Source organism: Proteus sp. HMSC14B05, from assembly GCF_001808035.1.
In the GTDB taxonomy this organism is placed as follows: Bacteria; Pseudomonadota; Gammaproteobacteria; order Enterobacterales; family Enterobacteriaceae; genus Proteus; species Proteus mirabilis.
This window is the reverse complement of sequence record NZ_KV791980.1, coordinates 1-46,814: the sequence shown is the minus strand read 5'-3', so window position 1 is coordinate 46,814 and position 46,814 is coordinate 1. Positions and strand designations below refer to the sequence as shown.

Annotated in this window: 35 protein-coding genes and 3 pseudogenes; 23 read left to right on the top strand and 15 right to left on the bottom strand. The window is 39.8% G+C overall.

Annotation, left to right across the window (positions count from 1 at the left end; all coding sequences use genetic code 11):
• Nucleotides 1-123: 123 nt before the first annotated feature.
• Nucleotides 124-783 (bottom strand): GntR family transcriptional regulator, encoded by a 660-nt coding sequence (locus HMPREF3129_RS05115; RefSeq protein ID WP_020945108.1) that lies wholly within the window; start codon nucleotides 781-783, stop codon nucleotides 124-126.
• 472 nt (nucleotides 784-1,255) lie between these two features.
• Between HMPREF3129_RS05115 and HMPREF3129_RS05110 the strand changes: the two genes are divergently transcribed.
• The 6 genes from HMPREF3129_RS05110 (at nucleotide 1,256) to HMPREF3129_RS05085 (ending at nucleotide 8,014) form a co-directional block, all read left to right on the top strand.
• Nucleotides 1,256-2,506, top strand: a complete 1,251-nt coding sequence (locus tag HMPREF3129_RS05110) for an NRAMP family divalent metal transporter (RefSeq protein ID WP_004245440.1) — start codon at nucleotides 1,256-1,258, stop codon at nucleotides 2,504-2,506.
• A gap of 13 nt (nucleotides 2,507-2,519) precedes the next feature.
• On the top strand, nucleotides 2,520-3,305 hold the full coding sequence (locus HMPREF3129_RS05105) for a LamB/YcsF family protein (RefSeq protein ID WP_004248853.1): 786 nt from the start codon (nucleotides 2,520-2,522) through the stop codon (nucleotides 3,303-3,305).
• 81 nt (nucleotides 3,306-3,386) lie between these two features.
• A complete protein-coding gene (locus HMPREF3129_RS05100; protein WP_004252802.1) occupies nucleotides 3,387-4,964 on the top strand; it encodes a 5-oxoprolinase subunit B/C family protein in 1,578 nt (525 codons plus the stop codon).
• Between the two features lie 16 nt (nucleotides 4,965-4,980).
• Complete coding sequence (locus HMPREF3129_RS05095; protein WP_036908428.1) at nucleotides 4,981-6,726, top strand: acetyl/propionyl/methylcrotonyl-CoA carboxylase subunit alpha; 1,746 nt, start codon at nucleotides 4,981-4,983, stop codon at nucleotides 6,724-6,726.
• Nucleotides 6,727-6,885: 159 nt separating this feature from the next.
• Nucleotides 6,886-7,683 carry a sulfite exporter TauE/SafE family protein gene (locus HMPREF3129_RS05090; protein WP_036894122.1) on the top strand — a complete coding sequence of 266 codons (798 nt, stop codon included), beginning with the start codon at nucleotides 6,886-6,888 and terminating at the stop codon, nucleotides 7,681-7,683.
• 100 nt (nucleotides 7,684-7,783) lie between these two features.
• Nucleotides 7,784-8,014 carry a hypothetical protein gene (locus HMPREF3129_RS05085; RefSeq protein WP_004245434.1) on the top strand — a complete coding sequence of 77 codons (231 nt, stop codon included), beginning with the start codon at nucleotides 7,784-7,786 and terminating at the stop codon, nucleotides 8,012-8,014.
• A 31-nt stretch (nucleotides 8,015-8,045) separates the two neighbouring features.
• Here the strand turns inward: HMPREF3129_RS05085 and HMPREF3129_RS05080 are convergent, their stop codons facing one another.
• Nucleotides 8,046-8,486: a PACE efflux transporter gene (locus HMPREF3129_RS05080; protein ID WP_004245432.1), complete on the bottom strand. Its 441-nt coding sequence runs from the start codon at nucleotides 8,484-8,486 to the stop codon at nucleotides 8,046-8,048.
• Between the two features lie 110 nt (nucleotides 8,487-8,596).
• Here HMPREF3129_RS05080 and HMPREF3129_RS05075 point away from each other — a divergent pair, with 110 nt between their 5' ends.
• Nucleotides 8,597-9,499, top strand: coding sequence for a LysR family transcriptional regulator (locus HMPREF3129_RS05075; protein ID WP_004245431.1), 903 nt, complete (start codon nucleotides 8,597-8,599; stop codon nucleotides 9,497-9,499).
• Here HMPREF3129_RS05075 and narL read toward each other — a convergent pair.
• Both narL and narX read right to left on the bottom strand, forming a co-directional pair.
• Nucleotides 9,496-10,149, bottom strand: a complete 654-nt coding sequence (narL, locus tag HMPREF3129_RS05070) for a two-component system response regulator NarL (RefSeq protein WP_369744359.1) — start codon at nucleotides 10,147-10,149, stop codon at nucleotides 9,496-9,498. The two genes, HMPREF3129_RS05075 and narL, sit on opposite strands and share 4 nt — an antisense overlap.
• 1 nt (nucleotide 10,150) lies before the next feature.
• Complete coding sequence (narX, locus tag HMPREF3129_RS05065; protein ID WP_004245429.1) at nucleotides 10,151-11,980, bottom strand: nitrate/nitrite two-component system sensor histidine kinase NarX; 1,830 nt, start codon at nucleotides 11,978-11,980, stop codon at nucleotides 10,151-10,153.
• A gap of 294 nt (nucleotides 11,981-12,274) precedes the next feature.
• Between narX and HMPREF3129_RS05060 the strand changes: the two genes are divergently transcribed.
• The 6 genes and pseudogenes from HMPREF3129_RS05060 (at nucleotide 12,275) to HMPREF3129_RS05035 (ending at nucleotide 22,027) form a co-directional block, all read left to right on the top strand.
• On the top strand, nucleotides 12,275-13,666 hold the full coding sequence (locus HMPREF3129_RS05060; protein ID WP_004245428.1) for a NarK family nitrate/nitrite MFS transporter: 1,392 nt from the start codon (nucleotides 12,275-12,277) through the stop codon (nucleotides 13,664-13,666).
• A 55-nt stretch (nucleotides 13,667-13,721) separates the two neighbouring features.
• Complete coding sequence (locus HMPREF3129_RS05055; RefSeq protein ID WP_070486853.1) at nucleotides 13,722-17,483, top strand: nitrate reductase subunit alpha; 3,762 nt, start codon at nucleotides 13,722-13,724, stop codon at nucleotides 17,481-17,483.
• Nucleotides 17,483-19,035 (top strand): annotated as a pseudogene (narH, locus tag HMPREF3129_RS05050) (nitrate reductase subunit beta). Before HMPREF3129_RS05055 ends, narH begins: the two are co-directional and overlap by 1 nt.
• Nucleotides 19,035-19,752: pseudogene (gene narJ / locus HMPREF3129_RS05045) on the top strand (nitrate reductase molybdenum cofactor assembly chaperone). Before narH ends, narJ begins: the two co-directional pseudogenes overlap by 1 nt.
• Nucleotides 19,749-20,426, top strand: a complete 678-nt coding sequence (gene narI / locus HMPREF3129_RS05040; protein WP_004245424.1) for a respiratory nitrate reductase subunit gamma — start codon at nucleotides 19,749-19,751, stop codon at nucleotides 20,424-20,426. The pseudogene narJ and the gene narI overlap by 4 nt, the downstream one beginning before the upstream one ends.
• Nucleotides 20,427-20,833: 407 nt before the next feature.
• Nucleotides 20,834-22,027, top strand: coding sequence for a lactate oxidase (locus tag HMPREF3129_RS05035; protein WP_004245423.1), 1,194 nt, complete (start codon nucleotides 20,834-20,836; stop codon nucleotides 22,025-22,027).
• Between the two features lie 76 nt (nucleotides 22,028-22,103).
• On the opposite strand, the gene eptB is transcribed toward HMPREF3129_RS05035, so the two are convergent.
• Nucleotides 22,104-23,795 carry a kdo(2)-lipid A phosphoethanolamine 7''-transferase gene (gene eptB / locus HMPREF3129_RS05030; RefSeq protein ID WP_070486851.1) on the bottom strand — a complete coding sequence of 564 codons (1,692 nt, stop codon included), beginning with the start codon at nucleotides 23,793-23,795 and terminating at the stop codon, nucleotides 22,104-22,106.
• Between the two features lie 540 nt (nucleotides 23,796-24,335).
• On the opposite strand from eptB, the pseudogene fdhF reads away from it, so the two are divergent.
• Nucleotides 24,336-26,479 (top strand): annotated as a pseudogene (gene fdhF, locus HMPREF3129_RS05020) (formate dehydrogenase subunit alpha).
• Between the two features lie 87 nt (nucleotides 26,480-26,566).
• Here fdhF and HMPREF3129_RS05015 read toward each other — a convergent pair.
• Nucleotides 26,567-27,454: a 2OG-Fe dioxygenase family protein gene (locus tag HMPREF3129_RS05015; RefSeq protein ID WP_036919682.1), complete on the bottom strand. Its 888-nt coding sequence runs from the start codon at nucleotides 27,452-27,454 to the stop codon at nucleotides 26,567-26,569.
• Nucleotides 27,455-27,644: 190 nt separating this feature from the next.
• Nucleotides 27,645-29,258 (bottom strand): sigma 54-interacting transcriptional regulator, encoded by a 1,614-nt coding sequence (locus HMPREF3129_RS05010; RefSeq protein WP_004245418.1) that lies wholly within the window; start codon nucleotides 29,256-29,258, stop codon nucleotides 27,645-27,647.
• Between the two features lie 400 nt (nucleotides 29,259-29,658).
• Between HMPREF3129_RS05010 and hydN the strand changes: the two genes are divergently transcribed.
• From hydN to sugE, 4 genes are all read left to right on the top strand, one after another.
• Entirely contained in the window at nucleotides 29,659-30,216 is a 558-nt protein-coding gene (gene hydN, locus HMPREF3129_RS05005) for an electron transport protein HydN (protein ID WP_004248867.1), read from the top strand.
• 73 nt (nucleotides 30,217-30,289) lie between these two features.
• Entirely contained in the window at nucleotides 30,290-30,631 is a 342-nt protein-coding gene (gene hypA / locus HMPREF3129_RS05000; RefSeq protein WP_004245415.1) for a hydrogenase maturation nickel metallochaperone HypA, read from the top strand.
• An 8-nt stretch (nucleotides 30,632-30,639) separates the two neighbouring features.
• Nucleotides 30,640-30,930, top strand: coding sequence for a hydrogenase maturation factor HybG (hybG, locus tag HMPREF3129_RS04995; protein WP_004245414.1), 291 nt, complete (start codon nucleotides 30,640-30,642; stop codon nucleotides 30,928-30,930).
• 132 nt (nucleotides 30,931-31,062) lie between these two features.
• Complete coding sequence (gene sugE / locus HMPREF3129_RS04990) at nucleotides 31,063-31,377, top strand: quaternary ammonium compound efflux SMR transporter SugE (RefSeq protein ID WP_004245413.1); 315 nt, start codon at nucleotides 31,063-31,065, stop codon at nucleotides 31,375-31,377.
• A gap of 76 nt (nucleotides 31,378-31,453) precedes the next feature.
• On the opposite strand, the gene frdD is transcribed toward sugE, so the two are convergent.
• From frdD to frdA, 4 genes are read right to left on the bottom strand one after another with little or no spacing between them, the layout of a single operon-like run.
• Nucleotides 31,454-31,813 carry a fumarate reductase subunit FrdD gene (frdD, locus tag HMPREF3129_RS04985; RefSeq protein ID WP_004245412.1) on the bottom strand — a complete coding sequence of 120 codons (360 nt, stop codon included), beginning with the start codon at nucleotides 31,811-31,813 and terminating at the stop codon, nucleotides 31,454-31,456.
• Nucleotides 31,814-31,827: 14 nt separating this feature from the next.
• The gene (gene frdC, locus HMPREF3129_RS04980; RefSeq protein ID WP_004245411.1) at nucleotides 31,828-32,223 is read right to left on the bottom strand and encodes a fumarate reductase subunit FrdC; all 396 of its coding nucleotides are present in this window, start codon (nucleotides 32,221-32,223) and stop codon (nucleotides 31,828-31,830) included.
• Nucleotides 32,224-32,237: 14 nt separating this feature from the next.
• The gene (locus HMPREF3129_RS04975) at nucleotides 32,238-32,975 is read right to left on the bottom strand and encodes a succinate dehydrogenase/fumarate reductase iron-sulfur subunit (protein ID WP_004248868.1); all 738 of its coding nucleotides are present in this window, start codon (nucleotides 32,973-32,975) and stop codon (nucleotides 32,238-32,240) included.
• Complete coding sequence (gene frdA / locus HMPREF3129_RS04970) at nucleotides 32,968-34,764, bottom strand: fumarate reductase (quinol) flavoprotein subunit (protein ID WP_004248869.1); 1,797 nt, start codon at nucleotides 34,762-34,764, stop codon at nucleotides 32,968-32,970. The genes HMPREF3129_RS04975 and frdA overlap by 8 nt, the downstream gene beginning before the upstream one ends.
• A 959-nt stretch (nucleotides 34,765-35,723) precedes the next feature.
• Here frdA and epmA point away from each other — a divergent pair.
• Nucleotides 35,724-36,701 (top strand): elongation factor P--(R)-beta-lysine ligase, encoded by a 978-nt coding sequence (gene epmA, locus HMPREF3129_RS04965; protein ID WP_004245408.1) that lies wholly within the window; start codon nucleotides 35,724-35,726, stop codon nucleotides 36,699-36,701.
• Nucleotides 36,702-36,962: 261 nt separating this feature from the next.
• Here epmA and glpQ read toward each other — a convergent pair whose 3' ends face one another.
• Both glpQ and glpT read right to left on the bottom strand, forming a co-directional pair.
• Nucleotides 36,963-38,042: a glycerophosphodiester phosphodiesterase gene (gene glpQ / locus HMPREF3129_RS04960; RefSeq protein WP_004248870.1), complete on the bottom strand. Its 1,080-nt coding sequence runs from the start codon at nucleotides 38,040-38,042 to the stop codon at nucleotides 36,963-36,965.
• Nucleotides 38,043-38,175: 133 nt separating this feature from the next.
• On the bottom strand, nucleotides 38,176-39,528 hold the full coding sequence (gene glpT, locus HMPREF3129_RS04955; RefSeq protein WP_004245406.1) for a glycerol-3-phosphate transporter: 1,353 nt from the start codon (nucleotides 39,526-39,528) through the stop codon (nucleotides 38,176-38,178).
• A gap of 380 nt (nucleotides 39,529-39,908) precedes the next feature.
• On the opposite strand from glpT, the gene glpA reads away from it, so the two are divergent.
• From glpA to glpC, 3 genes are read left to right on the top strand one after another with little or no spacing between them, the layout of a single operon-like run.
• Entirely contained in the window at nucleotides 39,909-41,567 is a 1,659-nt protein-coding gene (glpA, locus tag HMPREF3129_RS04950) for an anaerobic glycerol-3-phosphate dehydrogenase subunit A (RefSeq protein WP_004245405.1), read from the top strand.
• Nucleotides 41,557-42,864: a glycerol-3-phosphate dehydrogenase subunit GlpB gene (glpB, locus tag HMPREF3129_RS04945; RefSeq protein ID WP_036919684.1), complete on the top strand. Its 1,308-nt coding sequence runs from the start codon at nucleotides 41,557-41,559 to the stop codon at nucleotides 42,862-42,864. The genes glpA and glpB overlap by 11 nt, the downstream gene beginning before the upstream one ends.
• Nucleotides 42,861-44,054, top strand: coding sequence for an anaerobic glycerol-3-phosphate dehydrogenase subunit GlpC (gene glpC / locus HMPREF3129_RS04940; protein ID WP_004245402.1), 1,194 nt, complete (start codon nucleotides 42,861-42,863; stop codon nucleotides 44,052-44,054). Before glpB ends, glpC begins: the two co-directional genes overlap by 4 nt.
• Before the next feature lie 156 nt (nucleotides 44,055-44,210).
• On the opposite strand, the gene HMPREF3129_RS04935 is transcribed toward glpC, so the two are convergent.
• Together HMPREF3129_RS04935 and HMPREF3129_RS04930 are read right to left on the bottom strand one after the other, a co-directional pair.
• Nucleotides 44,211-45,314, bottom strand: a complete 1,104-nt coding sequence (locus tag HMPREF3129_RS04935; RefSeq protein ID WP_004245401.1) for a glycerol dehydrogenase — start codon at nucleotides 45,312-45,314, stop codon at nucleotides 44,211-44,213.
• Nucleotides 45,315-45,634: 320 nt separating this feature from the next.
• Nucleotides 45,635-46,309 carry a 7-cyano-7-deazaguanine/7-aminomethyl-7-deazaguanine transporter gene (locus HMPREF3129_RS04930; RefSeq protein ID WP_004245400.1) on the bottom strand — a complete coding sequence of 225 codons (675 nt, stop codon included), beginning with the start codon at nucleotides 46,307-46,309 and terminating at the stop codon, nucleotides 45,635-45,637.
• Nucleotides 46,310-46,519: 210 nt separating this feature from the next.
• Here HMPREF3129_RS04930 and tusA point away from each other — a divergent pair, with 210 nt between their 5' ends.
• Nucleotides 46,520-46,774, top strand: a complete 255-nt coding sequence (gene tusA / locus HMPREF3129_RS04920) for a sulfurtransferase TusA (protein WP_004245397.1) — start codon at nucleotides 46,520-46,522, stop codon at nucleotides 46,772-46,774.
• The last annotated feature ends 40 nt before the right edge of the window (nucleotides 46,775-46,814 follow it).

Genomic DNA, 46,814 nt, shown 5'->3' with positions numbered 1-46,814 from the left:
CAAGCATTAAATAAGACGAGAAAGCCAACCCAATAGGTTGGCTTTTTTGCGTTTGAAAACTAATCCTGTAAATTTAAGCATGCTCTAGATGAGGGCAATTTTACTATCTATTTTTCGTTGATATTAACAGATGTTGTGGCGAGAAAAAGCGGCTAATACGGTTCGCTCGGATATTTCTAAATAACTTTCCATTTCGATTGCCGCTTCTTGCGCTTTCCCATTCATCAATAGCGTTAAAATATGCTCATTCTTCTCAATATAAGGAGCATGTAATAACTGGGGATCATTGAGTAAACCAAAGGCTAATCGTAATTCTGCTAAAATAAGTTGATATTGTTTAAATAACCTAGGGCTATCAGAAAGCTCGACGATAGCGGTATGGAAATGCATATTACAGGTTCCAACGCTATTCCAATCTTTTTGTTGTTGAAATATTTTTGCTTGATTAACGTTATCTTGCATGCGGGAAATGGCTGGGTGCATTGGATAGGCATGTCGTAAAGCATCACATTCAATCAGCCTTCTTACGCGATAAATATCCATAATTGATGCCATATCTGGTACAGAAACAAACACACCACGATTAGGTTTATAGGTTAATAGGCCTTCTTGGGTTAATATACGAAATACTTCTCTTAATGTATTACGAGATATTTCAAGCTGTTCGCTTAAAGTAGCTTCTGAAAGCCTCTCTCCTGGAGGTAATTCACCGATAGTAATTTTTTGGCGAATAATATCAGCGATTTTTTGGCAAAGGATCTGTGGTGATGTTTTTTTCTGCATTATCTTCTGCTATAAACGTAATAGAAGCCTCTATTCTAACAGTCAGCTATATAATATATAACCTCTAATATACAACTGTGCTAGTTTCCTCACTCTCTTTATCCTTGTTTTTATTAAAAATAGTTAACAAAATCATTAATAAATTTTTATATTATCAACTGTATTTGATGCCAAAATGTATGCACCAATTTTGCGCATAACTCTTTTTTATGCGCTATTTTGGGGCATATCTATTTTTTACTCCCCCACGCAAATGTCAATAAAATGTTAAAAATGAGATCTTGTTGGCACTTTTATCATCGCATATTTAAATCTATTTGCTTATTTATTCATCTATTATTATTAATTGTTCAACAATCTAATATCTATTGATTAACAATTATTACTCCGTACTCAACAATGGCATGCTAATTGCCTTACTACTTACCTAAGCAATAATAATTAAAATAATTATGATAAAAGGGGGCCAGTTATGGCTACACAAGATCCTGTGAATACAACATCACCATCATTTATAAAAAATAGGCGTTCATCATTAATTGCAGCGATTTTTTTAATGGCTACATCTGCAATTGGTCCAGGTTTTATTACGCAAACAGCTACCTTTACAGCGACGATGGGAGCAGCCTTTGCATTTGGGATATTAGCTTCTATCGTCATTGACTTTGTTGTGCAACAAAGTATTTGGCGAGTCATTACCGTGACTAACATGCGCGCTTCTGATATTGCGAATAAGGCAATTCCCGGTAGTGGATACTTATTAGCTGTATTGGTTATTTTTGGTGGTTTGGTATTCAATGTCGGTAATATTGCTGGGGCTGGTTTAGGGCTTAATGCCATGGTAGGACTGGATCCTAAATGGGGTGGGGTTTTAAGTGCTTTACTGGCGATTTATATCTTCTCTTCACGCAAAGCGAGTCATTTTATTGATCGCATGATCATTGTTCTTGGCATCGTGATGATTTTATTAACACTTTTTGTAATGTTTGCGTCCAATCCTCCTATAGGTGAAGCATTAAAACAAACAGTACTGCCTAATACGATTAATTTTGCCACTATAACAACCATCGTCGGAGGTACGGTTGGTGGTTATATTTGTTATGCAGGAGCACATCGTCTGCTCGATAAAGGTACAACAGGTATTGAAAATATCGATGCGGTATCTAGCGCGGCAACTAAAGGGATATTAGTGGTTGGATTAATGCGTTATATCCTATTTTTAGCAATTTTAGGTGTTGTCGCAAGTGGAGTGACACTAGATATTTCCAGCCATGCGGCTAATCCTGCTTCTCAAGCATTCCAACATGCAGCGGGCTTAACTGGACTACGAATTTTTGGTCTTATTTTATGGGCAGCTGCGTTGACTAGTGTGATTGGTGCTGCTTATACGTCTATGTCGTTTATAACCGTGTTTAAAAAGGGTATTACAGAGCGTCAACGCAATATTGCTACCATTATTTTTATCGCTATTTCATTGGCAATTTATATGGTTATGGGAACAGCTCCTGCTGCCTTATTAGTCTTTGCTGGTGGCTTCAACGGATTGATTTTACCTATTGGTATGACGTTATTTATTTTTGTTGCATGGCGTCGTCAAGATCTTATGAATGGCTATAAATATCCAATGTGGTTGCAATGGTCGGCAATTTTAGTCTGCGCTTTGACTTGGTATATGGGGATCATGTCTGTTGGCGCTATTTTCAATTACCTCAATATTGCTTAAGAGAATAATAACGATGATAAAAGCGGTAGATTTAAATAGTGATTTAGGTGAAAGCTTTGGTCAATGGCGTATGGGCAATGATGCTGCAGTGCTTGAAATTGTCAGCAGTGCCAATATTGCTTGTGGTTTTCATGCCGGTTCACCAGAAGGCATTTTAAAAACATTAAAAGCAGCGAAACAGCATCAAGTCGCGATAGGTGCTCATGTTGCTTATCCTGACTTAGTGGGTTTTGGGCGACGCAATATGGATATTGCCAGTGATGAATTAACCGCTGATGTCATTTATCAAATTGGCGCTTTGCAAGGTTTAGCAAAAGCTGTCGGTATGAAGGTGACTTATGTTAAACCTCATGGTGCGCTTTATAACACCATTGCTCATGATAAACGCCAAGCATTAGCGGTTATTGAAGCTATTTTAGCTATTGATCCACAACTTATATTAGTGGCTTTAGCGGGATCGCCACTGATCACACTTGCGAAAGAGAAAGGATTACATGTTGTTGCCGAAGCTTTTGCTGATAGAGCTTATCATGCTGATGGCACACTTGTTTCGCGCAAACAAGAGGGGGCTGTATTACACGATCCTCAATTGGTGGCTCAGCGTATGTTAAAGCTAGTACAAAAAGGGGGTGTTGAATCGATAGAGGGTACTTTTACTGCTATACAGGCGGATTCTATTTGTGTTCATGGTGATAGTCCTGATGCGGTTAATCTCGCAAAAAGCGTCAAAGAGATCTTAATAACACACGGTATTGCGATAAAACCTTTCACATCTGCAATAGGAATAAAGGAGGCGTAATGACTTATTTTATGCAAGCAACGCCTGATGCTATTACAGCAGCCGCCCGATCCGTTATTGGCAATAAAAGGGAGGCGTATTTTGCGCTTTTTACCTGTTAATTTATCTCACATATTAGTTGAGTTGACTTCATTAAAAGAGACATTGGCGTTTTATGAAGCAATTAAGCAAGCCAATATTGCTGAGATAGAAGATATTGTTCCAGCGGCAAAAACACTATTGATCCAATATGTACCTTGGTTAATTACGGCGAAAGAGTTAGTGGCAATATTGCGCAATATCGAGATAAAAGCGATCGCGATGCGTCAAAGTCACTTATTAACAATCCCCGTTCATTATCAAGGAGAAGATTTGCATGAGGTGGCTGAATTATTGGGGATCACTGCGACAGAGGTGATCCGCAGACACACAGAACAAACTTATCAAGTTGCTTTTACGGGGTTTGCACCGGGATTTGCTTATTTAATTGCTGATAAAACTGAGCTTTATGTTCCTCGACGTAAAACACCACGTACACGTATCCCCGCAGGCTCTGTAGGATTAGCGGGAGAATTTAGCGGTGTTTACCCACAGCAAAGCCCTGGTGGCTGGCAATTAATTGGTACTACAGAGATAAAAATGTGGGATCTCTCACGTGAACAGCCGGCATTTTTATTACCTGGTGATACTGTACAGTTTGTTGATGTACAAAAAGCGCCAGTGACGGTTTCATTACCTGAGAAAAAACAATCTATTAATGCTTTATCCTTTAACAAGGATAAAGGGCTATATGTTATTTCCGCAGGTCTACAAACCTTATTTCAAGATGAAGGGCGTTTAGGTGCTGCATCAATGGGGGTTAGTGCATCAGGAGCACTTGATAAATGTGCGTTACATGCAGCGAATCGCTTAGTGGGAAACCCGCCTTCATTAGCAGCATTAGAAATAACACAAGGTGGATTAATACTAAAAGCGCAACAAGACTGTGTCATAGCGCTGTCAGGTGCAGATTGTACGATTAGCTTAAAACAAACGACCGGAGATATAGCCTTTTTTTCTACCTATCAAACTATTGATATACGTAGTGGAGATGAAATCACAGTAGGAATACCTACAGCGGGGGTTCGTAGTTATCTGGCAGTGAGAGGGGGTTTTGAATTAAGCCCAGTGTTAGGTAGTTATGCGTTTGATACTTTAGCTCAGATTGGCCCTCGAGCCTTACAAAATGGCGATATTCTTCATCTAAACGATGATAACGCATCAACGGGCATTATTAGCCAAGAGCAACCGAGTTTCAGTTTACCAAAGCAAGAGGATATCGTTACCCTTGATATTGTGTTAGGGCCTCGTACGGATTGGTTTACAGAAGATGCGATAAAAACATTAACCTCACAATTATGGCAAGTGACACCACAATCTAACCGTATCGGATTACGTCTATTGGGGGATAAATCGCTTGAACGTCAGCAACAACAAGAGTTATCGAGTGAAGGAACTTGCATTGGCGCCATACAAGTACCGATTAATGGTCAACCGGTATTATTTCTTCATGATCATCCTCTCACTGGAGGATACCCCGTAATTGGGGCAGTTGCCGAATACCATCTGTCATTGGCGGGGCAAATCCCTATTAACGCTAAAATTCGTTTTAACCCAATTACTTTATTTCAAGAATATTGATAGGAGTATGCCACTCATGATAACAACTAACCAAAAGCAACGAGTGAAGCATCGAGTGTTGATTGCTAACAGAGGTGAAATCGCAGTTCGTATTATTCGTGCTTGTCAGGATTATGGTGCAACGTCCATTGCTATTTATGCAGATGATGATATAGATGCATTACATGTGCGTCTTGCAGATGAAGCCTATGGTTTAAAGGGTAACTCACCGAAAGAAAGTTATTTAGCGATAGATAAAATCATTGAAATTGCCCATAAAAGCAAAGCCACCATGATCCACCCTGGTTATGGCTTCCTTTCTGAGCGAGCTGATTTCGCTAAAGCGGTACAGCAAGCGGGACTCCTTTGGATTGGCCCAGATCCACAGACTATCGAAGTATTAGGGGATAAAGTTCAAGCGCGTAAAATTGCACAATCCGTAGGTGCACCATTGGTGAATGGTACTGCTGATCCGGTTAGTGATGCTAAAGAGGTTCTGGATTTTGCGAAACAGTATGGCTTGCCTATCGCCATTAAAGCGGCATTTGGTGGTGGTGGACGAGGCCTAAAAATTGCCCATCATATGGCAGAAATTGAAGAGCTTTACCATTCAGCGGTAAGAGAAGCAGTAACCGCATTTGGTCGTGGTGAATGCTATGTTGAGCAATTTCTTGATAAGCCTCGCCATATTGAGGCACAAATTATTGCTGATAAATTAGGCCATGTCGTGGTAGTTGGTACACGAGATTGTTCATTACAGCGCCGTAATCAAAAACTTATTGAAGAGGCCCCTGCCCCTTATTTAACTGATGAACAACGGCAACGTATTCATCAATCAGCAAAAGACATTTGTGCTAAAGCAGGTTATATCGGTGCGGGGACGGTAGAATTCTTATTGAGTGCGAACGGGACAATCTCTTTCCTTGAAGTGAATACACGTCTACAAGTAGAGCATCCGGTGACTGAAGAAACAGCCGGTATTGATTTAGTGATTGAACAATTGCGTATTGCTGAGGGATTACCGTTAAGTATTAATGAAACCCCTGAGCCTCGTGGTCATAGTTTTGAGTTTAGGATCAATGCAGAAGATCCGGCAAAAGGTTTTTTACCCACCCCCGGTTTAATTAGCCAATTTAGTCAACCGGCTGGGCCGGGCGTTCGTGTTGATAGTGGTGTGGCGGAAAATGACCAAGTATCACGTCAATTTGATTCAATGATGGCAAAACTTATTGTAACAGGGGCAAGTCGTGAACAAGCCATTGCGAGAGCGCGACGAGCTTTAGCTGAATTTAACATCGCAGGCGTAGCCAGTGTATTACCTTTTCATCGCGAAATGATGGAACATCCTGATTTTATTGATAACTTCAGTGTTCATACTCGTTGGATTGAAAGCGATTTTCAAGCAAAAAACAGTCATTTTCCTCGTAGTATACCAGCAGAAAATGGACCATTAGTACGTACCTTTATTGAAATAGATGGTCGTCGTCATCAATTAGCGCTACCCGCACAATTACTTTCACTCTCGGCCGTTATACCCACGGCTATTAGCGAGCACAAAGAGTGTCAGGTGCGGGAAAATGCGGTCACTGCACCGATTTCAGGGATATTACATAGTTGGTTATTATCCGATGGTGATAAAGTCAATCAAGGGGATGTTATCGCCATTATGGAGGCGATGAAAATGGAAGTACAGGTGGTTGCTACCTGTCATGGTGTATTGCAGCAAAAGGCGAAAGCCGGTGACTATTTTTCAGCAGACAGTCTATTAGCTGAGATTAACTAGCTGAGTTATCAAACAATTATCGAGTAAGCCTCTTAGCAATAAGAGGCTTTTTTATAATAACTGTCTTTATATTCTTATTTGTTATATCTAATTCCTTTTGGTTATAAGTTATTTTGCTTATAATCGAAACTGAATATGTTTTCTACAAAAGGAAATTAGATGCTGCTGGTCACTCAACTCCTTATTGGTTCTGCTATAGGTTTAGTTATCACCACAACGGGAGTTGGGGGTGGTGTTATCTTATTACCTGTGCTTATCTATTTATTTGGAATGAATGCATTAGCAGCAGTGGCGACCGCTAATTTATTATCGATGTTAATGAAAATTTCCTCTTCTTATATTCATTTTCGTTTAGGAAATATTCCATTAAAACCAGCATTATTGATTTTAGGGATCATGTTTCCGGCCACATTTTTAGCCAGCTATGGGGTAACCTGGTTGGGATCACAACCTCAATATTATCAGCAGGTTGAATTAGGCATTAATATCCTGATGATTGTGGCGATTATCTTTTCAATGTTCCTTTTTTTACAACGAATATTCAAAAAATCTACATCATCACATCCGTTATCATCATTGGCACCTAGCTCATCAATTCCTCTGAGTTCTCTTTTTGTTCCCGGTATGAGTGCCGGATTTGTCTTAGGGGCGACGGGGGTTGGTGGGGGATTGGTTGTCTTACCTGTGCTTATGCGTTTTGCACAAATGAATATTAAGGAAGCGATCGGTAGTTCTATATTTATTACTACAATCTTGTCAGGTGGCTCTGCTATTGCTTATAGTGCTGGTGGCTATACCGATGTGCATACGGCCATCATTCTTTGTTTAGGATCACTTATTTCGATTCCTTTAGCGCGCTATTTACTGGTGTATTTATCTGAGCGCTTTTTTCAATATTTAACTCTGTTATTTATTCTGATCAGCATCATTATGATGAGTTGGAAACTAATAAATTAATTTAATGTAATATCGAATAAGTCAATTTTTAATGGATAATGATTAGTTAGACTAATTTTCATCATTGAATTTAGCAGGATAATGAAAAATAAGGGTATATATGAACATTAAAGTCGGCGATGAGTTTTTGGTTTATATGGCATTGGGTGAAGAGAGCTATATGAAGGAATATTATCGTGTGTTGGAGTTAGATAGCGCATTATCACAAGTGACCGGTAAATTGCTAAGAAGGACGACGGCAGATGATAAAAATATTGGGTTAGGGCGTTGTGAATTAGAAGGTGGGATTGAACAATTTGCGTTAGAAGATATTTATCCAATAGAGAAGTGATCGAAATAACGATCACTTCTACATCACTTTATTAAGCAACAGGTACATCTTCGGGTAATGCTGATTTTGGTAAGCCAAAAATTTTGTCAAATACCCAGTTATAGACAAATGTATAGCAAGGGATGATGATAATAAGTGCAAAATCCATCACCAGTGCTTGCCATAATGAAACCCCTAGCCACCAAGCTATCAGCGGAATAAGGTAAACCACCAACGTAAGCTGAAAACCTACCGCATGAGCAAGACGGCGTCTAAAGGTGCGAATTCTCGACTTTTGTCGACTCTCCCAAAATTCAAATAAACAGTTATAAATAAAATTCCAACTTACCGCGATAGTGGTAATAATGAGTGCGAGTGGCCCCGTAACAGCGGTTGAACTATCGGCTAAAAGCGCCAGTCCTACCGATGAGATAACCCAACCAAATACTTCATAAGCGGTAACATAGACAATTTTTCGCTTAATACCTTGCATGATACTCTCTTTTTTTGTGGATCAGTGTGGTTAAGCATCGTAAGATAAATCAGTAATAGTGACAGAAAAAGTTAGCTAATATCAATTTAACTGAAACATCAGGAGTGAACATGCAGTTCTCAAGTGAACATATCGCGATATTTTTAGCCGTTATGGATAAAGGCTCTTTTTCTGCGGCTGCGCGTTCATTAAAACGTGTTCCTTCTGCGGTCAGTATGGCGATTGCTAATATGGAGGCTGAATTAGGTTATGCGCTGTTTGAGCGTTCATCAAGAGAGCCACGGCCAACAGAAAAAGCTAAAGCACTTGAACCTCACGCCAGAATGATTGCTGAGCAATTAAAGCTATTACAGGTTCATGCACAAGAGCTTTCAATGGATCTGGAAAGTATATTAAATATTGGCGTCGCGGCAGATATTAATCCCGATTATTTATTACCGGCATTATCTGAGTTAACACAGCGTTACCCCTTACTAAAAGTGAATGTAGTAACCGCGGCACAAGATGACATTATTGAGATGCTGCACGCACGTAAAATCCAATTATGTCTCGTGTATGGTGGGTTATACGTCAATGGCGATGAACAATTTCAATATTTGGGCTCTGAGTCATTAGTTGCCACAATTTCGGCAAGTCATATTGCACTTGCTCACCCTGCAGGGGTATTTATTGAAGATTTAGTGAATGTAAGACAGATAATGATAGCCAGCCATACTCAAGAGATAAGAGATGTACGCTCTTTAGTGGCGACTAATTACTGGCAAACAGATAACTTTCAAATGGCATTAGGTATGGTTGAAGCGGGGATGGGCTGGGGGAATTTACCTTATTCGCTGATTTATACGCAGTTACAAAAGGGAAAATTAAAACAACTGCAATTTAAAAATACTAAAAATGAATTGCGCTTACCGGTACATGCAATGTGGTTAAAAGGCGAGTCACTACAAAAAGGGGCAAAGGAATTGGTGGAGTTAATGAATATTCACCAACCCATTGTGCCCAATTTTGATTAATCCACACGTTGTTGATGAACCCAAACCGCGACTTCAACACGAGATTTTAATTTCATCTTTTTGAGTAGATGTTTGACATGTACTTTAACCGTACTTTCAGTAATATCGAGTTTACGTGCGATCATCTTATTGGATAGCCCTTGTGCTATCAGCTTTAAAATATCACGCTCTCGTGGGGTGAGTTGGTCGATATCCCGCTCACCTTCAGAACGATCTTCTCGCAGTGACTGCGCTAAAATGGGGGTTAATGTTGGGCTAACCACCATTTTCCCTGCGGCTGCTTGCTTTAAAGCGGCTAATAGCTCTTCTGGCTCCATGTCTTTTAAGAGATAGCCATCCGCTCCTCGTTTTAAGGCGGTGATCAGATCATCACTGTAGTTTGATACACTAAACACAACGATCCGCCCAGAGAGCGATCGTAATCGCAATTGATCGAGTGTTTCAAAACCATTCATACCCGGCATATTGAGATCGAGTAGGATTAAATCAGGATCTAACTCTTCAGCTAATTTTACCCCTTGAATACCATCGCCAGCTTCACCAACGACAGTTAATGTTGTATCAAGACTTAAAAGTTGTTTCACACCATTGCGTAACATCGGGTGATCATCAATTAATAAAATAGTCGCTTTGTCTGCGACTGCTCCCATATTATTCATTATGATTTGCTCCCTTTTCGATAGGATCTTTATGGGTAGTGATTAACGGAAATGTGACAAATACTTGCGTTCCACCTTCTTTGCGAACCCTTATACTATAAGAGCCATTCAGACTATTCGCGCGTTCACGCATAATAATCAGTCCGTAGTGATTTATCTTTTCGGGATTAGGCGTAATACCTTCACCATTATCATTAATTTGTAGTTCAACGATGCCATTATTAAGTGTTAATGCGACTTCGGCCCAGTTTGCATTCGCATGTTGCAGAATATTATTTAATGCTTCACGGACAATTTGCACCACATGAATACTTTGATGTGAATTAACACATTTTGCAGGTAACTGATAATCAAAATGGATAGCAAACCCTAAACGTTGATTAAATTCATTTAGTGTATTTTCTAATGCGGCTAATAAGCCAGGCTCTGTCAATTTCAAGCGAAATGTGGTCAGTAATTCTCTTAACTGACGATAAGCCACATTTAGCTCTTCTCGCATCTCTTTTAGTAGTTTTTGACAGTTATCTGGCAAGGTTTCCGATTGCATTTGTAGATAACTGACCTGCATTTTTAAACATGATAGCGATTGAGCAATCGAATCATGTAATTCACGTGCAATCGCTGAACGCTCATCCATTAATAATAGCTGTTGTTGCTGTTCATTTTGTTGCTCCATGGCAAGCATTGCGGAAATTTGCTTAGTCAATAAGAGCATTAAATTATTCTGTTCGTCAGTAAGTACACTATTTTCCGGTAACTGCATTACGAATAAACCATAGCGGTGGATCTGATCGGTCAATTCCCAATGTAATAAGCGATTATTTAACGGTGTAGTGATGCTGGCATCTTCATTGCAACGCTCACAGTCTGGCGTTGGACAATATTCAGGGCGTGAGGAAGGGGCTAAGCTTATCTCATTAAATAATGTATGTTGATTATCTTCATATAGACGGATCTGCAAATAGCTATCAGGAATAATATGCTGTAGCTCTGCAAGGATCTGCCTTAAGCGAGCGCAAAGTGGCGCTTGGGAATGCAGTTGTTGACTTGAGTGATAAAGATAAGAGAGAACCTTATTTTTCTGTTGTAAATCATGGGTCTTTTCAATGACTCGTTGTTCTAATTCACTGTAGAGCGTCGATAGCTCTTCTGACATGGTGTTAAGTGCAATTCCTAGTGTGGCAATTTCATCATGGTGAGGACGAGGCCGAAAACGAGTTGAAAAATCACCATGTCCAATAGAATTAGCCATGGACATCAATTGTTGCCAAGGCAGTAATAAGCGACGACGAAAATGCCAAACAGAACCAAACAGCAGTAATAAGGTAAGAGCGGTAAAGATAAGTTGAGTATAAGCGACTAGGCGGATTTTTTGTTCAGTAAGTTGGTCAATACTTGATACTAATGTATCGAGTTGAGAAACAAAAAAGATAACTTCTTGTTTCGCATCATTAGGCTGTTTGGCTGCTGACAAAGTCGGTTTTAATGTCTCTTTCCAGTAATGAGTCAGTTGTACATATTGTGATTGCAGTGATGAGGTGCTTAATACTTGACGTAACTCTTTACTATCTAAATCATTTTCTAATTCTTGTAGATAATCACGGTGCTTATCATCAAGGGGTAAGGCTGAGAGTAAACGATAGCTTTGCATGCGCAGTGAGCCGGATTTATTAATGGCGTGGGCATTGCCTTGTACGCTTAAAATAATGTGGTTAGAAATAGCCATACCTACCACACCAAATAGTGTGAAAAGCAACATTAAAATAGCGATTTGATTAATAATTGAAAAGCGATAATGCCATTGAATGTTGTGCATTTTCATGATGTATTCCCAGTTTGATCTGGTCTATCTTGCCTTAAAAAACCGCTAAATAACATATACTCCAAAGGGAGTACCTCTAAATATCTAAGTATTGTAATGTGTTTAATAAAGAGTAAGTGATTTTACCTAATTTATTGATTTACATTTAAAATAGTCACGTAACCCTATTAATACTTAGGTATAAAACATAGATTTAGATGAAAAATCAAACAAAATCTTGCTTGATGCAGATCATGACTCGTAAACCCATCTCACCGTAAAAAGAAGCCAATTTAACCGTTAACCGAGGTTGTTATGGCACTTTCTCAACACCCAGAAAAAATGAAAAAAGGGGTGATCGAAAATTGGCATCCTGAAGATAAAGCTTTTTGGGAAAAAACTGGTCAAAAAATCGCATCGCGTAATTTATGGATTTCTGTTCCTTGTCTACTGCTATCCTTCTGCGTCTGGATGCTATTTAGTGCAGTCGCTGTCAATTTAAATAAGGTTGGCTTTAATTTTACCACTGATCAGCTCTTTATGCTGACTGCTCTACCTTCTGTTTCAGGTGCGCTACTACGTGTCCCTTACTCTTTTGTTATTCCTATTTTTGGTGGTCGTCGTTGGACGGCTATTAGTACGGTATTTCTGATTATTCCTTGTCTCTGGCTAGGGTTTGCCGTGCAAGATCTCACGACATCTTATTCCACTTTTATCGTTATCTCTCTGCTGTGTGGTTTTGCTGGTGCAAACTTCGCATCGAGTATGGCAAATATCAGCTTCTTTTTTCCTAAAGCACACCAAGGCGGTGCATTAGGATTAAATGGCGGATTGGGTAACTTAGGTGTCAGCGTGATGCAATTAATCGCGCCTTTGGTTGTCAGTGTGGGCGTTTTTGCTATGTTTAGTGGCCCCGGTGTCGTTCAACCTGATGGCTCACGTTTATGGCTAGAGAATGCGGCGTGGATTTGGGTACCTTTCTTGCTTATCTTTACCTTTGCGGCTTGGTTTGGCATGAATGATCTGGCTGCTAATAAAGCTTCTTTAAGTCAACAGCTACCTGTTTTAAAACGTGGTCATCTTTGGTTACTCAGTATCCTCTATCTGTGCTCTTTTGGTTCTTTTATCGGCTTTTCTGCCGGGTTTGCAATGTTATCGAAAACCCAGTTCCCCGATATTGTCATTTTACATTATGCCTTCTTTGGTCCTTTACTTGGAGCATTAGCTCGCCCTGTGGGAGGTGCGCTATCTGATAAATTTGGTGGCATTAAAGTGACGCTTATCAACTTTATCATTATGGCTATTTTCTCAGTGCTCCTGTTCTTAACTCTACCGGAAAATGGTGCTGGTGGATCGTTTATTGCTTTCTATGGCGTGTTTATGGTGCTGTTTTTAACTGCAGGGCTAGGCAGTGGTTCAACATTCCAAATGATTGCCGTGGTATTTAGAAAAATCACCATTGATCGCATGAAGGCACAAGGGGCTTCAGATGAAGCTGCGCAAAAAGAAGCCGTAACAGAAAGTGCAGCTGCATTGGGTTTTATCTCTGCAATCGGTGCGATTGGTGGCTTCTTTATTCCTAAAGCCTTTGGTACATCCCTTGCGATGACGGGTTCACCTGCTGGGGCAATGAAAATCTTCGTTCTGTTCTATATCGCCTGCGTTCTGATCACTTGGTTGGTCTATGGACGTAAACACAATAAATAATAATGACGAATTATACGCAATGTGAGCGCGCTAACGCGCATTGGGAGAGTATCTGATGAGTAAATTTCTCGATAGATTCCGCTATTTTAAACAGCTTGGTGATACGTTTTCACAAGATCACGGGCAAGAGTTAAATGTTAATCGCGACTGGGAAAATAGTTATCGTAGCCGTTGGCAGCATGACAAAGTCGTGCGTTCTACACATGGTGTTAACTGCACCGGATCATGTAGCTGGAAAATTTATGTCAAAAACGGCTTAGTAACATGGGAAACCCAGCAAACAGACTATCCACGAACTCGTCCTGATCTGCCTGATCATGAACCCCGTGGTTGTCCGCGTGGTGCGAGCTATTCATGGTATTTATATAGCGCTAACCGCGTTAAATACCCAATGGTGCGTAAACGTCTGATCAAATTATGGCGTGAAGCCAAAGCGCAACACGCTGATCCAGTTGATGCATGGGCATCGATTGTTAATGCTCCCGAAAAAACGAAAAGTTATAAACAAGCTCGTGGTCGTGGTGGTTTTGTTCGCTCTTCATGGTCTGAAGTGAATGAAATTATTGCTGCTTCTAACGTCTATACCGCTAAAACTTTTGGCCCAGATCGTATTATTGGTTTCTCACCTATTCCGGCAATGTCAATGGTGTCTTACGCCGCCGGTGCCCGCTATTTATCTCTTATTGGTGGTGCTTGCTTAAGTTTTTACGATTGGTATTGTGATTTACCACCTGCCTCACCAATGACTTGGGGGGAGCAAACAGATGTGCCAGAGTCAGCTGACTGGTATAACTCTTCTTATCTGATTGCATGGGGTTCAAACGTACCTCAAACCCGTACGCCAGATGCTCACTTTTTTACCGAAGTTCGTTATAAAGGCACCAAAACGGTAGCAGTAACACCTGATTATGCTGAAATTGCTAAACTGTGTGACCAGTGGTTAAACCCAAAACAAGGTACAGATAGCGCCATGGCAATGGCGATGGGACACGTTATTCTTAACGAATTCCACGTTAAACGCCAAACTGAATACTTTAGTAACTATGTGCGCACTTACACTGACATGCCAATGTTAGTGATGTTAGATAAGCATGACTCTGGCAAGTTAGTTGCGGGTCGCATGCTACGTGCCGCTGATTTAGTGAACAATCTCGATCAGGAGAAAAATCCAGAATGGAAAACCATTGCTATTGATGAGAAAACACAGCAATTGGTCGCTCCTCAAGGTTCAATGGGTTTTCGTTGGGAAGGCGCTGCCAAATGGAATCTAGAGCCTAAAGACGGTAAGAGTGGTGAAGAAGTCACTTTACAATTGGGTCTTTTAGAAAACCATGATGATGTGGTTGACGTTGCATTTCCTTACTTTGGTGGCATCAAGAGTGAATACTTTGAAGGTGTTGCCCTTGATGATGTTCTCGTTCATAAACTGCCAGCAAAACGCATTACTCTTGCCAATGGCGAAGAAAAATATGTCACTACCGTTTATGACTTATTACTGGCTAACTATGGTGTCGATCGTGGTTTAAATGATGAAAACTGTGCGACAAACTATGATGAGATCAAAGCCTATTCACCCGCATGGGCTGAACAAGTAACAGGGGTTAGCCGTCAAGATATTATCCGCATTGCACGTGAATTTGCTGATAATGCAGAAAAAACACATGGTCGTTCAATGGTGATTGTCGGTGCGGGCATTAACCATTGGTATCACATGGATATGACCTACCGTGGCATTATCAATATGCTTATCTTCTGTGGTTGTATTGGCCAAAGTGGTGGTGGGTGGGCTCACTATGTGGGACAAGAAAAACTGCGTCCACAAACAGGTTGGTTGCCATTAGCTTTTGGTCTGGATTGGCAGCGTCCACCTCGTCATATGAATAGCACGTCATTTTTCTATAATCATTCAAGTCAATGGCGCTATGAAACGGTATCACCGACAGAATTACTATCACCTTTAGCAGATAAATCACGCTTTAGCGGTAGCTTAATTGATATGAATGTGCGTTCGGAGCGTATGGGGTGGTTACCGTCAGCACCGCAATTAAACGTTAACCCATTATCTATTACCAAAAAAGCTCAACAAGCTGGCGTCAGTGCAACGGATTATACCGTTAATGCTCTGAAATCAGGTGAGATCCGTTTTGCATCAGAGCAACCGGATAATCCGCAAAACTTCCCTCGTAACTTATTTATTTGGCGTTCTAATTTATTGGGATCTGCAGGTAAAGGGCATGAATATTTACTGAAATATCTATTAGGGACGGAAAATGGATTACAAGGTAAAGATTTAGGTGAACAAGGCCAAGTTAAGCCACAAGAAGTGGAATGGCAAGATAAAGGCGGTGAGGGTAAGGTCGATTTAGTGGTGACTTTAGACTTTCGTATGTCAAGTACCTGTCTGTTCTCCGATATCGTGTTACCAACCGCCACATGGTATGAAAAAGATGATATGAATACCTCGGATATGCATCCATTTATTCATCCATTAACCGCCGCGGTAGATCCCGCTTGGGAGTCTAAAACCGATTGGGAAATTTATAAAGGTATTGCTAAAACCTTCTCTAAATTGTGTGTCGGTCATTTAGGGGTTGAAACCGATTTAGTGACACAGCCAATACAGCATGACTCCGCGGCTGAAATGGCACAACCATTTGATGTCAAAGATTGGAAAAAAGGTGAATGTGACCTTATCCCGGGGAAAACTGCACCGCATCTTATTCCTGTGGAGCGTGATTATCCAAATACCTATGCTCGTTTTACCTCACTTGGGCCGTTAATGGATAAATTAGGTAATGGCGGTAAAGGGATCGGTTGGAATACACAGACAGAAGTTGATTTCCTGAAAAAACTTAATCGCGTTCGTCATGACGGTGTGGCAAAAGGGCGCCCGGCGATTGAAACCGCAATTGATGCAGCCGAAGTTATCCTCTCTTTAGCACCTGAAACGAATGGTCAAGTGGCGGTAAAAGCGTGGGATGCTCTAAGTAAAGTGACAGGACGCGATCACACTCATTTAGCTAAAGTAAAAGAAGATGAGAAAATTCGTTTCCGCGATATCGTTGCTCAACCTCGTAAAATCATTTCAAGTCCTACATGGTCTGGTCTGGAAGATGAGCATGTCTCTTATAACGCTTGTTATACCAATGTTCACGAGATGATCCCTTGGCGTACTTTAAGTGGCCGTCAGCAGTTATATCAAGATCATGAGTGGATGCGTGCTTATGGCGAAAGTTTAGTGGTTTATCGTCCACCTATTGATACTAAGGCAATCGAAGCCGTGAAAGGTAAAAAACCGAACGGCTTCCCAGAAAAAGCGCTGAACTTCCTGACGCCTCACCAAAAATGGGGTATTCACTCAACGTATAGCGATAACTTACTGATGTTAACCCTCGGTCGTGGTGGCCCTGTGGTTTGGCTGAGTGAAGATGATGCTAAAGAGATGGGTATTAGTGATAACGATTGGGTTGAAGCATACAACAGTAATGGTGCGTTAACCGCAAGAGCGATTGTGAGCCAACGTATTCCTGATGGCATGATTTATATGTATCACGCACAAGAGCGCCAAATAAACCTACCAGGCTCTGAAATAACCGGAATGCGTGGCGGTATTCATAACTCCGTGACGCGTGTTTGCCCTAAACCGACCCATATGATTGGTGGATACGCTCAGTTGGCTTATAGCTTTAACTACTATGGAACTGTGGGCTCTAACCGCGATGAATTTGTTGTGGTACGTAAGATGAAACAGATTGATTGGCTTGATGGTGAAGGCGATGCTTATCAACAAACCCTGAATGGACAGGAGAAGGCATAATGAAAATTCGTTCACAAGTCGGTATGGTACTGAACCTCGACAAATGTATCGGTTGCCATACCTGTTCAGTAACCTGTAAAAATGTTTGGACCAGTCGTGAAGGTGTGGAATACGCTTGGTTTAATAATGTTGAAACTAAACCGGGTACAGGGTATCCCCAAAATTGGGAAGATCAAGAGAAGTGGAAAGGCGGCTGGATCAAAAATATTAAAGGTAAATTAGTACCAAGAATGGGTAACCGTGTTGGGCTATTATCAAAGATTTTTGCCAACCCAGATGTGCCAGCATTAGATGATTATTATGAGCCATTTGATTATGACTATGAGCATTTAAAAAATGCACCAGAAGGCTCATTACCCACCGCACGTCCTCGTTCGTTGATAACAGGTCAGCGTATGACCAAGATCGAAAAAGGCCCAAACTGGGAAGATGATTTAGGGGGCGAATTTAGCAAACGTGCTGCGGATAAAAACTTCGCCAATATGCAAAAAGAGATGTATGGGCAGTTTGAAAATACATTTATGATGTATTTACCTCGTTTATGTGAACACTGCTTAAATCCTGCTTGTGTCGCGACCTGTCCAAGTGGTGCGATTTATAAACGTGCTGAGGATGGTATTGTGCTTATCGATCAAGATAAGTGTCGTGGTTGGCGTATGTGTTTAACAGGGTGTCCATACAAAAAAATCTACTTTAACTGGAAAAGCGGTAAGTCAGAAAAATGTATTTTCTGTTATCCGCGCATCGAATCAGGTCAACCAACCCTATGCTCAGAAACCTGTGTTGGACGTATTCGTTATCTTGGTGTGATGCTGTATGACGCAGATAAAATTTCACAAGCCGCCAGTGCTGATAATGAAAAAGACTTATACCAAAGTCAATAGATATCTTTTTAGATCCCTTCGATCCTGAAGTTATTAAAGCTGCAGAAGAGCAAGGTATTCCATTAAGTGTGATTGATGCAGCCCAACGTTCGCCGGTTTATAAAATGGCGGTGGATTGGAAGCTGGCATTACCATTACACCCTGAATATCGTACTTTACCTATGGTGTGGTATGTGCCACCTCTGTCACCTATTCAATCTGCGGCTGATGCAGGAGTGTTGCCACATACGGGAGTATTACCGGATGTAGAAAGTTTACGTATTCCTGTCCAATATTTGGCTAATTTGCTGACCGCAGGCGATACAGCGCCAGTGTTATTAGCATTAAAAAGAATGTTGGCAATGCGCCATTATAAACGCGCAGAAACGGTAGAAGGTAAAACCGATTTGACAGCATTAGAGCAAGTGGGATTAACCGAAGCACAGGCACAAGAGATGTATCGCTATTTGGCGATTGCCAATTATGAAGATCGCTTTGTTATTCCTTCTAGCCATCGTGAGTTAGCAAGAGAAGCTTTTCCTGAGCGTAACGGCTGTGGTTTTAGTTTTGGTGATGGTTGTCATGGCAGCGAGAGTAAATTTAATCTGTTTAATAGCCATCGTATTGATGCCATCGATATCACTTCCAAAACTCCTCAAGATGAGCGCCGTTCTGAGGAGAAAATATGATGATCTCTTTGAAAGTTATTTCTCTGTTATTGGATTATCCCAGCGAAGATCTCTGGGAACATCGTAATGAGATCATTGATGCATTGCAGGAAGCTGACGAGCTTCCTGTCACGCAAGTCGCAAAATTAATGGCGTTTATTCGTGAACTCACGCAGCAAGATCTGCTGGATGCACAAGCGAATTACAGTGAGATTTTTGATCGAGGTAGAGCGAGATCGCTATTGTTATTTGAACATGTACATGGTGAATCGCGTGATCGTGGTCAGGCAATGGTTGATCTGCTTAATCAGTATCAACAAGCAGGGATCACCTTAAGTAGTCGTGAATTGCCTGATTACTTACCTTGAGTATTTAACGCTATTGCCTACCGATGAAAGTATTGAAGGGCTTAATAATATTGCCCCTATTTTGGCATTGCTGAGTGAGCGTTTAAAACAGCGAGGCAGTGATTATCACGCTCTTTTTGATGTATTGCTTTGTCTCTCACAAAGTGAGTTAGACGCTTCACAACTGGCGGCTCAAGTAGAAAAAGAGCCTGTAGATGATACGCCGGCTGCATTAGATGCCGTATGGGAAGAAGAGCAAGTGACGTTTCTAGGTGAAAGTGCGCAATGTGGTAGTAACAATATTAGCCAGCATCAGCGACGTTTTGCGCAAGAAACGCCTGTTCAATATCTCAATGTCGGTAATTCGCTAGATATGGGAGCACAAAAATGAATTACGTTAATATGTTGTTTTTTGATATCTACCCCTATATTGCTGGTGCTGTTTTTCTTATCGGTAGTTGGTTACGTTATGATTATGGTCAATATACATGGCGTGCAGGCTCCAGTCAGATGTTAGACAAGAAAAACATGCGACTTGCTTCGAACTTATTCCATATTGGTATTATCGGCATTTTTGCAGGTCATTTTCTGGGGATGTTAACGCCACACTGGATGTATCAATCTTTTCTACCAATTGAATATAAACAAATTATGGCGATGGTTGGTGGTGGTACTTGTGGTGTGTTAATGCTGATTGGCGGCATTATGCTGTTAAAACGTCGTTTGACGAATGCACGAGTAAGAGCAACATCGTCATTTGGTGACATCATGATCTTAACCTTGCTGGTTGTCCAAGTTGCACTCGGCTTATTGACTATCCCATTCTCTGCACAGCATATGGATGGTAGTGAGATGATGAAGCTGGTGGCATGGGCGCAAGCTATTGTGACATTCCATGGCGGTGCTTCGGCAAATCTTGAAGGTGTTGCACTTATTTTTAAATTGCACATATTCCTAGGTATGACGATTTTTTTATTGTTCCCATTCTGCCGTTTAGTTCATATTTGGAGCGTGCCAATTGAGTATCTAACGCGCCGTTACCAAATTGTTCGTAATCGACACTAAAGGTATTTTTCTCCTGAGTTGATTTGAGACTTTTAATTGCGCTTATCTCACCCCCGCCCGCGGGGGTTTTTTTTAACTTAAACAAATTTTTTGAATGCTTAAAGCAATAATCTTTAGATACATTATTTCCATAGTCAGCTTATACTCGCTTTTAACGACATCAAGATTATTTTTTAAAATGTCATTATGTTATTTAAATATCATGATATTTAAATAATTATATATATTTTCATTAATGACCTAATTTTTATTAAGTTACATTTGATTTATTTAATTATTATATATTAAAAAATCAGAACGATTATTTTAAGTTTCTATAAAAATAGAGTTTATATTTATTCTTATAATCTGAGCGTTGTTTCTTAAACTATAAATATAATCCATTAATTCCTACATAGGGGGAGATAATGAAACATACATTGTTAAAAACGACTGCAATTGCTATGGCATTAAGTGTGGGAGTTGTGCAAGCGACTGAATATAAAGCGAGTACCGCAGAACATCCAATCAAAATAGTTAATTTAGATGCTCTTGAAAATCAAGTAAAAGAAAATATGGATAAAGGCGCTTTCGGTTATATTCGTGGTGGTGCTGAAGACGAAAATAACTTGCGTTCTAATACAAATGCATTTAATAAAAAATATATTATGCCTCGTGCATTACAAGGGATTGAATTTTCCGATCTGAATTTAAAAACAGAATTTTTAGGTATTAAATTAGATACGCCTATTATTCAGGCACCGATGGCAGCCCAAGGGCTTGCTCATCAACAAGGCGAAGTTGCCACAGCAAAAGGTATGGCGAAAGCGGGCTCTATTTTCTCATTAAGTACTTATGGTAATAAAACCATTAAAGAAGTCGCGCAAGCACAACCGGGTTATCCGTTCTTTTTTCAGCTATATATGAGTAAAAACGACGCGTTTAATCAGTATATTTTATCGCAAGCAAAACAGTATGGCGCGAAAGGTATTATTTTAACGGTTGATTCTCCTGTGGGGGGATATCGTGAAGATGATATTAAAAATAGTTTTCAATTCCCATTAGGTTTTGCCAATTTGGAAGCATTCGCCAAAATCAGTGATGATAAATCAAAAACAGGTAAAGGTTCGGGTATTAGTGAGATCTATGCTCAAGCTAAACAAGCATTTACTCCTGCGGATATTCAATATGTGAAAAAGATGTCAGGTTTACCAGTCATTGTGAAAGGTATTGAATCACCTGAAGATGCCGATACTGCAATTAAAGCGGGTGCTGATGCGATTTGGGTGTCTAATCATGGTGGTCGTCAGTTAGATAGTGCACCAGCAACCATTGATGTATTACCAGCCATTGCCAAAGTCGTGAACAAACGTGTTCCTATCGTTTTCGATAGTGGAGTTCGTCGTGGCTCACATGTCTTTAAAGCGCTAGCGAGTGGTGCAGATGTTGTTGCTGTGGGACGTCCAATTCTTTATGGATTAAATTTAGGCGGTGCTGAAGGTGTGAATTCAGTTATCGAGCAATTAAATAAAGAGTTAAGAATTAATATGATGTTAGGTGGTGCAAGAAACGTCAAAGAAATTCAAGCAACACACCTGTATACAGATGCTGACTTTAAATAAGCCATTATTTTAATCTCAGCGAGTAAAAACCCCATGCTTAATCTTAAACATGGGGTTTTTATTGATTAGACACGACTTAATGTGTTTCGCTAGCTATGTCACCAAAACAGAGATTATTTTGATTATTAATCCCCCCATCGGGTGATGAGTAACCTAGACAGCCTAATATCGAGTCAAAAATATTATGATGATAGAAAGTCCGGTTATTATCTTGATTTCGTTTGAGATTATCAAATAACTGTTTATTTTCAGGCTCAGCTAAATAGCTATCTGACATCCACACTAAGAAAGGCACTTTAAATTGTTCTGGTGGTGCAATTTCTTTTGGTGTGCCGTGTAAGCCACCTTTTTCTGAAATTGACTCGCCGTGATCTGAGGTATAAAACACAATGGCTTTTTTATCACGCAAGGTATTAAGTACACCATCAATAAAGTAATCAGTATAAAGAATAGAGTTATCATAAGCATTGACGAGCTGCTCTTTGGTGCACTCATCGTCAACGTTTAAGCATTCAGGTTGGTATTTTTTAAATGCGTTTGGGTAACGTTGCGAGTACATAAAGTGTGAACCTTTAGTGTGTAAAATCACTAAGTGGTTACCTTTAGAATAGTGAGCAACGGAATCTGCGACTTCGTTAATAAGCAAAGTATCATCTAATTCTTTGCCAAAATTACTATTTTTGGCGGTCATCATCTCTTTCATGGCATAGTTATCTAAATCAAGCTTATTGTAAAACCAAAGCTCACTTTGCATTGAAAAGAGTTCTGATGTCATTCCTAGCTGATGTAATACTGAGAAAATATTGTTCTCTTTTAACGTTCGCTGATCGTTATTTTCTGTACCATTTTCACGCACAAACATACATTTTAGCGAAAGTTTTGTTGCTGTATCGCAAGAGATACCTTTCAGAGCAATCAGATTTTTTTCTTGGCTTAATAAGGGATTGGTTTGTCTTTCATAACCGAATAGCCCCATATGATCCCACCTTGCTGTCTCGCCAATAATAAAGACCACATAGACATCTTCATTGGCTTTTGACGGTATATAGGTAAAGTTATCCGCGGGATCAAAGATATTCTGGCTATTAAAGTGGTCGTCGTACTGTGTTATCGCATATTGAAATAAAGGAATAATCCAGTTGGTCGGTAAATAGGCGTAACTTAAACCACCGCTGTAGCTTGGCAAATCTAAGTTATTCTTGATTTCATAGGCTTTTTGTTTCGAATCTAAGGTTTTTAGATAGGCAAATACCGCAAGAGCAATTACGAGCATTTTGACCGTATTTTTGATCCAGATTTTTTTCTTTTGCTGCTGAGTTATATTTTTTTCTGGTTTCTTACATAACCAAGTTAGCGCTAGGGGTAAAATAGATAACCCAATAATCCAAATAATCACATTAGGGCTAATCAGCTCTTTTGATAAATCGATATCTGTGGTGAGCGTAGAAATAATAATGCCATAGCCAATAACTACATCAAAGAAAGAGATATAGTAACTAGCACAAACACTAATGAGCAGAATAAAAGAGGCGACTATTTTAAAAAATAGTGTGCCACAAAAAGAAATAAGTCGTAATAAGAAGAAAGTAAAGGCAATGTTTACTGCAACTTCACCCAGTATATATAAACTTTCAATGAGGGAGTTGTGAGAATTCTGTGTGCCATAACGGCCAATGTAAACGGAAAGATTAAGAAATAAACCAATATAGACAGCTAAAAAAAGAGAAACTTTTTCTTTTGAAAATCGTAAAAACTTTAATTTTTGCATGTTGAGCTATTATCAAATTTTTGGGGTGTAGAGGTCTTTAAGACCGCATTGTTGTTTTCAGGTTCAGTATTATGGGCTTTTTTTTTATTGTTTTTCACCTTTTTTCTTGCGAATAAATTGTTATTCAAAATATTAATTCTTAAAAATTTACCTAAATAAGAATATAGCAAGTCAAATTATCATATTGTCATCAAATAATGATGTGTTTAGTTGTTAAATAAAAATAACTAATTGTATTTATTGAAAAATAATAATTTTATTGATGAGAAGAATACATAGAGAAAATCGTGTTAATTAGACCGATTAATCTTTGCTATTACTGCTTGCTCATCGTCGACAGAAAAATCGTCATTAGTGTCGATAATTGTTTCCTTTTTGTCTCTTACTCATCTTATTACTGATAACTGTCTGTTATTTTTCTTTGTTTTTCATCTAATTATAAAATATTTAAAATAATGGCTTATTTGGCACAGTCTCTGCATAGATAAAGGAGAGAATCGGGTATTAACCTGAAAGTTGATGAACACAGGAGCAATGTTGATGAAAAAAGTCATCACGGTCTGTCCGTATTGCGCCTCAGGATGCAAAATCTACCTGAAGGTGGAAAACGGTAAAATCATTGGCGCTGAAGGAGCCAATGGTTTAACAAACCAAGGTGAGCTGTGTCTGAAAGGGTATTATGGATGGGATTTTATCCATGATACTAAGATACTGACTCCACGCCTTAAAACACCTATGATCCGCCGTGAAAGAGGTGGAAAATTAGAAGCGGTTTCTTGGGATGAAGCTATTGAGTTTGCGAGTAGCAAACTACTTGCTATCAAAGAGAAATATGGCGCTAAAGCTATTATGACAACCGGTTCATCACGAGGACCTGGTAATGAAGCTAACTTCGTTATGCAGAAATTTGCTCGTGCGGTTATCGGAAATAATAATATAGACTGCTGTGCTCGTGTCTGACACGGCCCTTCGGTTGCAGGTCTGCAGCGTTCGGTCGGTAATGGTGCTATGAGCAACTCAATCGTTGAGATTGAGGATACCAAATGTCTATTTGTCTTCGGTTATAATGCCGCAGACTCGCATCCTATTGTCGCTCGCCGTATTGTGAAGGCGAAAGAAAAGGGTGCCAAAATTATTGTTGTGATCCACGCTATATCGAAACAGCTCGCTTGGCTGATTTACACTTAGCATTGAAAAATGGTTCTAATATTGCACTGCTAAATGCTATTGCCAATGTGATCATAGAGGAAAAATTATACGATAAATCCTTTATTGAAAATCATACCGAGCAATTTGATGAGTATTGCCAATTAGTCGCAAGTTACACCCCTGAGTCGGTAGAAAAAACAACGGGGTTAAGTGCACAAATTATCCGTGAAGCAGCGCGTATGTATGCCAAAGCGGAAACGGCGACAATCTTGTGGGGAATGGGGGTAACACAGTTCTATCAAGGGGTTGAAACCGTTCGTTCACTCACTAGCTTAGCATTATTAACCGGTAATCTTGGTAAGAAATATGTTGGGGTAGGTCCTGTTCGTGGTCAAAATAACGTACAGGGTGCTTGCGATATGGGAGCACTACCTAATACGCTACCAGGCTATCAGTATGTTACTGATGCGAAAGCGCGTGAAAAATTTGCCAAAGCTTGGGGCATTGAATCGATGCCTGAAGAAGTAGGCTATGCGCTTAGTGAAGTTCCTCATAATATCGACCATGGTTTAATTAAAGCACACTATGTGATGGGGGAAGATCCACTACAAACTGAGCCAGATTTAGCCACTATTCGTAGAACCTTTGAAAAACTCGATTTACTGATAGTACAAGATATCTTTATGACCAAAACTGCATCGATTGCTGATGTTGTTTTCCCTGCCACATCATGGGGTGAACATGAAGGGGTGTACACATCAGCAGACCGTGGATTCCAGCGTTTCTATAAAGCGGTAGAGCCTGTTGGTGATGTTAAAACAGACTGGCAAATAATCAGCTTAATGGCAACAGCAATGGGTTATCCAATGCATTACAACAACACCAAAGAAATTTGGGATGAGTTGCGTGAGTTATGCCCGATTTATTATGGTGCAACTTACGAAAAAATGGCTGATTTGGCGTATATTCAATGGCCTTGCCCAACAGAAGATAGCCCAGGTACACAATATCTTTATGAAGGCGGTAAGTTCGATACTCCTAATGGTAAAGGTCAATTCTATACTTGTGAGTGGGCGCCACCTATTGATCAACTCTCTGATGAGTTCCCAATGGTATTGGCAACGGTTCGTGAAGTTGGACATTACTCTTGTCGTTCAATGACAGGTAACTGTAAAGCATTAGCTGCATTGGCTGATGAACCCGGTTATGTTCAATTAAACACTGAAGATGCCAAACAGTTAGGAATTAAAGATCAAGAGTTGGTTTGGATACGCTCTCGACAAGGTAAGGTTATTACTCGTGCTGCGGTCAGTGATAGACCAAATAAAGGTGCGGTATATATGACTTACCAATGGTGGATTGGGGCTTGTAACGAACTAGTTGCAGAAAACTTAAGTCCAATAACCAAAACACCTGAGTATAAATATTGTGCGGTTTGTGTTGAGTCAATTAAAGATCAAGCTCAAGCTGAGCACTATGTAAAAACAGAATATAACAATATTAAACGTCGTTTAAGAGAAGCCGCTGAAGGCTAACTTTGCTGATTAATATTTATTTTCTGTCCGAAAACCGAGCATGACTGATCTAGATATCAGTAAGCTCGGTTTTTTATCGCTTTATGATTAGGCTACTTGCTTATTTAAATGTAACGTTAGTGGTAAATCGGGATGTAATTGGGTTGAATCAAACTGATGTGATGGATGAGTATCTACGGTTGGATAACGGGATAATAAAACAATAAAATCCTGATAAGCAAAGTGGTTATTGTCATGCGTAAAAATAGGTGTACCACTATGATTTAACTCATTATCCGCAATTAACAATATATCCAGATATTGGGCATTATTATGCTCATAGAGAACATTATTAGGATTAATATCTTGCCAAGGTGTACCTATTGCTTCTTGAGGAGAATGAACACGTAATGCGCCGGAATTATTTTTTACATTATTTTTATTCATCATGACAATCATGGTGTGATCAACACCATCTTTATGCACCCCTTCAATAGAAAGCTCACTTAACGAATTAGGTTCAGCAATGAGTCTTAAATGAAATACCGTTGAAATTGATTTAGGGGATTGTTGATCGGTTAAGCGACGTGGTGTAAATCGATTTCCTTCAATCAGGAGCATTTTCAATTTTAATAATGCTTGGTAAGCGGTATTGCTTTGCCAGCGATCGTCAATTGCTCGAAAGTGTCTTTGTGCACCGCTATCTTCACGAATAAAGCCATCTTCTTCAGTGAGGACAAAAGGTTGATACTCTAGTCGTGAAATGGTTTTAGCCTCATTATCGAAAAGGTAGCGTCCGGTGCGAGAGTGACGAAACGACAATGTAGGATCTTGCGCGAGATAATCACCATATTCTATGAGTGTATCTATATCTTTCTCTGTTGCACCTAATTGTTTTATTAAATCAATAACTATTTTTTGTGGAATAAAAACATATTTATTATTTTTATATTCTTCTTTTATTTTATTAATTTTATTCGTAAGCAGGTCATTCATAGGTAATATGCTCCATGGATTATTTATATTCTTATAATAAGTTAGCGTTAATTAACTAGTGATAATAATTAAAGAAATATAACCACTAAAATTATAGATAGGGATAAAAAAGTTGCCAATGGACAGAAAAAAACGAGTGTAACAAATTAATTACACTCGTTTTACAATATCGGCTGTAGTGGTCGTAAAACTAAAGAATTTCAGGAATGGAAATACCTAAGCGTTGCATACGTGATAATAAGGTGGTTCTTTTTAATCCTAATTTTAATGCCGCACCTCTGGCACCAGCCACTACACCGTTAGTTTCTCTAAGGGCTTGTATTATCCGCTCACGCTCTTCATCATCACTTTCAGGTGCGCTAGTTTGCATCTTTTTTTCTATGGCTGATGGTTGCGAAAGCACTTGTTTTAAACGAGATGGTTTATTGATATTTAACTCTTTTAGTTGCAAATTTAGCGTAGAGCCTCGAGTTAAAATAACCGCACGCTCAATAATATTTTCAAGCTCTCGTACATTTCCCGGCCAAGGATAATGGGTTAATTGCTCCAAAGCATGTGTTGGAATACAGTCTATTTTTCTATCCATGCGGCGGGCAATTTTTTGCGTAAAATATTTTGCCAATAAGGGGATATCTTCAGGTCGCTCCCGTAATGGCGGGATAATAATAGGAAAAACATTCAGACGATAATAGAGATCTTCTCGAAATTCCCCTTCATCCGTCAGTTCACATAAATCTTTATTGGTCGCTGCAATTAAGCGTACATCTACAGGAATAACTTTATTACCACCTAATCTTTCAATTTCACGCTCTTGGAGAACCCGTAATAGTTTTGGCTGTAATTCAATGGGCATATCGCCAATTTCATCGAGAAAAAGCGTACTTTTATCTGCCATTTCAAATCGACCCACATGGGCATGTGTTGCACCCGTAAAAGCGCCTTTATCATGTCCAAAAAGATCACTTTCTAACAGACCGGAAGGTACTGCTGCACAATTCATTTTTATCATCGTCTTATTTTTACGATGACTTAAACGATGGATCGCTCGTGCAATTAACTCTTTACCAGTACCTGTTTCGCCTAAGATAAGTACAGTACTGTCACTTTGAGCGACTAACTCAATTTGTTCTAGTACATTATGCATGGCATCGCTTTGATAAATAATCTCGCTAAAACTACCATTTCTATTTATTTGTTCATTAAGCCAAATATTTTCGTTCTTAAGGCTATCTTTAAGGTGAGTTATCTCTTCATAAGCGGCGGCATTTTCAATTGCAATCCCGATGCGCGCGGCAATTTGTTGCAATAATTGACAAGTTTCTTCAGTAAAAACACTACTTATTTCATGCGCTAGGATTAATAAACCTAGCGGTTTACGGTTAAAAGCCAGTGGCAATAACAAAGCCGTCTGCATATTTTGTTTTACGAGACGTTTAATCAAAACATCGTCTTGATCTTCTTTATTGATATCGATTAAAACGGGTTTGTTTTGATGAATAATTTCTTCGGCTTTGTTATTGGCGCTACTGAACTTACGTTGTTGACGAATGACAGATTTTCCTGTCTGATAACGACTAGAATAAAGAATACCTTCATGACTATTTTGTGATGAAGTACGACATAACATCAGACTAATATGATTAAGTCCGAAAAAACGATGTATTTCTTTAGATACTTCAGAAATGAGGCCATCCATGTCTAGATGCGCTAATACAGAATTTGTAATATCGACAAGTATACGATATTGATTCCGCTCACTGCGAAGGCTCTCCATAGTTTCAGCATTGTTACTGCTTAATTTCATGACACCACCGATTGCCCTAAAAAATTAACTATATTGTAATCGCTTTATTATAAATTTATATCAATGACTGAGTCATTTTTGATCCAAACCGCTATTTTCTTATTTAACGGGAAAGTAAAAAATATAAATTTAACAAATCGATATATATTTATTTATATATTGATTGATTAGATCGTCAAAAATGTCGAATAAATTGACGAAATATAATTTTCCTAATTAATAATCATTTTTATTTGCAAATTAGTTAATTGAAAAATAAGGATTAGTTAATTTAAAAATAGATTGGCATGAACCATGCTATATCTAATATATAGATACCTAATTGTTATTCTAAATTAGATAATTAATTGCGTTTATCGCCAATATAACGGCTATATATAACAAACAGCAGGAGAATATGATGAACCGTTTCATCATTGCAGACCCTAAAAAGTGTATTGGTTGCCATACCTGTGAAGTAGCATGTGTTGTTTCACATCAGCAAGCTTCCCAAGATAATTTAGCAATCGACCAAATTAGTGAGCAAAATTTCCAACCACGCATTCATGTGGTGAAAGGCTTTTCAATTAGTACCGCAGTTGTCTGCCATCAATGTGAAGATGCTCCTTGTGCCAATGTCTGTCCTAATGGTGCCATTATTCATAATAAAGATTATTACTATGTCGATCAGGATAAATGCATTGGTTGTAAAACCTGTGTCTTGGCTTGTCCTTATGGCACTATGGAAGTGGTTTCTCGTCCAGTTATGCGTAAATTAACCGCTCTCAATACGATTGAAGCATTTAAAGCTGAAGCCAATAAATGTGATTTATGTCATCACCGTGCTGAAGGTCCTGCTTGTGTTGAGGTCTGCCCAACGCAGGCATTAGTCTGTATTGATAGAGATGCACTTGAAGATATGGTTAAAGAGCGTCGTCGTAAAGCGGCTTTTGAAACAGGCGCTGATTTATTGTTCTAAGATCAAGAATAAAGCAACTATGTCCTGATACTATAGTTGCTATTATTTATCCTGCTTCAAGTAAGGTATAGACATGCATGAAATCACGCTTTGCCAGAGCGCATTTGAGATAATTGACTCACAAGCTAAATTAAATAATGCGCAAAAAGTAAAAAGCGTTTGGATGGAGATCAGCGCACTATCTTGTGTTGAAGTCTCTGCACTTGAGTTTTGCTTTGATATTGTTTGTCGAGATACTATCGCACAAGGTTGCCAGCTACATATTGAGGTTATCCCAGCTAAAGCATGGTGTTGGGATTGCCATCAAGTGGTGACTGTTTCGACTTTTAATGCAGGTTGTCCTGCTTGTGGTAGTCAAAATTTGCGGGTTGAGAATGACGATGCAATGCGCATAAAACAAATAGAGATCGAATAGGGGTTGTTATGTGCCTTGGTATTCCAGGTCAAGTTGTTGAAGTGGGAAAAACCATCACTGAAAATGCATTGGTCGATGTTTGTGGTGTTAAGCGTGAAGTGAATATCGCATTAGTTTGTGAAGGCGAGCCTGATACGATGATTGGCAAGTGGGTATTAGTGCATGTAGGTTTTGCCATGAGTATCGTTAACGAACAAGAAGCACAAGAAACTCTTAACGCATTGATGGCGATGGGGGAAGTCGAAGATGATGTGAGTGCTTTTCTCTATGGTGAGGAAAGTACAGCTAAACGTGCTTGAGCAAATTTAATACTATTTGCATGGTTGCTGACTTTTTCTTATACTCTATTTTCACTTTTCAAAGGCTGGGACGACCCAGCTTTTTAATCTGTATATTCAGGGGACGACCCCAATTATCAATAGGGGTAGTTTATGTCTTGGATAATTCTCTTTGTCGCTGGCCTATTAGAAATTGTGTGGGCGGTTGGTCTTAAATACACTCATGGTTTTACCCGTTTAACACCAAGTATTATTACGATCAGTGCGATGATCGTGAGTATGGGGATGTTATCGTATGCGATGAAAGGCTTACCTGCGGGTACGGCTTACGCCATTTGGACCGGTATTGGTGCCGTTGGTACGGCTATCTTTGGTATTATCGTTTTTGGTGAATCCGCCAATATTTATCGTTTATTGAGTTTAGCGATGATTGTTTTCGGTATTATTGGTTTGAAATTGGCGAGTTAATTGTCAGTAATATTCACACAGTTTAGCGATAAAAAAAGCCACTCAATGAGTGGCTTTAATTTTATTTATCAAGCGATTATAGTGTAAAAACACCAATAATTGCGATAACACTAATAATTGCTGCAGCACCATAAAATACCCAATTACTAGCAGGTACATGCACTTTAAAATCGTGCAACGTATGGTGAATACGGTGTAATGCACACCAAACTGGCAGAATAATCATTAGTAGTAAGAAAATACGACCAATAAAACCTTGGCTAAATGCCATGATACGATCGTAAGTAAATGCTTCTGGCGCAATACCCATCGGGATTAGAATACCGAGCAGGATAATAATTGCTGGAGAGACAATCGCACTCCACATACCACCTGCACCAAATAATCCCCAGAAAATAGGTTCATCAGAGCGCTTAGGAAGTTGATTCTGATTCATTATTTCCTCCTGGGTTAAACAATTAGCGCCACTGCCAGAATAACGACAGTCACGACGATGGTTAGACCCCATAAACCACGAACGATAGGCTCTTGTGGTAATTTTTCATCTTTAACGACGATATTAACGGCTTTCGGTGCAAGCTTAAACCAAGTGGCCGTATGGAATACCGTTGCGATAAGGGTCACAATATTAATCAGCATCACTATTGGGTTACTTAGGAATCCAACGAATCCCGCCCAACTTTCTGGTCCATTTTTCAGTGCAAATACACCGAACAGTACAACCAGACTGAACCAAAGTTGTGGTAGACAAGTTCCTTCACGGGTGATGTAGAAACGATAGAAACCGAGTTTCGTCCACCAGTTTGGCTGCATACCACGAACATAAGGCTTACGTTTTGTTGTCATGTCTTGTTTCCTCCTTAACGTGGTTTCAGCATGGCAATGACAAAGTCTTGCGCACTGGCTGCTTTACCCTGCTGAATAGCCGCAGCAGGATCCACATGTTTTGGACAGACTTCAGAGCAGTAGCCCACGAAAGTACAAGACCAGACGCCATTTTCACCATTTAATTGAGGCATACGCTCTTTAGCCCCGTGGTCACGGCTATCGGTATTGTAACGTTGTGCTAACGTAATCGCTGCAGGACCAATAAACTCAGGATTTAAACCAAACTGAGGACATGCTGCATAGCATAAACCACAGTTGATACAACCAGAGAATTGGTGGTATTTCGCCATTTGAGCAGGAGTCTGTTTATTTGGACCTTCTGAAGGCTTGCGATCATTTCCTAAAATGTAAGGTTTAATCGCTTCTAAGCTTTCAATAAAGTGAGTCATATCGACGACAAGGTCGCGCTCGACAGGGAAGTTACCTAACGCTTCGATTCTCACCCCATTTGGGTAATCACGCATAAAGGTTTTACAAGCCAGTTTTGGGACTCGGTTAACCATCATGCCGCAAGAGCCACAAATCGCCATACGGCAAGACCAACGGTAAGACAGATCTGGCGCTAAGTTATCTTTAATATAACCCAATGCATCCAATAATGAGGTTTGCTCATCGTAAGGCACATCATAAGTGACGAAATGAGGCGCATCATCCGTTTCGGGGTTATAGCGCATGACTTCCATCTTAACGTGCTTCATGTCATCAGCCATTCGCTTTCTCCTTATTCTGCTTGTCTTGTGCAGTCGCTTCACCACCATAGACACGTTTAGCAGGAGCAGATTTGGTGATCTTCACATCGCTATATTCTAAACGCGGTGCACCTTCTGGGTTATAGAATGCCAGGGTGTGTTTAAGGAAGTTCACGTCATCACGCTCAGTACAACCTTCGTCGAGACGTTGGTGTGCACCACGAGACTCTTTACGATTGATTGCAGAATGCGCCATACATTCAGCGACATCTAAACCAAAGCCAAGCTCAATTTTATACAGTAAATCAGTATTAAAGACGCTACTGGTATCTTTAATTTCTACGTGTTTAAAACGTTCTTTTAGTTCAGTCAGTTTATCAATGGTTTTTTGCATTAATTCAGGTGTACGATAGATACCGCAACCTTCTTCCATGGCTTCACCCATTTCATCGCGGATCTGAGCCCAATTTTCAGAACCTTTTTGGTTCATCAGTTTTTTCAGATTGTCTTCGATGTCACGAGTTTGTGCATCTAATGCTGATGCGTTAGCAGGGGTTGCTTCTTGGGCACGACGAACGGCTTCTTCCCCAGCAAGACGGCCAAATACTACAAGTTCAGCCAGTGAGTTAGAACCTAAACGGTTAGCGCCATGTAAGCCGACAGATGAACACTCACCCACCGCAAACAGACCTTTAATACGTGTTTCTGTGCGCTGATTAGTCTCGATACCACCCATGGTGTAGTGTGCAGTTGGACGAACTGGAATAGGTTCATTAACTGGATCAACACCCACATACGCTTTTGCCAGTTCACAAATGAATGGTAAACGTTCATGAAGTTTTTTCGCACCCAGATGACGTAAATCAAGATGCACGACATCACCACGGTGAGTTTTAATGGTACGACCCGCGCGCCACTCATGCCAGAATGCTTGAGAAACTTTATCGCGAGGACCTAATTCCATATATTTATTTTCGGGTTTACCTAATGGTGTTTCTGGTCCTAGGCCATAATCTTGTAGATAACGGTAACCATCTTTATTGACAAGAATACCCCCTTCACCACGGCAACCTTCGGTCATCAGAATACCTGAGCCCGGTAAACCAGTTGGGTGATATTGCACAAATTCCATATCACGCAGTGGCACGCCATGACGTAAGGCTATCCCCATACCATCACCTGTAACGATACCGCCATTAGTATTAAAGCGATAAACGCGACCTGCGCCACCTGTTGCCATAATGACAGCATTAGCACGAATTTGAACTTTCGTCCCTTCCATCATATTAATAGCAACAACACCACGAGCGTGGCCTTCATCAACAAGGATATCGAGAACGAAATGTTCATCGAAACGTTGAATTTGTGGGTATTTTAAAGAGGTTTGGAACAGGGTGTGTAACATGTGGAAGCCGGTTTTATCGGCGGCGAACCAAGTCCGTTCGATTTTCATCCCACCAAAACGTCGGACGTTGACTGACCCGTCTTCTTTACGGCTCCAAGGACAGCCCCAGAGTTCTAGTTGAGTCATCTCTGTTGGACAATGCTCAACGAAGTAATCAACGACATCCTGCTCACACAACCAGTCACCGCCAGAAACGGTATCATTGAAGTGAAAGTCGTAGGAGTCGTGAGCCTGAGTCACTGCTGCTGATCCGCCTTCTGCTGCCACAGTGTGGCTACGCATAGGGTAAACTTTTGAGATCAGAGCAATTTTCAGTTGAGGATTTGCTTCCGCTGCAGCAATTGCTGCTCGTAAGCCTGCGCCCCCGGCTCCGATTATCGCTATATCGGCATTAAAGGTTTGCACTGCGCTTCTCCATTGTTCAAGTGAAAATTGGAATAATTGTCTAGAATTCAATTCACTGACATTATTAATTTAGTAATGCTATTTTTTTAAGCTATCCGTAACGAAAATGTTTCACTGCCTTGTGACTACGCTTGATAACATCGTTATTATCATTGACTGTAATTTTAGTATAACGAAATGTAAGGTACGGAAATTTGATATGAATGATGGTTTTCCCGTATTTCACAAAAAAAGTGTGATCTACACCAAGAATTCTCGGTTTTACTAATAATTAACCAGATAAACTTGAGCATAAAATAAAATATTTAATTCTAAAATAAAAATAAAGTTAGCAATGAATAATTCGTTTTTAAAGTATAGATAATTTGAATTACAAAGAACAATGGTTTTTTGTTATTGACTGATTTTTAAGGTAAAATAAATTATCTTTAAGCTGTTTTAATATAATTTAATAAAAATATAAACAAATAGTTAAAATAAACTTTTACTATTTATCTAAAACAAATCGATTTGTCTTATTAATTGTTAATAAAATATTAATAAAATCTCTTAAAGATTATAATAGCCATCAAACTTAACGGCGCTAAATATTAAATAGTGCTTAAAATTGATAAAAAATAGACTTATTTTATATAAGAAAAATATGAGTTTATTGTTGAACTTAATTGAGAAAGAGAATTATTCTAATTTTTATTTTTGATACACCGCTGCGCTATTAGTGGCATAAAAAGTTGTTATCGTTATTGTCTTGGGATAGACGTGCTATTGCTAGTGACGAAAAAACGCAAAAAAGTAGATGATTTGTAGAATTGTATTGATTGTATTTATATGTTTGTCGATATTTAATCAATATAATTGGTGGGAATGAAAATATGGTACATCTTTTCTGGAAGAAATTTGTCTGTTGAAGAGGATGCGAGTAAACTGCACGCTTTGTTTTCTGTTGGAGTTTTTCGTTCATGAGTGAAATCGCGGATTGGCAGCCAAGCGCCTCAATCGCCAACTTACTGAAAAAGGCGAAAATTGTCAGTAATATTAGGCGTTTTTTCGCTGATCGTGGTGTTTTAGAAGTTGAAACACCGATGATGAGTCAGGCTACCGTTACCGATATTCATCTATGCCCATTTGAAACCCAATTTGTGGGGCCTGGTGCTTCTCAAGGGCTAAAGTTATATTTAATGACCAGTCCTGAATACCATATGAAGCGTCTATTAGCGGCGAACAGTGGGCCAATTTATCAAATGGGGCGTTGCTTCCGTAACGAGGAAGCCGGTAGATATCATAATCCGGAATTTACGATGCTTGAATGGTATCGACCTTGTTTTGATATGTACCGGTTGATGAATGAAGTCGATGATTTATTACAAGAAGTGCTTGATTGTGAAGCGTCTGAATCGCTCTCATATCAACAAGCCTTTTTGCGCTATCTCGATATCGACCCTTTATCTGCAGATAAAGAAAAGTTACGTGAGGTTGCGGCAAAGCTTGATTTATCAAATATTGCTGACACAGAAGAAAATAGAGATACGCTACTGCAATTACTTTTTGTGTCAGGTGTAGAGCCTCATATTGGTCTTGAAAAACCAACCTTTATCTATCATTTTCCTGCTTCACAAGCTTCCCTTGCTGAAATTAGCTCAGAAGATCATCGTGTTGCAGAGCGATTTGAGGTCTATTTTAAAGGTGTTGAGTTAGCAAATGGTTTTCGTGAATTAACGGATGCTAAAGAGCAACGTCTTCGTTTTGAACGTGATAATCGTCAACGTGTTGCCATGGGATTACCTGAACAACCTATTGATGAGCGTTTTTTAGCTGCGCTTGAAGCTGGATTACCTGAATGTTCAGGGGTTGCTTTAGGCGTTGATCGCCTGATTATGCTCGCACTCGGTGTTGAGCGCATTAGTGATGTGATTGCTTTCCCTGTTTATAGAGCATAATTTATTTGCTAATCAGATTAAAAAGAGAGTTTAGGCTCTCTTTTTTAATATGAATAATATGGAAAAATACGAAAAATTGGTAAACGAGCATTTAAACGAGCATAAAATTAGCCTAAAACACAATATACTGTGATAACAAACGAGTAAAGCGTATGGATAATCGGAGCGATTTTCACTATGAGACACGGTGAGAGTAGCAGAGCAACTCAAGGGAAATTATCCTGCCCTTTATTGATAAGAGCAGGATAACAGAAATAAAGGTTATTTAGCTTGTTTTTGTAAGAACTTAACCCCTAAATCAGGGAAATCAGTAAATACCCCTTCGGCACCCGCTTGGTTATAAATAATGTCATAAAGCTGATCGCCATCTTTGGCATATTTAGGTAGTTTATCCACTCGTACCGTAAATGGATGAATGGTTAACTTGTTGGCATGAGCATCGGCGGCCATACCGGTTAAGGTGATTTTATCTGGTGTCGAGTCTTCTTCTACTAACATATGATAATCAGGGCCAATGCCATCAGCATAAGTCGCAATTTCTTTCATGGCGCCAGGTTTAAACATCCAGTCATAACTGTAGTTTGTCCATGTGCCATCTGGTTGTTTTTCATATGTCTCATTCCAATCGGTATAAGCGATTAACTGAACCAGTTTTAAATCCATCCCCATTTGTGGCATCAATTCTGTTTTAATGCGTTTTAGATCGTTAGGATCAAAGGATTGTAGATAAACATTATCGCTCTTTTGGGTATAGCCATACTGTTTTAAGACTTCGAGAACTTTTTTAGTAATGTCTTTCCCTTCTTGTTCATGAAACCAAGGTGCTTTGATCTCAGGATAAATACCAATATCTTGTCCTGTTGATTTGTTTAAGCCTTGGATAAACTCAATTTCTTCTTGGAAAGTGTGGATTCGAAAATCGGATTTTCCCATTGGGAAACGATTTGGATAACTTTGGACTTTTTTACCGTCAACAATATCGAAACCTTCGGTAAATTTCAGTCCTTTGATCTCATCAAGAGTAAAATCGATAGCATAGTAACGGCCATCTTTTCTTGCTCTGTCTGGATAGCGTTCAGCAACATCGGTGACACGATCGAGATAGTGATCATGCAAGACAACCAGTTGGTTATCTTTTGTCATCACCAGATCTTGTTCTAGATAATCGGCACCTTGTGCATAGGCGAGTGCTTTGGCAGGTAAGGTGTGTTCAGGTAAATAACCGCTGGCACCACGATGGGCAATCACTACTTTATCGCTTGCTGCTTGTGCGATTGTACTTAAAGATAGAGTTAAAAGAACGCCCGCCACTAACGGTTTCAGTTTGAAAGGTGTACTCATAAAGTTGCTCCATTTTCATTTTCGTACAATAAAGCTATGTACAGTTGGCAATAAAAAAGCCACATCAGAAAGTTGATGTGGCTTGATTTTTAGAGATGAGATTTAATCAATTTCATAAATAATCAGTTAATGATTATTCATACTTCTGTGACATTTCACGTTTGTGTTTGGTTTCATTTATCATCACGATAAGTAATAACACAACAGATAATACACTACCGCCGATCATGACCATAAAGCCACCGTCCCAACCGAAGTAGTCAACGGTATAACCTACGATAGCACTTGCCGCAACAGAACCCCCTAAGTAACCGAATAGACCGGTGAAGCCTGCTGCGGTACCCGCAGCTTTTTTCGGCGCTAATTCAAGGGCGTGCAGACCAATTAGCATAACAGGACCGTAGATTAAGAAACCAATGATTAACATACATGCCATATCAATATTCGGGTTACCTGCTGGGTTCATCCAGAATACGATAGTGGCAATGGTTACTAAGGTCATAAAGAATACCCCAGTTGCACCACGGTTACCTTTGAACACTTTATCTGACATCCAACCACACAGCAGTGTGCCTGGAATACCTGCGTATTCATATAAGAAGTATGCCCATGAGGATTTATCCATGGCGAAATCTTTGACTTCGCGAAGATAAGTTGGAGACCAGTCCAATACGCCGTAACGAAGTAAGTAAACAAATACGTTAGCAATTGCAATCATCCACAGAAGTTTGTTAGGGAAAACATACTTCATAAAGATTTCTTTTGCTGTCAGTTCTTGTTCGTCTGTTTCTTTATAATCAGGTGGATAATCGTTTTTATATTCTTCGATAGGAGGTAGACCACAAGATTGTGGTGTATCGCGCATTAATGCAAACGCAATCATCGCTACTAAAATAGCCGCGAATGCTGGCATATATAATGCTGCTTTCCAGTCGTTAAACCATGCCATACCTAACAGGAACAGCAATGGCGGTAAACCACCACCGACGTTATGAGCACAGTTCCAAATAGAGACGATACCGCCACGCTCTTTTTGTGACCACCAGTGAACCATGGTACGTCCACAAGGAGGCCAACCCATACCTTGGAACCAACCACACAGGAACAACAGCACGAACATGATCATAATGCTCGAAGTTGCCCATGGCACAAAGCCCATAATTAACATCACAATGGATGCAAGAATAAGACCTGCGGGTAAGAAGTAACGCGGGTTAGCACGGTCAGAGAATGACCCCATGATAAACTTAGAGAAACCGTAAGCAATCGAGATCCCTGATAAAGCAAAACCCAGATCCCCTTTAGAGAATCCCTCTTCAACGAGGTAAGGCATTGCTAAAGCGAAGTTTTTCCTTACTAAATAATAAGCAGCGTAACCAAAGAAAATCCCCATAAAGATTTGCCAACGTAAACGGCGATAGACAGGATCTATCTGTTCCTTTGGCAGACGCGCTTTATGTGGCGCAGGTCTAAACAGACTTAACATATTAGCCTCCGATGGCTTTTATTTTAATATGTTGATATTAAACAATGACAAAACGAACAACAAAGTAATCAAAAAATTTTCTTTAACGAACGTAATAGTAAACTTGTTGAAGCAAATTTACTGTGAAGTAATACTCAGTTGTCGAATAATTTTTCAAGATGTGTAATTTTGAGTGATATGTTAACTTTATGAAACACTTTCTGGTAAATAATTTGTGATTAGTATCACATATGTCGTTTTAATTTTTCACTCATGAGCGTTTCTCTTTCGTTTTTGCTCATTATCAAACATTAACCACATTTTTTGTGTATCTTATACACTATAATTAACGTTAAAGAATAATTAAGCGTTTGCTGAATGTAATGTGAGAGGGCATCTCTATGATGAGCGGTTCACCAGTGACAGAAACAGATGTCATTATTATCGGCGGTGGAGCTACGGGGGCAGGCATGGCAAGAGACTGTGCTCGTCGTGGATTACGCTGTATCCTACTGGAAAGACACGATATCGCAACCGGTGCAACCGGTCGAAACCATGGTTTATTACATAGTGGCGCACGCTATGCAGTGACCGATCCGGAATCAGCGCGTGAGTGTATAGAAGAAAACATGATCTTAAAACGGGTCGCTCGTCATTGTGTTGAAAAAACGGATGGCCTTTTTATTACTCTCCCTGAAGATTCGTTAGAATTCCAACAAACCTTTATTCAATCTTGCCAAGCGGCAGGTATTGATGCTCAAGCCATTTCACCTGAAGAAGCTATTCGCTTAGAGCCTTCGGTGAATCCTAATCTTATTGGTGCGGTTAAAGTACCTGATGGTACGGTTGATCCTTTCCGCTTAACGGCGGCCAATATGTTAGATGCACGTGAACATGGCGCGCAAGTACTCACTTATCATGAAGTGATGGGCTTGATCCGTGAAGGCGACCGTGTGAAAGGTGTACGTGTTTATGATCATCAATCTAAAAATATGTATGAGATCCGCGCACAAATAGTGGCCAATGCCGGAGGAATATGGGGACAAAAAATTGCAGAATATGGTGATTTAAAAGTCCGCATGTTCCCAGCAAAAGGGGCATTACTGATTTTAGGACACCGTATCAATAATATGGTGATCAACCGCTGTCGTAAGCCTGCGGATGCCGATATTTTAGTGCCTGGCGATACCATCTCATTAATAGGAACCACCTCAACTCGCGTTCCTTATGATGAAATCGACAATATGTATGTCACCCCTGAAGAGGTTGATATCCTGATCCGTGAAGGTTCAATGCTGGCACCTAAACTGGCTCAAACCCGTATTTTACGTGCTTATGCCGGTGTACGTCCTTTAGTGGCCAGCGACGATGATCCTTCTGGCCGTAATGTAAGCCGCGGTATTGTATTACTTGACCACGCACAACGGGATGGACTCGAGGGCTTTATCACCATAACCGGTGGTAAATTAATGACTTACCGATTAATGGCTGAATGGGCCACAAACAAGATCTGTGAGAAATTAAATATTTCAGCAAAATGTACCACGGCTGAAGAGCCATTGCCTGGCTCTCGCCAATCGGCAGAGCAAGCATTGCGTAGTGTGGTGTCGTTACCGGCGCCAATTCGAGGCTCAGCGGTTTATCGTCATGGCGATTTAGCCAATAAACTATTGAGTAATGAGCGTATTGATAAAAGCTTAGTGTGTGAATGTGAAGCGGTCACGGCCGGTGAAGTTCGTTATGCAGTGAATTCTTTAACCGTGAATAATTTGCTTGATTTACGCCGTCGTACTCGTGTGGGAATGGGAACTTGCCAAGGTGAGTTATGTGCTTGTCGCGCAGCAGGATTATTAAATCGTTTACAAGTCACAACGCCTCATGGCTCCGAACAACAACTTGCTCATTTTCTAAATGAACGTTGGAAAGGTATTCGTCCTATCGCATGGGGTAATGCGTTACGTGAAAGTGAGTTTACCAGTTGGGTGTACCAAGGTTTATGTGGCTTAGATGCCGATATGATTGATAAAACAGCTTCAGTGGAGGCCGATGATGAAATTTGACGTTATCATTATAGGAAGCGGATTAGCGGGACTGACTGCGGGGATCCGCCTTGCTGAAGCGGGCAAATCTTGCGCCATTATCAGTAATGGACAAAGTGCGTTACATTTTTCATCTGGATCACTGGATTTATTAACGCATCTTCCTGATGGCACGCCAGTTTCTCATCCGAAACAAGCGTTATCAACACTGGCACAACAAGCACCAGAGCACCCATATAGTCGTATTGGTGAAGCAAATGTCACTCAATTGATAGAGCAAGCGCAAACGCTGTTATCAACAACGAGAAATTTAGACTATAAAGGTAACGGTGATGAAAACCATTACCGTATTACCCCGGTTGGACGTTCTCGCATGAGTTGGATGAGCCCACAGCGCGTGCCGACTTATAGCGTTAATCAACCATTCCCATGGAAAAAAATAGCGGTGGTGGGGATTGAGGGATTCTTGGATTTTCAACCTCAGTTTGCAAGTAGTACTTTAAATGAACAAGGTATTGAGGCCATTCCTTATCACATTCATTTACCTTTATTGGATAGACTACGTGATAATTCAAGTGAATTTAGAGCAATTAATATTGCGCGCTATTTAGATAAGCCTGAAAACACGCAAGCATTAGCAGAAGAATTAATTAAACACATAGATAATAGTGTTGAGGCGATTGTACTACCTGCATGTATCGGGCTAGATGAAGAAGCGCCAGTTAATTTATTACAAGAGTGTGTGGGTAAACCCATTTGTCTATTACCGACATTACCGCCTTCATTATTAGGTATTCGCCTACATCAGGCACTAAAACTGCGTTTTCAACAAGCGGGTGGTTTGATCATGCCGGGTGATCGCGCAGAAGAAGCCGATTTAGTCGGTAATAAGGTTGTCGGTATTCATACCCGTAATCATACTGATATCCCTATCCGTAGCGAGCATGTCGTATTAGCCACAGGCAGTTTTTTCAATAATGGCTTAATTGCGGAATTTGATCGTATTTACGAGCCATTAATGGAATTAGATTTATTAGAAAGTTTACCGCGTAATGAGTGGACACAAGTCAATGTGTTTGCCAAACAGCCTTATATGCGATTTGGTGTTAATACAGATAGTCAATTAAGACCGTTAAAATATGGTGAAGCGTTAGACAATGTCTATGCGGTGGGGGCGCTTTTAGGTGGTTTTGATCCTCTAAACGAAGGCTGTGGTGCAGGTGTCTCCATGATAAGTGCACTCTATGCAGCTCAACAAATATTACAGAGTGATAAATCGCAGCACACCACATCTGCGGCTGTGGAGGCAATACTATGAGTTTACAAGATACCAGTTTTGAAAGTTGTATTAAATGTACAGTTTGTACAACCTATTGTCCTGTGGCAAAGGTCAATCCACTCTATCCTGGACCTAAACAAGCTGGCCCTGATGGTGAGCGTTTACGCTTAAAAGATCCCATGCTTTATGATGAAGCACTGAAATACTGTACTAACTGTAAACGTTGTGAAGTGGCATGTCCTTCAGATGTAAAAATAGGGGATATCATTTCCCGTGCTAAACTTAACTACAATCCTAAAACACCTAAAATTCGTGATGCTATTTTAAGTCATACTGATTTAATGGGAACGCTCTCTACGCCAATGGCGCCGATTGTTAACACTATTACCGGATTAAAACCAGTACGTAAAATCTTGGATAAAGCGCTTAAAATCGACCATCGTCGTGAATTACCCAAATACTCTTTTGGTACATTTAGAACATGGATGAAAAAACAGGTTGAAGAGCAAGCACGCTTTAAAGATCAGGTTGCGTTTTTCCACGGTTGCTATGCTAACTACAATCACCCTCAATTAGGGAAAGATTTAGTTAAAGTATTCAATAAAATGGATATTGGTGTTCAACTATTAAAACGTGAAAAATGTTGTGGTGTTGCATTAATTGCCAACGGCTTTGTGAAACAAGCGAAAAAACAAGCCACCGTAAACCTTGAATCTCTGACAGAAAAAATTGTGGAGAACAATATTCCGGTTGTTGCTACATCTTCTACTTGTACTTTCACTATTCGTGATGAATATGAACATATTCTAGATATTGATACTTCAAAAGTACGAGAAAATATAGAATTAGCAACACGTTATATTTATCGGTTATTGGAAGAAGGGCGTGAATTACCATTAAAACATACCCCATTAAAAGTGGTTTATCATACCCCTTGCCATATGGAAAAAATGGGGTGGGCGGCTTACTCCATTGATTTAATCAAACGTATTCCTGGGGTAGAAGTGATTGTATTAGATTCACAATGTTGTGGTATTGCCGGTACTTATGGTTTTAAATCGGAAAACTACGATGTTGCGCAAGGCATTGGGGCGGGATTATTCCGTCAAATTGAAGAGAGTGGTTGTGATTTAGTCATTACAGATTGCGAAACCTGTAAATGGCAAATAGAAATGTCAACAACCAAAAAATGTGAACACCCAATTAGCTTATTAGCTCGGGCATTGTAGAAAAAATTAATCAGATAACAATAACGTAGTCACTGATCACAATAACAAGCAATTTGGGAATAAAAGTCGACCTTTTATTCCCTTTTTTATTACTTTACATCACATCGTGAGTCAACAGGGTACAGAGCACCCTGTTGGCGCCATTAATATTAATCCTTAATATAACCACTCACGCCCTAATTGGTCTGCTGCCATAATCGCCGCAAACACTTTATCGGAATCAACATCAAATGGCATATTGTAAATTGTTTCACCTTCTGCACAGCTTAATTCTGCGACAGCCATGATTTTTTCATTTAATTCATCACCTGTAGCATGTACGCCTAATTCTTCTAAGGTAACAGGTAAGCCAACTTGAACACAGAAATCGAGTACTTCTTCGATCTCTTCTAACGGGCTATTTTCTAGCACTAGTTGAACTAGAGTACCAAAGGCGACTTTTTCACCGTGATACATTGCATGGCACTCTTCTAATGCAGTGAAACCATTATGTATTGCATGTGCGGCGGCTAATCCGGCACTTTCAAAACCAATACCGCTTAAAAAGGTATTTGCTTCGATAATATTTTCAACCGCAGTAGTACACACACTACGGCTGACGGCCAGTTTGGCTTTATAGCCATCTTCAAGTAGGGTGTGATAACAAAGCTCTGCTAATGCCAGTGCTGCAAGGGTGGTTTTACCTCCAGCCATTGTTTGCTTTTGTGCTCGACTACAGGCTCTTGCTTCAAAATAGGTCGCTAAGGCATCTCCCATCCCTGCCACTAATAAACGTGGTGGTGCTGAAGCAATCACATTGGTATCCATAACAACGATATCAGGATTTTTCGGGTAGAAAAGATAGCTATCAAATGCGCCTAATTCTGTATAAATAACAGAAAGTGCGCTAGTAGGAGCATCGGTTGATGCGATAGTCGGAGAGATCACCACAGGTAACTGGCATTTATAGGCGACGGCTTTGGCGGTATCAAGGGTTTTTCCTCCCCCAACACCAATGATAACAAGAGCGGCTTGTTGTTTGGCTATCTCAACTAAGCGGTCAATCTCTTTATGTGTACATTCACCGTGAAACTGTTCAAAGTGTCCATTGACTTCATACTGTGTCATGCTGTCTTTGACGATGCTGCCAGCCAGATCCATGACAAACTTATCAGCGATAATCAATGCTCTCTCACCCAAAGGTTTTGTATATTTCCCAATATGATATAACGCATCAGGCCCTTGGATATACTTCGCTGGGGATTGAATAACTTTTAACATAATAGACTCCTACTATCTTCAAAAGAGTAAAAAATCTTTATGGCGGGGAATATCATCTTAACCGAGATGGAAAAAAGCTGAGATGATCCAGAATACTATTAATAGTTTAATTGATAATAAAAATATTATATTGAAACGGGTTAATTTTTGTATTGCTAGGCAATAAAAGTCTTACTCTTTATCATTCATCAATAGTAGTGCGGTGTCTTCACTTATTATGCTAAATAATGGTATTTATTGCCGGTAGATCAAGGTATTGGTAAAAGTAAGCTAAGGCTTTATTGTGCAAAGAATAAAGCCTTATTGGGGGAGTCAATCAGCTAAGGACGGATTTGAGCATAGCTTTGTTGTTGATTTTCTTGTGCAAAAAAATAGCGCAAAATAAAGTTCAATAATACGCCATAGGCCGGTAAGAAAAACAGCATACAAATCGTCAATTTAAAAGTGTAATCCACGAGCGCTATTTCGACCCAATTGGCCGCCATAAACGCATCTGTACTGCGATAAAAGGCAATAAAAAAGAAGGCAACAGTATCTAAGAAATTACCAAAAAACATCGCTGCACTTGGTGCAACCCACCATTTTTGTTGCTGTCTTAAACGATTAAAGACAGAAACATCCATAATTTGCCCTAACACATACGCCATAAAGCTTGCTGTCGCTATTCTTGCCACCATGATATTAAAATCATTGAGTGAGGCAAAACCTTGCCAACTTCCTTGGAAAAAGAGTGTTGATATTAGGTAGGAAATAGCTAATGCCGGTATCATAACGGCAGTAATAATGCGTCTTGCCAGAGGGGCCCCATAGATACGAACAGTTAAATCTGTCGCTAAGAAAATAAATGGAAAAGTAAATGCACCCCATGTGGTATGGAAGCCAAAAATAGAAATAGGCAATTGAACAAGATAGTTACTAGAAGTAATTATCAATATATGAAATAACGAAAGCCATAATAGCGCCGCCGCTTTTTGGCGGGAGGTAAACCTATACATAAATTGTACCTTTTTAGTGATTGGGGTGAGGGAACCCAATAAAACGTATGATTTTCTCTCATCAGGAGAGGATGCGCATCATACTCTTGTTGCGCAACAAAAGCAAAGATCGGCGATAACTCAACGTGAAGTTGATGAATGTGCCGTGATGTGCGAGGCAAAGCGAGATATAATAGTGCTATCTGTTAGTGCGAAAAAATGGTTAATACAATGAATGCCCAATTTGATGATGCGACAAAAACATTAGATACCTTAGGACTACGTTGTCCTGAGCCTGTTATGTTAGTGCGTAAAACCATAAGAAATATGGCTCAGGGGGAAACACTGTTGGTGATTGCTGATGATCCGGCGACAGTGCGTGATATTCCCGGTTTTTGTCGTTTTATGGAACATGACCTATTACAGCAAGAGACGCAAGCAACACCTTATCGTTATTTGATCCGCAAAAAAGAGGGTCAGCTGTAAATCAGCTTATCCAAAGCACCGTAAAACCCCGTCCTTCAGG

Coding starts and splice junctions, on each gene's coding strand:
- narL (WP_369744359.1), bottom strand. CDS start 10,149: ATGGGAGCAGTCGCAGACAAAGCGACTATTTTATTAATTGATGATCAC.
- HMPREF3129_RS04975 (WP_004248868.1), bottom strand. CDS start 32,975: ATGGCTGATGACATGAAGCACGTTAAGATGGAAGTCATGCGCTATAAC.
- HMPREF3129_RS05035 (WP_004245423.1), top strand. CDS start 20,834: ATGAAACATACATTGTTAAAAACGACTGCAATTGCTATGGCATTAAGT.
- glpB (WP_036919684.1), top strand. CDS start 41,557: ATGAAATTTGACGTTATCATTATAGGAAGCGGATTAGCGGGACTGACT.
- HMPREF3129_RS05090 (WP_036894122.1), top strand. CDS start 6,886: ATGCTGCTGGTCACTCAACTCCTTATTGGTTCTGCTATAGGTTTAGTT.
- frdD (WP_004245412.1), bottom strand. CDS start 31,813: ATGAATCAGAATCAACTTCCTAAGCGCTCTGATGAACCTATTTTCTGG.
- narI (WP_004245424.1), top strand. CDS start 19,749: ATGAATTACGTTAATATGTTGTTTTTTGATATCTACCCCTATATTGCT.
- hybG (WP_004245414.1), top strand. CDS start 30,640: ATGTGCCTTGGTATTCCAGGTCAAGTTGTTGAAGTGGGAAAAACCATC.
- eptB (WP_070486851.1), bottom strand. CDS start 23,795: ATGCAAAAATTAAAGTTTTTACGATTTTCAAAAGAAAAAGTTTCTCTT.
- glpA (WP_004245405.1), top strand. CDS start 39,909: ATGATGAGCGGTTCACCAGTGACAGAAACAGATGTCATTATTATCGGC.
- HMPREF3129_RS05110 (WP_004245440.1), top strand. CDS start 1,256: ATGGCTACACAAGATCCTGTGAATACAACATCACCATCATTTATAAAA.
- hydN (WP_004248867.1), top strand. CDS start 29,659: ATGAACCGTTTCATCATTGCAGACCCTAAAAAGTGTATTGGTTGCCAT.
- sugE (WP_004245413.1), top strand. CDS start 31,063: ATGTCTTGGATAATTCTCTTTGTCGCTGGCCTATTAGAAATTGTGTGG.
- HMPREF3129_RS05010 (WP_004245418.1), bottom strand. CDS start 29,258: ATGAAATTAAGCAGTAACAATGCTGAAACTATGGAGAGCCTTCGCAGT.
- epmA (WP_004245408.1), top strand. CDS start 35,724: ATGAGTGAAATCGCGGATTGGCAGCCAAGCGCCTCAATCGCCAACTTA.
- HMPREF3129_RS05060 (WP_004245428.1), top strand. CDS start 12,275: ATGGCACTTTCTCAACACCCAGAAAAAATGAAAAAAGGGGTGATCGAA.
- HMPREF3129_RS05085 (WP_004245434.1), top strand. CDS start 7,784: ATGAACATTAAAGTCGGCGATGAGTTTTTGGTTTATATGGCATTGGGT.
- frdC (WP_004245411.1), bottom strand. CDS start 32,223: ATGACAACAAAACGTAAGCCTTATGTTCGTGGTATGCAGCCAAACTGG.
- narX (WP_004245429.1), bottom strand. CDS start 11,980: ATGAAAATGCACAACATTCAATGGCATTATCGCTTTTCAATTATTAAT.
- HMPREF3129_RS04935 (WP_004245401.1), bottom strand. CDS start 45,314: ATGTTAAAAGTTATTCAATCCCCAGCGAAGTATATCCAAGGGCCTGAT.
- HMPREF3129_RS05095 (WP_036908428.1), top strand. CDS start 4,981: ATGATAACAACTAACCAAAAGCAACGAGTGAAGCATCGAGTGTTGATT.
- glpT (WP_004245406.1), bottom strand. CDS start 39,528: ATGTTAAGTCTGTTTAGACCTGCGCCACATAAAGCGCGTCTGCCAAAG.
- HMPREF3129_RS05115 (WP_020945108.1), bottom strand. CDS start 783: ATGCAGAAAAAAACATCACCACAGATCCTTTGCCAAAAAATCGCTGAT.
- HMPREF3129_RS05105 (WP_004248853.1), top strand. CDS start 2,520: ATGATAAAAGCGGTAGATTTAAATAGTGATTTAGGTGAAAGCTTTGGT.
- HMPREF3129_RS05015 (WP_036919682.1), bottom strand. CDS start 27,454: ATGAATGACCTGCTTACGAATAAAATTAATAAAATAAAAGAAGAATAT.
- tusA (WP_004245397.1), top strand. CDS start 46,520: ATGAATGCCCAATTTGATGATGCGACAAAAACATTAGATACCTTAGGA.
- glpQ (WP_004248870.1), bottom strand. CDS start 38,042: ATGAGTACACCTTTCAAACTGAAACCGTTAGTGGCGGGCGTTCTTTTA.
- HMPREF3129_RS05055 (WP_070486853.1), top strand. CDS start 13,722: ATGAGTAAATTTCTCGATAGATTCCGCTATTTTAAACAGCTTGGTGAT.
- HMPREF3129_RS05075 (WP_004245431.1), top strand. CDS start 8,597: ATGCAGTTCTCAAGTGAACATATCGCGATATTTTTAGCCGTTATGGAT.
- HMPREF3129_RS05080 (WP_004245432.1), bottom strand. CDS start 8,486: ATGCAAGGTATTAAGCGAAAAATTGTCTATGTTACCGCTTATGAAGTA.
- HMPREF3129_RS04930 (WP_004245400.1), bottom strand. CDS start 46,309: ATGTATAGGTTTACCTCCCGCCAAAAAGCGGCGGCGCTATTATGGCTT.
- hypA (WP_004245415.1), top strand. CDS start 30,290: ATGCATGAAATCACGCTTTGCCAGAGCGCATTTGAGATAATTGACTCA.
- glpC (WP_004245402.1), top strand. CDS start 42,861: ATGAGTTTACAAGATACCAGTTTTGAAAGTTGTATTAAATGTACAGTT.